The organism is Methanobacterium sp. (assembly GCA_030017655.1).
Lineage (GTDB): Archaea > Methanobacteriota > Methanobacteria > Methanobacteriales > Methanobacteriaceae > Methanobacterium_D.
In genome coordinates, this window is sequence record JASEIM010000018.1 from 1 (window position 1) to 43136 (window position 43136).

The following is a 43136-nucleotide window of genomic DNA, read 5'->3' on the forward strand; positions in this document are numbered from 1 at the left end:
GAAGACTGGTATTTCATAGTTATATCATCTTTAATCTTCTTTTTAGCCATAATTGTATCGATATGGGACTTTATTTTTATTGGGAAGATTAATTTTGGCATTATAAATGTTTTAGGACTAATTCTATTTTTAATAGGCTTAACAATTCGTTTAATTGGAAAAAGAACGTTGGGAAAATATTATTCATATGCTTTGAAAACATCACCAGATCATGAACTCATTCAAAAGGGTCTTTATAGGTATATCAGGCATCCTATTTATCTTGCAGTTATAATATATGGTTTAGGGGTTCCATTATTCTTTTCAAGCTTAGCTGGGTTTATTTTAATGCTTGGATTAATTCCTCTTATTCTTTACAGGATAAAAATTGAAGAAAAAATGTTATTAGGGGAATTTGGAGAGGAATATGAAGAATACATGAAAAAAAGCAAGAAAATAATTCCTTTTTTATATTGATAAGTGATATAATGATTTGCAGCGATCTAAAAATAACAAATACTAATCATTTTTAGATCATAATGTAATCAGAAGTGGAACTTTTTAGGGAATTAGGAACATGAAGGAATATGAATTCGATGCGGTTCTTTTAAAACATGAAGGGAGGAATGCAACATTTGTTGAGTTCCCCTATGATGTAGAAAAAGAATTTGGAGTTAAAGAACAGGTTAAAGTGCATGCAATGTTCGATAGGGTAGAGTACAGAGGCTCACTTGCAATAGGACATCATTGTCATATTTTAGGAGTTACACAAAAAATTCGTAAAGAAATTGGTAAAAATCCTGGAGGCACTATTCATGTTATTTTAAAACAGGATAGTGAGCCACGAATAGTAGAAATACCAGAAGATTTTCCCCGAAATCTTAAATCAGAAAAAAGAAGTGAAGGAATTCTTTGATTCGCTACCATATTCAAATAAAAAAGAATATGTTCTATGGATTACAACTGCTAAAAAAGAAAAAACACGCCAGAGAAGGCTGCAAAAATCATTGGATTTGTTGTTGGCTAAAGTTAAACATCCTTAAAACACATAAATTCAATTAATGGAGGAATTAATATGGTATCTTTTTTAGAAAAGCAACGAATATTTGCTCTTTGCGGCATCATTGCCCCAATTCTCTTCACATTTCTAGTGATTGTAGCGAGTTTTCTAAGAACAGATTATAATCAGATTTATAACTTTGTCAGTGATCTCGGTGTTGGTCCATATTCCATAATTCAAAACGTTAATTTCGTTATATTTGGTCTTCTGGTAATTGTTTTTTCGCTTGGGCTTCGAAGTGGTTTGTCAGTTTCTCAAGGAAGAGCCCTGAAAGCTGGAATATGGTTTGTAACGATATTCGGTTTAGGGTTGCTGTTTGCAGGGGTATTTCCTGAGGATTATCTCAGTGGAGTTCCACATAATCTGGTGAGTGCCACAGCATTTCTCACTATCATTGCAGCCCAGCTGCTGATCTGGAAAGGATTAAAAAATGCTGATAATTATATTTGGAGTAAATACAGGACATATTCACTAATAAGCGGGTTGCTATCAATTGTTTTGCTTTTAGTGCTTCGGGTGGCCATTGGCGACGACTATCAGGGATTGGCCCAGAGATTATTCCTTGCCGTGCCGTGGATATGGATTGAGGTTACAGGAATAAAACTTTATCTGATGGCTAAAAAAGAATATAATCATTAAATATTATTATAAGAATAAAATATTAAAATATGGTGATTAAATGAAACAATGGTACGAGGAGCTCTTTACAAATTACGCAAATAAGTATGAAAATGAAATTTTCACCCAAGGAACTATTGGAGAAGTTGATTTCATCGAGAAGGAGATAAACAAGAATAAAAACTGTAAAATACTTGATATAGGGTGTGGAACTGGTAGACATGATGTAGAACTTGCAAAAAGAGGATATAATGTTAGGGGAATTGATTTATCTGAATCCATGATAGAAAAAGCAATTGAAAATGCCAAAAATGCAAGGGTTAATATTGATTTCCAGATTGCTGATGCTAGAAATCCTCATTTTAATAATGAATTTGATCTGGTAATTATGTTATGTGAAGGTGGATTTTCTTTAATGGAAACTGACGAGATGAACTTTGAAATACTGAAAAATGCATCTAAAGCATTAAAAAAGAATGGAAAGCTAATATTTACTACATTAAATGGTCTTTATCCTCTTTATCACTCTGTTAAAGATTTCATCAATTCCAACGCGGTGGAAGGCATAAGTGAAGGGAATTCATTTGATCTCATGACTTTCCGCGATAAATCAACCTTTGAAGTGGAAGATGATGACGGTAATTTAAAAGTTCTGGAGTGTAATGAACGTTATTATGTGCCCTCTGAAATTACATGGCTTCTTAAATCCTTAAACTTCAACAAAATTGATATATATGGTTGCGAGATTGGAAATTTTAGTAGAAATGCTGAATTAACTACTGATGACTATGAAATGCTTGTTATAGCTGAATTTTGAGGATGTATAGGTTCAAATTAAAGAAAATATTGAAAATAAGTGAAAAATAGTCCCTGGCGGAGTCGAACCGCCGTCGAAAGGTCCAGAGCCTCACAGGATTGCCACTACCCCAAGGGACTTGGAAAAAATTATATTTCTATTTTCTCTATAAATATTTTTTGGGATAAAAATATTTTTCTTTATTTAAAAAACTAGTAATATTAATGATGATATATAATTTATTATCATAATGTTTCATATATTTAAAAACTATTAAATTGGTTTTTAATAGGTGAAATAATGGAAATGCCAATAATAATCCTTTTAGTGTCAATTCCAGGGTTCTTTATCTTTTTATGGGTTTTATTAAGTATTTTAGGTAGAATTCATCCATTTCCTGTACCTACATTCATGGGGAAGTATTTAGACAGTGATTATCGGAGAATAATTCAACCTCCAGATAAATTAATAAAAAGAAGCGGTATCTCAGGGGGAATGTATGTTTTAGAGGCTGGGTGCGGCAGCGGAGCATTTACAAATTATGCAGCAAGAGCTGTTGGAGATAAAGGAAAAGTATATGGGATTGATATTCAGGCCGAGATGCTGGAACAGCTCCGCATGAAATTAAAGCGATTTGAAAACATAGATATCCATAATATATTTTTAATAGAAGGAGATGTTTGTAAAATGCCATTTAAAGATAATTATTTTGACCTTGTCTATATGGTTGCGGTTCTTCAAGAAATTCCAGATAAAAAAAAAGCATTGCAGGAAATCAAGAGAGTATTAAAGCCAAATGGAGTTCTTGCAGTTACAGAATTTATTCCTGATCCAGATTATCCCCTTAAATCAACTACAATAAGACAATGCGAAAATGCAGGTTTCTTCTTTGATAATGTTGAGGGAAGCTTTATAAATTATACGGCACGTTTTATAAAGCCAGATTTTGATTTTGAGAAATTAAAATAGACTTACAATTTTTTTTATCAAATCCCACTTTAAAACTCATTTATTTCATTTTAAATAAAATAATAAAATTTAAGTAATTTGTGACTAAATTATTTAAATGAACCCTATTTATTCTATAATTTGGTAAGAGAGGATAATATGAAGGTTTTCTCTGATATATAATATGGATTATTTAAAATAATAAAAAGGAGTATTATATATGTTGCCTCATGTAATTTTATACAATGCTGTAAGCCTTGACGGGCGAATAACCGGTTTTAATGCAGATGTAGAGTTATACTATGAATTAGCATCCAAATGGGATATAGATGCGGTACTTATGGGAAGTAATACTGTGTTAGCCGGATTTGAAGTTGAATATGGCGCAATGTTTAAAGAAGACCTGGAATCTATTATTAACAGAGAAAAAAATCCAGAAGACACCAGACCTTATTTAATTGTTCCAGATAGTAAGGGAAAGATCAGAATATGGGCTGAATTATTTAAAATGCCTTATTTACGTGATATTATAGTTCTATGCTCCAAAAACACTCCTGAAGAGTATCTAAATTTTTTAAAGGAAAGAAATATTGATTTTATTATTGCTGGTAAAGATCAGGTTGATTTAAAAGAGGCATTGGAAAAATTAAATGATTTATATGGAATAAAATCTCTGAGGGTCGATAGCGGAGGTATTTTAAATGGAATTCTTCTTCGTGAGGGTTTAGCAGATGAAATTCACCTTTTGATCCATCCAGAACTCGTTGGTGGTATGAAGCTCAACTCCATATTCCATGAACCAGATATCAGTTCTTTAGAAGATGTTATAAAAGTTAAATTAGTACATATTGATAAATTAAGGGATGAAATAGTCTGGTTAAAGTACAAAATAAATAAATGAATTTATGGTATAAAATAAATTCAATAATTAAATTTCATCGGGTATTTCTATGGACAAAAGCAAAATGCTTAAAAAACTCTTAAATTCGGGAGAAACATTAATAATGCCTGATGCATACGACCCTGTAAGTGCTAAATTAATTCAAAAGGCAGGATTTAAAGCTGTACAATGCTCTGGATACAGTTTTTCAATTCAGGCAGGTTATAAAAGCGAAATGGATGTAAAACTGGATGAAAATATTGAACGAACCAAGAAAATAGTTAAATCAGTAGATATACCAGTAATGGCTGATGCTGAAGATGGATATGGGGGTCCTGAAGAAGTTTTAGAGACAGTTGATAGGTTTATACAGGCAGGAGTTGCCGGGTTGAATATTGAAGATCAGATTCCTGGTAAAAGCCCCTTATCACTCGTAAATGAAGATTTAATGGTACAAAAAATAATAGTAGCCAGAGAAACAGCAGAAGCTGAAGATAATCACGATTTTATAATTAACGGCCGTACAGATGCTCTAAAATCAATAGAAAACAGGGATGATGGGTTAGAAATTGCCATTGACCGTGCCAACCAGTATCTTGAAGCTGGAGCAGATTTAGCGTTTATAACATACATAGAAACACTTGACGAAGTAAAAAAAGCAGTAAATGGAGTTAGAGGGCCGCTGAGTGTTGCTGCAGGAATGCCTTATAATATAAATAATTTTTCAATAGATGATTTAAAAAAATGTGGAGTAGCGAGGATTAGTCTGCCCACACTTTTGATGTATTCAAGTCTTCAGGGGATCAGTAGCTCTCTTGAGTATCTAAAAGATGATAAACTCCAAAAATTTGCTGAAAATGGATCTTTATATCCGGGTGATGAGTTATTGAAATTATTACAAATTTAAATTATTTCTTATTCAGGCGATTTGATGGAATTTATAACGCAAAGCAACAATTTAAATGATTACTTGGAGTGTTCTGAGGTTATTGACTGTAATAATTTAGAAATTCAGGGAATTGCAAGTAATTTAAGTCAAGGGGCTGAAAATGAAATTGAACTTGTAAAAAGTACCTATGAATTTGTAAGGGATGAAATAAGACATTCCTCAGATGCAGGGAAGAGCAACGTTACATGCAAGGCTTCTGATGTCTTAAAATATAAACTCGGACTATGTTTTGGAAATTCTCATTTACTGGCAGCCATTTTAAGAGCTTTGGACATTCCAACAGGTTTCTGTTACCAGAAATTAGAATTTGACGTAGGATTTGGGTTACATGGATTAAACGCTGTTTTTATTAAAAGTATTCATAAATGGATTAGATTAGATGCTCGTGGAAATGAAGGTCCAGTAAACGCACAATTTAGTCTTGATAAGGAAATTTTGGCTTATCCAGTTGATGAAGAAAAAGGAGAAGTTGATTTTCTAACTATATATTCAGAACCTAATGAAAAGGTCATTGAGATATTGGAAGGGAGCAGGAGTCTAACAGAAGCAGTAGAAAAAATAATTAGCACTGATTGGTTAAAGATAGTCATTTAAGATAATATAATATTTCTCCAACGTACAAATATGTGCTATAAGGCTTTAAATAGCACTATATTTTATAATATGCATATATCAAATTGAATATTTTTTATTTTTAAAGTGATTATTATGAGAGAAGATTATGTTCATGGATATTCAAAAGAAGAAGCCAACAGACTAAGGGATCAGGCAAACACACTGGCTAATCTAATGCATGATGATACTCAATACCCTGCAGGATCCAGGGTTCTGGAGGCGGGTTGCGGTGTAGGCGCTCAAACAATAATGCTTGCAAAAAACAATCCAGATGCACAAATCACTTCCATAGATATTTCAGAGGATTCAATAAAACAGGCAAAATCTTTAGTTGAAAAAATTGGGTTTTCAAATGTAGAATTTCAGGTTGCAGATTTATTTGATTTGCCCTTTGAAGATGAAAGTTTTGATCATATTTTTGTATGTTTTGTACTTGAACATCTTCAAGACCCAGTATCAGCACTTAAAAGTTTGAAAAGAGTTCTTAAAACTGGAGGTTCAATAACAGTAATTGAAGGCGATCATGGGTCATGCTATTTTTATCCAGAATCAGAAGAAGCTGTTAAAGCATGGAATTGTCTTATTGAATGCCAGAAACGTTTTGATTGTAATCCAATGATTGGAAGAGAAATATATCCTCTTTTAATGAATTCTGGATTTAAAAATATAGTAGTAAATCCTAAAATAGTCTATGTTGACTCAAGCAAACCTCATCTGGTTGATGGATTCAATAAAAAAACAATCATTGCAATGGTAGAAGGAGTTAAAGAACAGGCTCTTGATTTAGGGTTAATGGATGCTGAATCATGGGAAAAAGGAATAAATGATCTTTATAAAACTACAGAATCTGATGGAGTATTTTTTTACAATTTCTTTAAAGGGAAAGGAATAAAATAAAAAATAAAATATTGGTTCATTCATGATATAACTCAGATCCAACCTTAATAACATCTTCCTGTGATTTATATTCCTTATCAGGAAGTGTTTCTAAAGCTGCAAGTACATTTCTGTCTGCATTATTTTTTTTAGCCTGTCCAATTAATTCATCCTTTTTTGCAGGGTAACGCATGCCCTTTAAGAAATTATAAACAGATTCTGGAGAAATTCCTTTCATATTATCACCTCAAATTTTATTTTAAAAATTTGTGGCCCTCGAAAACTTGTTTTCGGGGCATGCGAAAATTTCAATTTTCGCTGCAACAAAACATCAGTTTTGTGAGCATGTAAAAAATCATAGATTTTTGAGGGATTTCCAAAAGTTCAGAAAACTGCCAAAATCCTCAAAAACCAAAGCATATGAAAATATACAATTTTCATGGCGTGCAAAAAATCAAAGATTTTCATGCTTTCTTTCCTTTAACCTTCATTTTACATATCTCCAATAAAATTGGTCCCTTCCAACCTTCCTGAAAATTGTATATTTTCACCAAAATGAGTTAATGAATCTTCTTCTGCTTTTAAGAGCTTCTTTGTAGGTAATAGAACTTTCTGTTTTTCATGTTTTAAAATTAAACCATAATTAATAAGTATTTCTTCAATATCTCTTATTATATCGTCATTATATTCATGTAGCCGTTCCATGAGGGTTGTTCTAAATTTAAAAGTATCAACACCAGAATATTTGTGTGGATTTAAGATCTCGTATGTAGCCTTAATTACAGATTCCCGTCTCGTCATAAAAATAGTCTCCACATGTATTATGATCATAGTATAATAAAAATATTACTTTTTTAGACCATGATATTATTTAAAATGAAATTTTTATAGAATAAACACTTTTATGAAATACCTTTTAATCGGTTATCGCAACCTACAGCATGATCTAACATTTTGGAAGAATAATAATTCCCTCTTCTATATCTCCAAATTCCATGAATTCATTTTTAAAATAAAATATTCCTGCAATAACAAGCAAAGCAGCGTCCAGTTCATGTTCGCTGATATTTTTAGGTAAATCAAAATATTTACCAACTTCTCCGGAATTCCGGAGCCCTAAAATTTTTTGTATAGTCCCTGGATGAGATTCAATAACCTCATATTTTTTCTTTAACTCATCTGCAAGCTTGATTCCTCTTTCAGTAAGCATACGCATCCCGCGAAATGTTAAAGGCAATGTACGTCCGTATTTTCGCATTTCAACTTCAGCTTTTCTAAAGTGCCCTCCAACTTCACTGCAACTGCATTCATTACTTAAACAGCACCTGCCCTTTGGAAGTGAAAGAGGTGCATCAATTACAACTAAAGAAGGGCTTGCCTCGAATATAAAACTTAATATTTCATTATCTTCAAAAACAGTACTGAAACCAAGCTGATCTGAATTTAAAAAACAAATTCCAGTGGGATTTTCTGGTTTCCCCGCCAGATCAATCCCCACTATTTTAATATTTTTCATTGTGAATAACTTCTTTAATGCTCCTTCTTGGAGGCGCTTCTGGCTCTTCGTCAGGATATCCAAGGGGAATAAGCGCGACAGGCCTTAGATAGTCTGGTAAATTCAGTAAGTTTGCAATGTCCTCTTCCTTAAATGCACCAATCCATGCAGCACCTAATCCGAGTGCATAGGCTGAAAGCATCATGTTCTGGGCTGCACATGCTGCGTCCTGTATGCAGTAAAGTTCTCTACCTCTTTCACCGTATCTTGCACCAGCATTTGCCATATTGGCGCACATTACAATGACGACTGGGGCTTTAGCAATAAATTCCTGCACATAAGCCGCTACAGCTATCTGAACCTTTGTCTGATGATCTTTTACGACTACTGCATCCCAGCTCTGTAAATCTCCCGCAGAAGGCGCCCATATTCCTGCTTCAACTATTTTTTCAATTAATTCATCATCAGGAGTTTCTTCTTTAAACTGTCTGATACTTCTTCTACCTTTAATAGCTTCAAAAAGTTCCATATTATCACAACATCAACTGTTTATGCACATTTTTTATAAGATATATGCTAACATTTTGTAATTTATAGTTAATATAATTATGATTTTCAAAATTTTAACTACATAATTGTCTTTAAACTTGTTAATGTTCATATAAATTAAATATAATTGATATTGTGATGATTAAAAAGGATTTTCAAGTTTATAAATTTTTGTAGTGTAGTATTCTTTAAAACCAATTTTTTTATACAAGGGATAACCCATTTTACTTGCCTGTAAAATAGAGATATCATATCCTTCATCCATGGCTTTATTAAGGATGTAATAGACCATAGTTTTAGCCATCCCTTTCTCCCGAGCTTTCGGTATGGTTCCAATGTAAAATATACCTGCGGCTCCGTCTCCTTTAAAAAGTACAGATGATGATACAGGTTTGTCATTAAAAAGTCCAAGATAATAATGAAAATTAAGATTTTCAAGTCCAGCATTTATGAAATATTTTTTATAGGATTCAACAATAATAATTGGAAATTCAAAACTTTTTACAAGGACATCAGTCCAGATTTTTAAATCTTCTAAATTAAGAACTTCTTTTATAGTCATGCCTTCTGGAACATTAAATCTTTCAGGCACTGTTTTTAGGTCAATTGCCATTGCTCTCCAGTTATTTTGATAAGTAAAACCATGATCCTTTAAAATTTTTTTCAAGTTCTTTGGACGGGACATTGGAGTAACAAACCAGAGAACAGGTATTTTTAGCTCTTTAATCCTTGAAATTACATGTATAATATTTTTAGACGCGTTTAACTCACTGAAATTCGTCATAAAAATGCGGCTCTGCCAGTTTTTTGTAAATATATATTTAATTTCAGGTATATCAAGGACTTCATCCTTATTTAAACGCCCTAATTCGAGAAAAAATTCTGCAGTAGTATTATCAATCAAATTCACCAATTTACTTTGAGAATTCATATTATCACAAATAAACTACAAAAATTAATTTTTTGAAAATTCAATATTTTTCATGGTGAATGAATTCTTCAACATCGCCTCTTGATGGAGGAATAGGTTTCTCATTAGGATAACCTACTGTAATTAAAGCTACGGGCCTTACATCCTCTGGAATATCTAACAGATTTGAAACCACGTCTTCATCAAATTCACCATTCCAGCAAGCCCCTAATCCAAGTTCATGGATTTTTAGGAGCATATTCTGGGCTGCACATGCTGCGTCCTGTATGCAGTAAAGTTCTCGGCCTCTTTCTCCATATATGGCACCTGATGCCCTCTTATTAGCACATATTGCAAGTACCACAGAACATTCTGAAATGAATTCTCTTGAATAGCATGCAACTGCAAGTTGGGCTTTAATTTGATTATCTTTTATAACTATAACTTCCCAGCTTTGGGTATTTCCTGCAGAAGGTGCCCATACTCCTGCTTCCACTATTTTATTAATTAAATCATCATCAATTTCTTCATCTTTATATCTGCGAATACTTCTTCTTTCCCTGATGGCTTCATTAAGATCCACGTTAACACCACATTTTAATTTATATCGCTAAAATTAATACATTATGCTGCGATTAGCTTCAAAGGATATTTTTACAGTTTTAAATCATTCTTTAATTTATTTTTGCGTCAACCACAACATGATATACACCAGGAGAATATTTTTTAATTATCCTTTTTTTTAATATCTCCACATCGCGCTCTTTTGCAGCATCAATAATTCTTTGTGGGGGTCTTTTGAACTTTAGAAGGTCAGGGACAGATTCATGATAATGAATTATACCACCAGGCTTTACTATTTCCATCGCGGCATCCAGGAATTCGTGTGTATTTCCAATATATCCCATTAAAACCCTATCCGCAATTCCTTTAGGTGCTACTTCTCTACAATCACCTAATATTGGCTCTATAATACCTTCAGCCTTGTTAAGCATAATATTTTCGTTTAAATAACTATATGACACGGGATTTATCTCTATAGAATATATTTTTTCCGGATTTGAATGCACAGCCATTGGGATTGAAAAGTAGCCGATTCCGGCAAACATATCTACTACAATTTCTCCATCTTCAACGATTTTTGCGATTCTCTGCCGTTCAGTTGTGTTTCCCTTAGACCACATTATTTTAGCAACATCTAATTTGAAAAAACAGTGATTTTCACGGTGAATGGTTTCAGTACTATCTCCTACAAGAATTTCTACATCAGGCTCTCTTTTAACACCGTTTATTCGCCCTAATTTGACTATCCTTTTTACTTCGGGTAAATTTAGCAGTTCCTGTAAATTATCCGGTTCATTTTTTAAAACAAGGATGTCTCCGATGACTTTGCCCTTCATGTTAAATAGATATGTTTTATTCTGTTTTTAAATTTTATTATAGAATAATCAAAAACTATAAAAATTATAACTTATAAAAACTAAGATGAATAATGCAATTAATTGGTGTTATTTTGTTATAGCTATCTTTTTATCCAAAAATAATTAATATAATTTATTAAAAATTATTTAAAAATAATAAAATATGTCTAAATTTATCTTTAAAATCCATTCCATATTCTTTAATTTCAATTTATATACTTTAATAGGTTATATTGTGAAGAGAAAATAAAAAAATGGATTTAATTGGCTAATAGAATAAAAATAGAGCTTTAAAAATTAAAAATAGGGGATAGTATTACAAGTAATGTTTATATAATATGAACTCCAATATTAGGCATAGAAAACTATTTTTAATTTATTTGCATTTTTTTGAGGTGTATTCATGAATGATGAAAACAGATTAAAAGGCACTACAACTGTTGGTTTAAAATGTAGTGACGGCGTTGTATTTGCCACAGAAAGAAGGGCCACTATGGGTAATTTAATAGCCCACAAAGTCGCCGATAAAATTTTTAAAATAGATGATCATATCGGGGCTACAATAGCCGGTGGAGTAGGCGATGCCCAGAGCCTAATGAAATATATAAGTGCAGAAGTCACCCTTTACAGGTTAAGAAATGGTGAAAGAATAAGCGTTGAATCTGCAGCAACTTTAACAGCTAATATATTACATTCATCAAGATTTTATCCGTTCTATGTTCAAACATTACTGGGAGGAGTTGACGATAATGGTCCAGCATTGTTCTCACTTGACCCTACAGGCGGTGTTATAGGAGATAAAATGATTTCTACCGGATCAGGTTCACCAATAGCTTATGGTGTTCTTGAAGACAGATATCATGATGATATAGATACTGAAGAAGGGATAGATGTTGCCATAAGAGCAATACAGTCTGCAATGCAAAGAGATGCATTTTCAGGTAACGGAATCCTTGTTGCAACAGTAACTGAAGAAGGATTTAAAATGCTGCCTGAAGAAGAGGTAGAAAGAAGATTAAGAAAATAAATTAACTTTTTTTGACCCTAATTAAATTTATGTAAAATTAATATTATCAAATATTATAACTGTAAACCAAGTTTACGTTATTTCTATTTTTTTAGAAGTGATTTTATGGGTTCAGAGATTCAAGAAATAAAAAATACAATATTACAAAGACTTCCAACAAGAGTACAAGTAGCAAAAGTGGAATTTGAAGGTCCCGAGGTTGTAATATATACTAAAAATCCGGAGATCATAACAGAAAACGGATCGCTTATTAGGGATCTTGCAAAGGACATAAGAAAAAGGATAATAATTCGATCAGACCGTTCTGTCCTTACCGAACCGGAAAAATCCATCCAAAAAATCCATGAAATAGTTCCGGATGAAGCAAAAATAACAAACATTTCTTTTGATGAAGTTACATGTGAAGTTATAATTGAAGCAAGAAAACCCGGTCTTGTGATTGGTAAATATGGATCTACATCAAGAGAAATTGTTAAAGAGACAGGATGGGCCCCCAAAATCCTTAGAACTCCTCCAATTTCATCTGAAATTATTCAGAGAATTAGAAGAACCCTGAGGAAAAATAGTAAAGAGCGAAAGAAAATTCTGCAGACTCTTGGAAACAAAATTCATCGAAGCACCACAGCTGAGAATGAATGGACACGTTTAACATCCCTTGGAGGATTTAGAGAGGTTGGAAGGTCTTCCTTATTCTTACAAACCCCAAATAGTAAAATTTTACTTGATTGTGGAGTCAATGTTGCGGGGATTGATGATAAAAGTTCATATCCTTACTTAAATGTCCCAGAATTCGTGCTGGATGACCTGGATGCAGTGATTATTACTCATGCACACCTGGATCACTCAGGATTTTTACCATATCTTTTCCATTATGGATATGAAGGCCCTGTCTACTGCACAACACCAACAAGAGACTTAATGACGTTATTACAATTAGATCATATAGATATAGCTCACAGAGAAGATAGTCCTCTCCCATTTAACGTAAAACATGTGAAAAAATCCATTAAGCATACAATAACCCTTGATTATGGTGAAGTAACTGATATAGCCCCAGATATACGCTTAACTCTTCATAATGCCGGGCATATCCTCGGATCTGCAATCGTGCATATGCACATTGGGGATGGTCAGCATAACTTCGTTTACACTGGAGACTTTAAATTTGAAAGAAGCAGACTTCTTGAACCTGCAGTTTCCAAATTTCCAAGAATAGAATCGCTTGTAATGGAAAGTACATATGGTGGACATGGGGATGTGCAACCCACAAGAAATGACGCGGAAAAAGAGCTTATTAAGACAATTTACAGAACACTTGAACGTGGCGGAAAAATATTAATACCTGTTTTCGCTGTTGGAAGAGCTCAAGAGCTTATGATAGTTTTAGAAGAGTATATAAGACACGGAATCATTGATGAAGTTCCTGTATATATAGATGGGATGATATGGGAAGCAAATGCAATTCATACTGCAAGACCAGAATATTTAAGCAAGGATCTTCGTGATCAGATATTCCACATGGGCAGAAACCCATTTATCTCTGATGTATTCCATAAGGTCAATGGTATTGAAGAGAGGAGAGAAATAGTGGAAGGAGAACCATCCATAATTCTTTCAACCTCCGGAATGCTTACAGGAGGGAATTCTGTAGAGTATTTCAAATGGTTATGTGAAGATGAGAAGAGTTCACTTGTTTTTGTTGGTTATCAGGCAGAAGGCTCACTTGGAAGACGTTTACAGAAGGGCTGGAAGGAAATTCCACTTAAAGAAGAAGGAAAAACCAATGTATACAATGTAAAAATGGAAATAAAAACCATTGAAGGATTCAGTGGACACTCTGATAGAAAACAACTTATGGATTATGTGAGAAAATTATCTCCAAAACCAGAAAAAATCCTCATATGCCATGGAGATAACTATAAAACACTCGATCTCGCTTCAAGCATTTATAGATCATATAAAATAGAGACAAAAACTCCAATGAATTTGGAAACCGTCCGGATTCAATAACTATTTTTTCAATGGTGTTTAAAAATAAAGATTAAGCTATTGAAAATAAAATTTTTTATTTTTCTATATTTTAATTGATTCACTGTTTTTTTTCTTTTCTAATATCTAAAACTTTTTATTAGGGTCTAACCTAATAGTATTTATATTATCTTTATTTTGATATAGAGGAAATTTTTAATTTTCGAACCACAAAATTCGGAGAATTTTGATGTTGAAGAAATCGTAAATTTCCGAACCACAAAAAACAAGTTTTTTGAGGTTTTAAAAAATTATTTGGTGAATTACATGGTAACATATTCAGAATCAGGAGTTGATATTAATCTCGAGGAGGCAACAGTTTCTGCACTGGTTTCAGAAATTAAAAATACGCTTTCTTTTAGAGATGTAATTACAGAAAGTGGTCATTTTGCAGCACTTGTTAAATTAGGGAATAAAGCAATCGCCATGAGCACAGATGGAGTAGGGAGTAAGATTCTGGTTGCAAAAATGATGAACAAGTATGATACAGTTGGAATAGACTGTATTGCAATGGTTGTAAATGATATTCTCTGTGTAGGTGCAGAACCAATAGCCATGGTTGATTATCTGGCTGTAGAAAAGGCTGATCCAGAAATTGCAAGGGAAATTGGAAAAGGACTCGCAAGAGGGGCTGAAATGTCCATGATAGCGATGATTGGGGGAGAAACAGCATCTCTTCCTGAAATTATAAAAGATTTTGACCTTGCAGGTACAGGAATTGGAATTGTTGATGCAGACAAGATTATAACTGGAGAAAATATCAACGACGGTGATGTTCTTATCGGGATAGAAAGTAGCGGAATCCATAGTAATGGTCTAAGTCTTGCACGAAAGGTATTTTTTGATAAATTAAGTTTAAATGTGAAGGATGCTCTTCCAGATGATCCTGATACTACTGTTGGTGAAGAACTTTTAAGACCAACTGAAATTTATGTAAAACCAGTAGTTGATCTTTTAAATGAGGATATTGAAATTCATGGACTTGCCCATATAACTGGAGGCGGATTTCTAAACCTTAAACGTCTTAAAAAAGGTATAGGCTATGATATTAATAATTTACCTCAACCTTATTCTATATTTAAATCAATTTATAGTGCAGATGTGCCTTTGGAAGAAATGTACAGGGTATTTAATATGAATATTGGATTTGTAGTTATCGTTCCTCCAGAAGAGGCAGATAAAACTATAAAAATAATTAAAAAGCATAATAATGCCCATAAAATAGGTTTTGCTAAGGAAGATAAAGAAGAAAATATTAAAATTAAAGCCTTTAATGGAAACGTAATTAATTTATGAAGGTGTTTAGATGAATATAAAAGCTGAACAGGAAAGATCTATAATTATTGAAATTCTTACAAGAATGGATGTTCCAGCAGAACATGCAGAAATCGTCGCTGATGTGACTGTAGATGCAAATCTCAAGGGTTTTTCATCTCATGGACTGGGTAGATTCCCCCAATATGTTAAGGGACTTAAATTTGGAACCATAGTTACAGATGCAGAAATAGAAATTGAAAAAGAAACCCCTGCCATGGCAATTATAAATGGAAATCACATATTTGGTCATGTTGTTGCTTATAAAGCGATGAAAATTGCAATTGAAAAAGCAAGGGAAACAGGAATTGGAATTGTAGGGGTACATGACTCAAATCATTTTGGAGTAGCAGGATATTATTCTGATATGGCTATTATGGAAGACATGATCGGGCTTGTAATAGCAAATACTGAACCTGCAGTAGCCCCTATAGGTGGTAAAGAGCCTATTCTAGGAACAAACCCAATTGCAATTGGCATTCCATCAGATAAGTATTATATTTCAGTGGATATGGCAACATCTGCATCAGCAAGGGGTAAACTTATTGAAGCTATACGTAAGGGTCAGAAAATTCCTGAAAACGTAGCTCTTGATGCTGAAGGAAATCCTACAATAGATCCTGAAGCAGCTCTTAAAGGTTCAATTTTACCATTTGGGGCGCATAAAGGCTATGCACTATCCTTTATGATTGAAATTCTTGCAGGACCTCTTGTAAGGGCAGCAGCAGGCAAAGCTGTGACAGGAACAGCAAATCCTGAACAGATATGCACTAAAGGAGATTTGATGATGGCAATAGATCCTTCAAAGTTTGTAGATATCAATGAATTTAAAGAAGAAGTAGATAACCTGGTTGAGGAAATTAAAGGTTCTGGAGATACAATTTTTATTCCTGGCGATATGGAAGTATTGAATATTAAGAAAGCTAGAGATGATGGGATTCAAGTTGATGATAGGCTGTATGAACAACTTGTAGAGATTTCTAGGGAATTATCATTTGATCTGGAGGAACTACTGAATAAATAGTCAGCATTTATAGTTAATTGTTTATTCTTTTTGATTTTTATTTAATCTCCATTTTTTGTAATACTTTTTTTCTTTCTATTAAACATCAATAATAAATAAAAAGATTTATAAATATTAAAATAGATTTTAAATATCAAAGAATAGGGGTTATAACATGTCAGAAAAAACAGCAAAGGAAATAAAGGAACAGGCTAAAATTAATTTGAAAAAATCTTATAATGAACAATTGGAAGCCCACATGAAATGTGAGTTAGAGGATGAGCTTCAAGAAAAGTTATTTGATCATATAATAGGAATGTGTGAACTAAAAATTGATGAAGAGATAAAAAATCAGGTATATGGAAAAGAAGACGAAGAAATCAGCGAAGATATAAAAGAACAAATTTATGGTAAAGCTGATGAGGTAATGCAAAAAGAGATACACGATCACATAATTGGACAGGATGAAGAAGAAATTAAAAGAAAAATACGTGAACAAATATATGGAAAAGAATAATATAGTTCCTTTTTATTTTTAATTTTACATTATTCATTTTATTATTATTTAAATAAATAATATGATTTATGTTAAAACATTTAGATTCAATATTTTTTTATTATGAGTTTGCTCAAGCCTCTAACCGACAAGTATGTAAATACATGTCATTTATAAATTTTTCGATTTGTTTTTCTAACAATATTTTATATTCTGTGAATATTATCACTTAATATGAATATTCATGAATATTCATGATAATTCGTGAAATCTTAATAATTAATAGGATAAATTGAGATTAATTATGGGTTTCATGAAGACTTTCATTAATATTTATAATATATCTTGAATAACTTTCATGAATATTCATGTACATAAGATATAAAAAGGAGGTCGAATAGATGGCATCATCTTTTAAGTCACCTGCAGACACAGCAAAAGCATGTGTAGGTATAGCAGCTCTAAAGGAAACCGCTCCTTTAAGTAATTTGCTAATTTTAAGCTTTTTAGCAGGTGCATACATTGCTTTTGGAGGTCTTTTAGCCGAAGTCGTTACAGGAGGTCTAGTAGCGGCAGGTGCTCCAGTAGGAATAAATAAGCTAGTCTTTGGTGCAGTGTTCCCAGTCGGATTGATGCTGGTCGTTATAGCCGGTTCCGAACTGTTTACAGGAAACTGTATGTACATGCCTTTAGGTGTACTTCAAGGAGAGGCAAGTATTGTGGGCCTTCTCCGAAACTGGATAGGAAGCTGGGTTTTCAACCTTGTAGGTGCTCTTTTTGTAGCATACTTCTTAGCAGTGGCTACAGGTATTTTAGCAGCACCACCATGGGAAGCTGCAGCAATAACAATAGCTAAAACCAAATCTCTCGGCGGAGCATCATTTGTAGCAGCAGGTAAAACCGTTAAATCTATAACATGGACTCAAGCATTCTGGAGAGCTGTAGGTTGTAATTGGCTTGTATGTTTAGCTGTTTACTTGGCTATTGCCTCAGATGATATTATTGGTAAAATACTTGGAATATGGTTCCCAATATTCGCTTTCGTTGCAATAGGATTTGAGCACAGTGTAGCAAATATGTTCTTCATACCTGTGGGAATATTCCTCGGCGGCGAAGTTACATGGGCACAATTCTTCATAAACAATATGATACCAGTAACCATTGGTAACATCATAGGTGGAGCAGTATTTGTAGCTATGATTTACTGGTGGACCTATCTAAGAGGAACAGCAAAGCCAAAAGCAGAAGCTCCAGCTGAAGCTAAAGCTAAATAAAATGGTAAGGTCTTATCAATCCTTCCATTTTTCATTTTTATTTTTTTCGACTGAAAAAGAAGGATACACTTAAATTTTAAGATAAGAATTAAGGGGAAAATATCAGCAGCGCGTTTACTTTGATTATGGGTAATAAAAATTCAAAATAAACGACTATAAAAAATTCACTATCAATATCGTATATTTATTCTTAATAAAAGGAGGTAAACAATGGATATCCAATATACTCCAACTACATGTCCATACTGTGGATGTGGTTGTGGATTTAATTTAGTAAGTGTAGACGGAAAACTTGAAGGTGTCGAACCATGGAAAAGAAACCCTGTAAATGAAGGAAAATTGTGTCCAAAGGGTAATTTTTCATATGAATTTGTTCACAGACCTGACAGGTTAACCACACCTTTGATAAAAGAAAATGGTAAGTTTAGGGAAGCAACATGGGATGAAGCTTTAGACATGGTTGCATCCAAACTAAATGAAATAAAAAGCGTAGATCCAGAAGCTCTTGCGTTCCTTTCATCAGCAAGATGTACAAATGAGGAAAACTACTTAATGCAGAAACTTGTGCGTACCGTAATAGGAACACACAACATAGACCACTGTGCAAGGTTATGTCACGGTCCTACAGTTGCAGGACTTGCCCAGACCTTTGGATCAGGGGCTATGACCAACCACCTTAAGAGTATACAATTCGCGGATGTTATATTCATAATCGGATCTAACACCCTGGAACAGCACCCTCTAATGTGGAGAAGAGTCTTACAGGCAAAAGCTGCTGGAGCAAAATTAATTGTTGCAGATCCAAGATTTACACCTTCTGCAAAAAAAGCTGATTTATACGTACCATTTAAATCTGGAACAGACGTGGCATTAATGAATGCTATGATGAATGTAATAATTTCAGAAGGGCTTGAAGACAAAGAGTTCATAGAAAAAAGGACAAAGAACTTTGAAGAACTGAAAGAAGTTGTCATGAAATATCCTCCTGAAAAGGTATCAGAAATAACTGAAACACCAGCAGAGTTAATTAAAGAAGCTGCAAGAATGTATGCAAACGCAGATAATGCAGGTATTATCTACTCCATGGGTATAACTCAACACCACACAGGTACAGACAACGTTATGTCCACATCCAACCTTGCAATGATTACAGGTAACATTGGAAGGCCAGGAACTGGAGTTAACCCACTAAGAGGTCAAAACAACGTTCAGGGTGCATGTGACATGGGAGCGCTCCCTGTTGTGTACCCTGGATATCAAAAAGTCATAGAAGAAGAAATGGCAGAGAAAATGACTTGCGCATGGGGATGCAGCGACTTAGGATGTAAACCAGGGCTTACTGTAGTTGAAATGATGAACGCAGCGCATAATGGAGATATTAAAGGTATGTACATAATGGGTGAAAACCCAATGATCTCAGACCCTGACATTCAGCATGTTAAGGAATCTCTTGAAAACTTGGACTTTTTAGTTGTGCAGGATATTTTCTTAACAGAAACAGCTGAATTAGCAGATGTAGTACTTCCTGGAGCTTCATGGGCTGAAAAAGATGGAACATTCACAAGTACAGAAAGACGTGTGCAATACATAAGAAAAGCAGTTGACTCACCAGGTGAAGCAAAACCTGATTGGGAAATACTCTGTGATGTTGCAAAGAAAATGGGATCTGATTTATTCAACTTTGACTCACCACAGGATGTATTTGAAGAAGTAAGAACAGTTACACCTCAATATGCAGGTATGAACAAAGAAAGACTGGAAAAACCAGAAGCACTGCACTGGCCATGTCCAGATGAAGAACACCCAGGAACTCCTATACTCTGGGGAGAACAATTTGCAACTCCAGATGGGCTTGGAGTACTCATGCCAATCGAGTTTATTCCAGCTGCTGAGCTTCCAGATGAAGAATATCCATTTACACTCACAACTGGACGTATGCTGTTCCACTGGCACACTGGTAGTATGACCAGAAGATCAGAGACATTGGACAATGAAGTTCCAACAGGTTTTGTTGAAATCAACCCAGAAGATGCTGCTGAACTTGGTATAAAAGATAAAGAATTCGTAAGCGTTAAAACACGCCGTGGAGAAGTTACAATCAAGGCAAAAGTTACTCCAGACATCATGAAAGGAGTAATATTCATACCATTCCACTTTGTAGAATGTGCAGCAAACATGCTCACCAGCGGGGCAGCATTAGATCCTGCAGCTAAAATGCCAGAATTTAAAGTATCTGCAGCAAGCGTTACAAAATTAGATCCTGCAGTAAAAATGCCAGAAGTAACTCCAAAAAGTGCTTACGATGTAGGTAAATAGGGGTGATCACATGGTTCAAGTAAACGACAAATATTATGCATTGTCAAGCAATGAGGAAATAGCAGAGAGCGGAGAATGCGGAGGAGCAGTAACAACCGTACTAAAGTTTTTACTTGAAGATGGTATTGTAGATGCAGTTTTAGCTGTTAAGAAGGGTGCAGACCTTTATGATGCAGTACCTACTTTAATAACTGACCCAGAGAAAGTCATAGAATCAGCAGGTTCTCTACACTGCGGTACATTAAACATGGCAAAAGTCGTTTCTAAATACCTCAAGGGTGCAGAAGATATTAAAATAGCTGTCACCACAAAACCATGTGATGCAATGACACTCAGAGAACTTATGAAAAAAGATAAGGTTAATGAAGAAAACGTTGTGATGGTTGGATTAAACTGTGGTGGAACTTTACCTCCAGTTCAGACTATTGAAATGATAGAAAAAATCTACAAACTGGATCCAGAAACTGTTATCAAAGAAGAAATTGCCAAAGGTAATTTAATCATTGAAACAGCAGATGAGGAAAAAGAAATAAGTGTAGATGAACTGGAAGATGAAGGATTCGGCCGAAGAACAAACTGTAGAAGATGCGAAACCAACATACCTAAAATGGCAGACTTAGCTTTGGGTAACTGGGGTGTTATAGGACCTCTAGCTGGTAAAGCAACCTTTGTTGAAGTATTTTCTGAAAAAGGTGCAGACATCTTGGAAAAAGCCATTGAATCTGGAGCTTTAGATGTACAGGATCCTATACCTAAGGGTATTGAGATACGTGCAAATATAGACAAAGCAATGGTAAACCTTGCTAAAAAATGGCAGGGTAAAGACTTCCAAGAAAATGGTGGAGACCTCCTTACCATTGTAGCACGATATCAGAACGAACTTAGCAAATGTATAAAATGCTTCGGTTGTAGAGAAGCATGTCCTCTCTGTTACTGTGCTGAATGTACATTGGAGGCCAATGGTCCTGAATGGGTATCTAAAGGTGAACTTCCACCATCACCAATGTTCCATCTGGAAAGATTGGTTCATATGGTAGATTCCTGTACTAATTGTGGACAGTGTGAGGAAGTGTGTCCTGGTGAGATTCCACTTGCAAAAATCGCACATGAAATAAACTCTAAACTACAGGAAGACTATGGATACATCAGAGGAATGGATGAAACAAAACCACCGCTTTCTTACTTCCCAATGCCCAGTAAATAACTGGAGAGTGTAAGAGAGATAAGAAGTGAGGATATCCTCACTTCAAATTAAATTTTTCATGTTCAACGTTAAGAAAATAAATGAATTGTATAAAAATACCAGGAGAAGATATTATGGGATGGGAACCTAAAATAATAGTTTTTTGTTGTAACTGGTGTTCATACGGTGGAGCAGACACTGCAGGTACCGCAAGGATGCAATATCCTCCAAACGTGCGAATAATAAGAGTGATGTGTTCTGGAAGAATAAATCCTCTATTTGTCTTAAAAGCGTTTGACGAGGGAGCAGACGGAGTAATGGTCGCAGGATGCCACTTTGGAGATTGCCACTACGACAGAGGAAATTATGCCTGTGATCGTAGAATAAAAGCTCTAAAAACAGTTATGGATACCATTGGAATTGAGGAAGGAAGATTTTATCTTGATTGGATATCTGCATCAGAAGGTGAAAAATTCGCCAATGCAATGCGGATGGTAAGTGATAAGGTAAAAGAACTTGGTCCTTTCTCTTGGAGAAAAAATAAAGCGGAGATCGGGTGATTAAATGGTTAAAGTAAATGATATGTATTATGCATGGTCTCCAGATGATGAGATAGCTGAAAGTGGAGAGTGCGGTGGAGCTGTAACATCCATAATGAAATTCTTACTTGAAGATGGTATTGTAGATGCAGTTTTAGCTGTTAAGAAGGGTGCAGACCTTTATGATGCAGTACCTACTTTAATAACTGACCCAGAGAAAGTCATAGAATCAGCAGGTTCTCTACACTGCGGTACATTAAACATCGCTAAAACGCTTAATAAGTATCTCAAAGGCGCAAAAGATATGAAAATTGCTGTTACAACCAAGCCTTGCGATGCAATGACCATTGTAGAGCTCATGAAAAGAAATCAGATAGAAAGAGATAATGTTATAATGATTGGAGTTAACTGTGGTGGAACTTTACCTCCAGTTCAGGCTCGTGAAATGATAGAAAAATTCTACGAAATCGACCCTGATGCTGTTGTTAAAGAAGAAATTGCCAAAGGTAACTTAATCATAGAAACTGCAGATAATGAAGAAAAGGAACTCAGTATTGATGAACTGGAAGATGAAGGATTCGGCCGAAGAACAAACTGTAGAAGATGTGAAAACAACATACCTGTAATGTCAGACCTTGCCATGGGTAACTGGGGTGTTGTAGGTCCTATGGCTGGTAAAGCAACCTTTGTTGAAGTATTCTCAAATAAAGGCGTAGAGGTCTTAGATAAAGCTATAAAAGCAGGAGCTTTAAAAGTAAAAGATCCTGAACCTAAGGGTATTGAGATACGTGCAAATATAGACAAAGCAATGGTAAACCTTGCAAACAAATGGCAAGACAGGAACTTCGGAGAAGAAGGTGGATTACTCTCTCTTGACGAGTACATGGATGAATTTGAAAAATGTATCAAGTGTTATGGTTGCAGAGAAGCATGTCCACTGTGTTTCTGTGTAAAATGTTCCATTGAGTCACAATCTAATGAATGGGTAGGAAAAGGAGAACTTCCACCATCACCAATGTTCCACTTTGTAAGAATGCTGCATATGGTGGATTCTTGTACTAACTGTGGACAGTGTGAGGAAGTGTGTCCTGCTGAGATTCCACTTGCAAAAATCTTCCATAAGATAAATGTCCAGATACAGGATAAATTTGATTATCACCCTGGATATGACATTGAACAGAAACCACCTCTTTCTATAATCGACAAAGAACCAAGTGAGGAATAAACACTCACTATTTTTATATTTTTTTAAATGAACTAAAAATGGAAAACACTGAAACTAATCAACTTATAAATTCAGTAAACCCCAAAATAAAGTCGATAAATGGATTGTATTCTATTTATGAAACTAATACACTCAAAATCACCTCTTGTGAGTAATTTTAGTTTCAGAATGTGGTTTACTTAACACATTCGGTGATAATATGATGCTTAAAGAAGTACTGGAAGCCAATGAAAATTTTGTTAAAGATTTTGAACCTAAAAAAATGAGTCACATGCCTCAGAAGAAGTTAGCTATTGTAACATGCATGGATACAAGACTCACAGGGTTTTTGGAACCTGCAATGGGAATTGAAAGGGGAGATGCAAAGATAATAAAGAATGCTGGTAATGCCGCGGTTGACAGAGATGTTATAAGATCCGTTGCAGCAGCAATTTATGCTCTTGGTGCTGAAGAAGTCATGGTTGTTGGACATTATGACTGCGGAATGGCAAATGTAGATCCCGAAAAGCTCATTGAAACCATGAAAGCACGGGGCGTGGATGAGAAAACACTTTCAGAAGTTGATATTAAAGAATGGATGGGTGCAATTGATGGTGAAGAGGAGAACGTATTAAATGTAGTAGAAAAAATAAAAGAGTCTCCATTTATCCCTGATGATGTACCAATACATGGTTTAATAATAGACCTTTATGACGGTAAATTGAAAGTTTTAGCCGAAGGTAAATAATTTTTATATGCTCATTCCGTAATGCAAATTTTGCATTAATTGTAGTGGCTATTAAAACTTGAATTTAAATCTAATTTATCCTCAGCCAAGAATCCAATTAGCATTCAAGCAAAATAGCACTACACCCGTAATGAGCATATACTTTTTTAAATTAGATAATTCAGTTTTTATACTTTTCTGATGTTATATAATTTTCCATAGTCACAATTTATTCTCAATTAATAGGATGTAACAAACTAAAAAAATAGTGTTACTTTATTTTTAATATTGAAATAAAAAATGGGATAGATATAAGTTGTATCAAAACGGAGAAGATAACCACATATATTATAGAAAAATTGTATAATATGCCTATGAATAAGCTTCCAAAGAACCATGAAACGCCATAAATAGTATTAAAAACGCCATATGCGGAGCCACGTCTTTTTACAGTGGACATAACTGCAACTGAAGACCTCATTATAGATTCCTGAGCCCCCATACTTATACCCCATAGTCCTATTCCCAGGAATGCCATATAGAAATTGCCTAAAAATACTAATGGGGCAAAGAGTGAGGAAAATAAAGCCACCACGATCATGATGGATAATCCCACCTTATCAAATAATTTTCCAAATACCAGAGCTGCAATGGCATCCACGCCCATAGCAACCGCATAAAAGGTAGGTATTAAACTTGAAGAGACCAAGGCAGTTTTCTGGAAATGGTAAGCAATGAGAGCAAAGTCAGCAAAACCTGCTGCAATTAAGGATGCTGCTATTACATATAGCCAGTAAGCTCTCTTAAATCCTTTTGTATCTAACTGAGGAATTTCGACTTCTAAATTGTGGGGATGAGGATAAAGAAATCTGGAAATCACCAGTACTAAAATAGATAGTATGGCCGGCATTAAGAGAAATGCAAATCCTATCTGGTAACTTCCATAATAGAAAAGAACAGCTGCAACGATCAAAGGACCCAATATTGCTCCAATTTGATCTAAAGCCTCATGCAGACCAAAACCAACTCCATGACCTACCTGACTGCATGCATGGGACAACATAACATCTCTTGAAGGTGTTCGAAGGCCCTTTCCCATCCTTTCAGCAATAATCAATATTGCAGCCAATTCCCAGCTTCCAGCCAAAGCTAAAAGAGGCACAGCTACCATAGTGATCAGATAACCGCTCATGGTGATAATCCAGTAATTGCGAGTACGATCAGTGAGATATCCTGATAAAAATCGCAACATATAACCAATCAATTCACCTAATCCTGCTACAAATCCTACCGTAACTGCACTAGCTCCTAAAATAGCTAAATATGGGCCAGTTATACTTCGTGCTCCCTCATAGGTCATGTCCGCAAATAGGCTCACTATCCCCATGAGGATAATGAATTTAAGGGCATTATTGCCCATGATATCTTGATGTCTTGGGATTTTTTCCATCATATTTATTATCCTTCTTTTACAATATTTTTTGGAGAATATTAAACAAATTAAATTAAATGAAAGTCATGGAGTAACCCACATAACAAACAAGTAACAATAATTAAACAAATAAAAATTAAATCATCTTTACCTATTTTAATCACCTTTTAAATTTATAAAAAAAGGTATTAAATGTATAAATCTTGGTACAAATTTATAATTACTAATAAAAGAATTATAAAGTATATAAAGTTCACTAGTAATGATTTTAGAGTTATACATAGCTGACCTCTTTTATAAACTATTAAATAGGAGTCATCAGCTTAAAAAAAGCATTTTAAGGTGAACTCCATCACCACCTAACCCTATTGATTGATCATTAAACAAATATTCTACTTTTTGTTATTATTCTTCCATTTTACAATCAAACATGAAAGCTTACAAATTAATATGCCATTTAAATAATTTTTATGAGTTTAATATAGCTTCCACTGTATATTATAATTTAAGAAGAATAAAAACATGTATGCATGTAAATATTGCAGATGATCATCTAGCTTGCGCTTATTTTCATCATCCATGCAGTCTTTCATGCTTTTAATAAAATTCTCGTCTGTAAAGTCCTATTGAATGGTTTAAAGCCTTAATTGCTGCTTCTACACCTTCCCATCCTAAAACTTCAGTTGTTTTCCCTTCTAGTGTTTTGTATTCCTTGAAAAAGTGTGCAATTTCATCTAACTTTGCTTTTGATAAATCATCGATACTTTTAACATGATTGTACTTGGGATCATTTAATGGTACGCTTAATATTTTGTCGTCGCTGTCTTCACCGTCCATCATTCTCATTATTCCGATGGGGCGGGCTTCAATTACACATCCAGGGAATGTGGGCTGATCCATCAATACGATAATGTCCATAGGGTCTCCGTCATCCCATAATGTTCGAGGTATTATACCATATTCTGCTGGGTAATGGAATGGTGAGTAAAGCACCCTGTCCAATGCAAATGCTTCCATATCCTTATCATATTCATATTTATTTCTTGATCCCTTAGGTATTTCAATAACTGCATATACAACTTCAGGAACCGATGGTCCCGGCTTTAAATCTTTCCAAAGATTCATCTATATCTCCTCCTTATGATTTAATCTCATGTTATTTTATAATTTATTCATTTAAATGGCCATATAATGCGGGTAAGCCATCTCCTGTTCTTATTCCCTTCCATACATTGATAAGATGCTTTTTTCCATGTTTATGGTATTTTATTTCATATGTGTAGAAATTTCTTTTTAAAGGGGGTGGCGTAAAAGAAATTGTTAACAAATTCTCTTTTGTATATACGCCAAGTAATAATTCAATTATGGCAATTTTGCCTTTAATATACTCTGCTATAATCATTTCTTCCTGAGTTTTGGGTATTTTATCCCAATTAATCTCCATTTATCCATCTCCATTGTATAAAATGATTTAGTATGATAATTTCCCCTTTTTGAACATTTTCATCCATATCTTAAAGTTATTCTGCTTATTTGATTAGAAAAATGGATTTAACACTTAATACTGTGTTATAAAGCTTTATTGAGTATTTAATAGATTCAAAGGCCCTTTTAGCATTTTTACATCCTAACACTTTAGTAGTTTTTCCTTCTAATTTTTTATATTCACGGAAAAAATGTTCTATCTCCTCTAAAAATGCCGATGGAACATCATGAATATCTTGGAAATCCTTGAATTTATTGTCGTTTACAGGTACCGCGATTATTTTATCATCAAGATTTTCTCCATCAATCATACTTATTACGCCAATAGGTCTACATTGAATTATGCATCCGGGGAATGTGGGCTGATTCATTAAAACTAGAATTTCCAGAGGATTCCCATCACCAATTGCTGTCTGTGGAATTATACCATAATCTACAGGGTAATGAAATGGAGAATTCAGTACTCGATCCAGCGTAAATACTCCCTTATCCACGTTATATTTGTATTTATTCCTTGAACCTTTTGGGATTTCAATAACTGCATATACAACCTTAGGAATTGATGGTCCCGGCTTTAAATCCTTCCAAAGATTCATATTATCTCCTTTAACATATTATTTTTTTGATTTCAGCCATCTTTGGCTTTATTAATGGGTTTTTGTCTCCAATAATTCTATTTTAAGCAACTATTTTAGTTTAAGTCATAGGATAAGCTCTTTAAAGTGTATAATGCCCTATATGTGTAATCCAACTCCGAAATTCCGATGTATTTTGATCTTCTAAATCCTCCATCACCATTTTGGAGATCAAGTACAAAATTTATGATTTTGCTTTGATCTTTAAGCTTTCGACCGATTATTTCATGAATTTTAATCCCTGCATAAATTGTTTCTATATATGGCGGGTAATTTATGGGCGTTGAATTAAATACTCCATTATCTGCTCTGCATTGTTCAGTAAAATTGAGTATTGTATTTTTATTTGGAATTAAAGATGAATCAATTTGATTTATGGATTCAAGGGCGTAATAGGTTGATATAATATCTGATCTATATCTTCCAAATCCTCCATCTTCCTTTTGAAATGACAAAATCCAATCGGCTATACCATGCAGATCATCATATCCTGTTAATTTCAAAATATTAGTGCTTAAAAAAGCTGTTTCTAAGCTTGTAAATGCTATTTTATTAATTAATTTAGATGCAAATTCATCAGGTATTTCTGTCTTCATATTAAATATTTTTAAAGCATTTAATCTATAGAATATACCTTTAATTCCAAATAACCTACCTTTATTTAGATTTTTAATCCATTCAATAGTCTTTTTTTTATTATATGGTTCTTCATTGAACATTTTAAGAATTCGCAAACCATAGTATGTGTTTTTACCATCAGGAATACCTTCATAAAGAGTAAAACCTCCCTCTTCATGCTCCCGCTTGTGTACGTATCTTAAAACATGTTTGAGAATTTCTAACCCTCCTATTCGCATACATCTATTATTTATATTGCATCATGACTTTACATATCCACTATATCCTCAGAGTGCTTGGGCATAAACCATTTTTGAGCTATAACCGTTGGAATAACTGCACTGGCAACCACAACTCCCACGAGAATAGAATACTGGACTTGATCTATATACCCAGAGCTTAGTCCAAATACGCTTGCTATGGTTCCAAAAGTAAGTCATGTACTCATTAAAAGGGTTGTATACATGCTACCATTGGGAATGTACTTTTCTGCAAGGAAATATACACCTACAAATTTAGTGACTAATTTGATCCCAAATAATATCGCAAAAAGACCAAATGCAGATATAATTAATGGGAATGAGATTTTTAATCCTCCCACAATAAAGAATATTGGGGTGATTATAGCATATGCCACGGTTCTTAACCTATTTCTTACTTCTTGTGTACTTAGTGTTTCCCTAAAGTGTTTTGACATTAAAAGTCCTAGTAAGAATGCAGGTAATAATGCATGTCCGTCTCCAAGATTTGCAAAGTACATGAAAACAAGTAATAATACGAATACATATTTAATTTCGCTCTCAACTACTTTATTTTTTAATCTTGGATTTTCGAGTACTATATGTGAAAATTTAGCTGCAAAAATTATTACAACCACTGAAACAACTATGAATGCTGCAGTATAAGGTGTGGGTGTTATGAATAGAATACTTAAAGCAATTGCAGTTCCCATATCTGTTATAAAAGTAGATGCCATTAATAGCTTACCTATCTCTGTTTTTGAAAGGTTTGTTTCCACTAATACGGAGTATACAACTGCTAATGATGTTGTTGATAATGCAACTCCTGAAATTAAAGAAGCCTGTAAGTTCCAATGAACTAAATAGTATGTATAACAGAATACTCCAAGAAACGGAACTAAAAATGAGAAAAAGCCAATTAAAAAGCTTTCTTTAAATTTATCCCTCATTAAATCCGTATCTATTTCTGTTCCTGCAAGAAATGTTAATAAAATTCCTCCAAAACTTGCAAGGTAAAGCATCCATTCTTGAGGATATATGAACCCTAAATTACCGAATGATGCGCCTAAAAGTATCTCAATTATTGCGACTGAAATTCCTAATCTTAAAGAGATTAGGCTTGATAGTAAAATGATTAGACCCATGATTAGGGGTATGGGATCTGAATACATTGATTTCCTCCTTATAAATTAATTTAATATAGGAGTCATTAGCTAAAAAAAGCATTTTAAGGTGAACTCCATCACCCTACAATAATACTTAATTGAATAAAATATAAAAATGTTTCTATAAGTTATAATATGGGATTTATGATATATTTAATTATTTAATAAATTTCTTGTTTTATTTCAATTTTAGCCCTTATTTTATATGTTCAATGTTATAATTAGTATTATGTTATTATTAAAGGTCTTACTCATCATACAAAATAACAAGACGAAAAAGATAATTATTAGAAACAATCCATCTTTATTTAACTAAACATCTTTCATGACACTAGGAGGAATTCAAGAAATGAGTAAAATAAACAGACAGGAAATTCTTGACGTTTTGGATGGGTATGATAAGGAAGATATAACTATTGCAACTTTAGGAAGCCATTCATCCTTACATATGTTCCAAGGAGCACAAGCAGAAGGATTCAGAACTGCAGTAGTTTGTGAAAAAGGAAGGGAGGTTCCTTATAAAAATTTTGGAGTTTGCGATGAACTCATAATGGTTGATCACTTTAGCGATATTGTCAATGACGATGTTCAGCAACAATTAAGGGATTTGAACAGTATAGTGTTCCCACACGGATCATTTGTGGCCTATGCAGGATTGGATAATATTGAAACTATTTTTAATGTTCCTATGTTTGGAAATAGAGATATTTTAAGATGGGAAGCAGAAAGGGATCTGGAAAGAAAATTGATGACGGAATCAGGAGTTAGAATTCCTCAGAAGATAACCGATCCTGCAAAAATCGACGGCACAGTAATGGTTAAATTCCCTGGAGCCAGAGGAGGAAGAGGATACTTCGTGGCTAACTCAACTGAAGAATTTGATCAAAAAATTGAGGCAATGCTGGAGAGAAAATGGATCGAAGAAGAAGATATAAAAGATGCACACATAGAAGAATACGTTTTAGGATGTAACTATTGTATTCATTATTTCTTCTCAGGATTAAAAGACGAAGTAGAACTTCTAGGTGTAGACAGCAGATATGAGTCAACTATAGATGGTTTAACAAGAGTACCTGCCAAAGATCAACTGGATATAGGTGCAGACCCATCCTACGTTATAACTGGTAATCACCCTGTAGTTTTGAGAGAATCACTGCTTCCACAAGCATTTGACATTGGAGATAAGATTACCAAAGGTGCCAAAAAATTAGTACCACCAGGATTTAACGGTCCATTCTGTATGCAGACACTTGTTAATGATAACCTTGAAATAGTTGTATTTGAGATGAGTGCTAGATCAGATGGTGGAACAAACACCTTCATGAATGGATCATCATACAGCTATCTCTATTACGGAGAACCATTAAGCATGGGTCGTAGAATGGCTATGGAAATTAAAAATGGTATAAAAGAAGACAGATTAGAAGAAATTATAACTTAAACGTCTTTTAAGATGCAGAATTATATAAAACCAATTCGATGTTATCTGCAGATAACATCTTTTATTTTTAATTTAAAGTGATATTAAAACAACTTATAATGAAAAAGATATTCTTCTCTTTGTATTAAGATGTCTTTAATTTTCCCTGAAGTTTTTTGTTCTTTTAGAACAAGAATTGATCTACACATATTTATTAAAATAATTTAAAAACTTATAATACATCAAAAGGTAAAATCATAGGACTTCTAGTAACTTATATTTCTTAAATGGCATAAAATTAAAGAAATAAAAAAAATCTGTACTATTCATAGGGAAATACATAATGTCTAAATGGCTCTTTATCTCTATCTTCATAAAGTTTAATACTGAATTTAAGTGAGGGTTTTGAGTACCAGTATTTTGTTAATGGAGCTATGTTAGTTTCAATTATTCTTCTTTGTTCGGATGTTAATTTTTGATATCTAAGTTTTAATTCAACCTTATCTTCATCTGCAATGTTGATATCTTCTAACTTAACATCCACATGTGGAATTAAACTCATCATAACAGGACGTCCCCATTCTTGAGCATTATCACAAAATACTAATAAAAATGCAAATGGAAACTGGTCAATTCTAAGTTTCCCAAGTTTAGAATAAAATACTTCAGTATGTAGTGCAATTGCGCAACAGGCTTCTTTAAGTAACATTTCTTCTATATCTAATATATTCATCAGCATTAATCCGCTCATGACCCCATGATCATGATCTTCTATAAATGTGTCTTTAAGGATATTTGCAATTTTATCTTTTGGTTTATTTGAATTATCGGAAATTAATTCAAGTAATTTAACTTTTTCAATTTCATATTGTGTAAATATATCTGCCCAGTTAATGTTGAATTTAGAAGGCACCGCTACTCTTAAAAAATAGTTTTTTAGCCAACCTTCCATCTTTCCAACCGAATAACTAAAGTCATGGAACATTGAAGTAATAAACCACACTTTTAAAACATCTTCTAAATCATAATCCGGATTTATATTCTGTAAATGTTTTAAAAGCTGTTTGCGAAGCGATTTTTTTTCATTAATTAAATAGTATCCTAATAAAAATACCTGAAATTGATGTATGAAATGTTCTCTGTATTTAACATCAGTCCCTAAAAGTGGTTCAAAGGCAGGTCCAATGTTATCTATGATATCCAGAACCGCATATAGATTTAAAGCCTGTGCAATATCACTAACAAGCTTTGTCACCCTATTATAAATTCTGTCAATTCCACCTATATCCTCAATTTCTATTTCAAGTTTACTATAAAACTCATTTAGCTGTTTTTGAATTTCCTTATTAATTTGTGGACCTTTAATTTCTAATTCATTTATCTTTTTTAATATTTCAGTTCCATACAGTTTCTTATAGGTATATGACTTATATATGATGTTTTGAATTGCTATTACGATACTATCTGCAAGAATTGTTAAAATCTCATTATGTCTATCAGTAAAACAGTAAATTTTAGAGTTATTGAATTCATTAAATTGTTTTATAGAATCACTTAATCTGTGATTTTCAATTTTTATTATTCCTACAGGTTCTTCACCATGTTTTTTTAATATAGGAACTTGAACAATAGAAGTACAAATTTCTTGAGGGCCCCAGTAACTTCCTCTCCATTCTGGATGTTCCCATATTTCTTCTCCTTGTAAAGGAGGTATGAATTCTTTGGATTTTAAGGTGTATGCAGTTATTCCCATTGGTAGTTCTCCCTTCTCTACCAACTCTACTAAATCATCACCCATTTCTCTAACAATATGTATTAGAGATTTTTGTTTTTCCCATATTGCATCTATTAATGTTTTTCCTTCTTTTAACAGGCTGTTTTCATATTTTTCAAGATTTTCTTTACTGTAGTTGCATTTTTCAATGAAATATCGCCTTAGATAGGCTATTATTTTTCTTTTTCCCTCACCTTTTTTAGTGAATGGGTTTCTTTTAGGAACATAATATTCTGCTTCCTCTTCTTTTAGAATCCTACCTATTTTTCCAGAAGTAGAATATAATCTTAGTATTTTTCCTTTCTTATTTTCGGACTCTTCTAATAAGAATATGCTGCAGGATTTGGCTTCTGTATTTTCAGCACCTATTTCAACTATTTCGTCTAAAAAGTTTTTTAAATCATTAGAATTCAAGGCAGCTTGTAATATTTGACGAATTAAGTCTCTTATTTTTCCAGAATAATTCTCAACTTCAGCATTTTTTAACATTTTACCACCTCAAAATGTTAAAATACAATATTAATTATTCATGAAATTACAAAAGTTAATAATTTATTTTAACAGTACTTTATTCAATTAATTGGAAATACAATATTTCAATTAAACTGTATTACAAAAAATATCAATAAATGCTAAGATAAAACACAATAGACCTACGAAATTCAATTTTAGAGAGTAAATAAACCATACCAAATTAATTAAAAAAAATAATTAAAGGAAAAAATGATTAAGTTATCTGAACTTTTGTCATTCTCTCTTCAGGTTTAAGCTCTCTTTTCGGTATTTTAAGTTCAAGGACTCCATTTTTCATTGTTCCTTTAACTTTTGATGGATCAACTTCTTCAGGGAAATTGATAGTCCTCTGACATGATGCGTAAGTTCTTTCTCTGTGGAGATAGTTTTCGGACTTTTCTTCCAATTCTGACTTCTTCTCTGCGTTAAGGGTCAACACGTCTTTATTTAATTCGACATTAATGTCTTCCTTGTTAAAACCGGGAAGTTCACTTTTCACAATATATTGGTCCTCTTTATTTATTACATCAACCAAAGGTACCCTAGTTGGAAGATTATCACTTTTTTTTGGGATATATGTTCTCATGGGTAAAAATGGAGCCATCAAATCATCAATTGACTTTCTAAAGTCTTCGAAAATTGTATCAAATCCACTTAAAAGTTCGTTCTCTTTGGTTGATTGTTTTACTAGAGTTTGTTCTCCTCGGGAGGGAGATTCAACGGTTTCTTTTCTTTTGGAGTTAGCCATATCATCCACCTCCTAAAGTACTCTTAATTTAAAAATAGTTTTATAATTTGCATTGTAATATATAGTAAATTTCATATAAATATTTTTTGGATCAGTATTATATAATTCAGGTATGTTTTAATGCTTCTAATTCTCTTAAAGACCATATCATAGAATTGTTTCAGTAATACTTATTTTTCTGAAGGATTTTTTTTCGCTTAGTTACAATTTTATATATATTAAATTTAGATATGAAAAATTTTTTTTATCCTTTATGAAAGATATTTAATAAATTCTTTTAATATATGTATTTTATATTCCTCTTTTTAGTATCTATTTAATTAAGTGTTGACTTTTTATTTTAAAGGATTGTAATGTGGTTCTATCTTAAAAGATATTAATTAAATAGCCAGGAGTAACCGTTTGAAATGAAATTAGATAACTAAATATATTAAAGAGGCTTATCACAATAACTTGTTAAAAACTAGCATCTTCTTCAGTATAGATTTATATTTAGATACTTTAAAAAGCTAAATTATAAAATTGTAACTATAAGAATATTGTTCTATTTATTATATGAGTTTAATCAAAATATAACTGGTTACTATGGGTGAATTTATAGCACTATTTTTTGTTGCCGCGTTTCTGTCTGTAGTAGTAGGCACGGTGGCAGGGTTTGGAACATCGACAATTTTTCTTCCTATTGCATTATTATTCGTGGATTTTAGAACCGCACTTGTATTGGTAGCAATTTCCCATATTTCGGGTAATGCGGGTGCAATAACTTTTTTTCGTCATGGTCTGGACAGAAAACTGATACTGCTTTTCGGTCTGCCCAGCATAATTTTAACAATTCTTGGAGCTTATCTTGTAATTTATGTTCCTCAAGATATTTTACAGATCTGTCTGGGTGTTTTTCTTTTGATATTTTCCATTTATTCCCTATTAAATCCTGATTTTAAAGTTGCTGCTGCAAAAATAAACACAATAATTGGGGGAATTTTATCTGGATTTTTGCAGGGATTACTTGGGGTTGGAGGTCCTTTAAGGGGAGCTTTTCTCATCTCATATAATCTTGATAAATTCAAATATATAGCTACATTAGCTGCAACTGCAGTTATCATTGATGCAACCAGAATTCCCATCTATTTTGCAAACGGTCTTCTTGAACCTCAATTTTTTTATTATGTACCTTTTCTTGTAGTAGTTGGGATTGCAGGTTCTTATACAGGTAAAAAGATTGTTAATAAAATTCCGCAAAACATCTTCAAAAAGGTTGTTCTTGTTGGGATTGCTCTTGCAAGCATGCTGTTAATTTATGGAGGTTTGATAACGGTTATAGGATAGAAAAATTATGACATTAACTCTAATAACTGTTAAAATATCTACTTAGAATTATTCTTTGAAAAATAAACTTTTTTATAAAAATACTCTTAAGTTAAATACAACATAATATAAAATGAGAACTTGATTATACATTGATTTTGTACAAAATAGTAAGGTGTGTTAAGTGGATAGTAGTGAAGCAGTTTATAAAGCCCTTAAAGAAGCAGGAATAGATTTTGTGGCTAGTTTACCATGTGTAAATCTTGGAAAAATCATGGAACTTGTAGATTGTGATGAAGACATTATCCATGTCCCTGTAACAAGAGAGGAAGAAGGATTTGGGATATGTGCAGGGGCATTTTTCGGCGGAAAAAAACCTGCAATCTTAATGCAAAATTCAGGACTTGGAAATTCAGTTAATGTGCTTGCATCTTTATATGAACTTTACAGAATCCCCATACTCATGATAATGAGCCATAGAGGTACTGAAGGGGAATTTATGAGTGCTCAAATTCCTATGGGAAATGCAACACCAGGAATTTTAGATGCACTGAATATTGCATACTTAAATCCTAAAACCCCCGAAGAAGCCCTTGAAGTTATTCCACAAGCATGGAAACTCTCTGAAATGGGTGGAGCTCCAATTGGAATATTACTGGAAATTCCATTCTGGAAATAAAAAATTAGTGGTGATGTTATGGAACGTATTGAAGCCATAAAAAAGATAGCAGAAAGTCTGGAAGACGAATTAGTCATTTGCAATATTGGATTTCCCTCAAGGGAATTATATCATGTTAAAGATTCTTCTACCCACTTTTATATGCTCGGTTCAATGGGAATGGCATCTTCAATTGGATTGGGACTTGCATTATCTCAAAAAAAGAAAGTTGTGGTGTTTGATGGTGATGGATCTGTTCTTATGAATATGGGAACTCTTGTAACGATTTTCAGCCAGAATCCAGAGAATTACATTCTTGTTGTGTTTGATAATCAGTGCTATGGCTCTACAGGATCACAATGCACATACACAACAGAGGTTGACCTTGCAAAGATTGCAGAGTCAGTTGGATTTAAAAACATATTTGTCTTTGAAGAAAAAATTAATTTCAGAGAAGTTTTAGAATCTAAAGGCCCTGTGTTTGTGCATATGAAAGTTAAACCGGGAAATGCAGATGTTCCTGTAATTGATATGGAACCAGAAGAGATAAAGGAGAGATTTATGGAAGAAGTGATGAAAAACAAATTTTAAATTTATTGGAATGTGTAAATATGGATGAGTGCAGATGCCGTAACTGCTGTTTTTAAAAATAATGGATTGCAGGACTGATATTAATCATAATTTTAGGGGCTATAACTTCAGTAATAAGCATGCTAAGTAATTATTTAATAAATCTACAGGCTAAAATTCCTCCAGTAGTTTTTGGAGTTACAATGATTGTTGTGACTATAATTTTCATTATTACGGTTCCATGGATATTTGGAAGGCTCATTAAATGGCCTTACAAAACATTAAAACTCTGATTATTTCCTTCGTTTTTCAAATTCACTCAAAAGCTCATCTATTTCAACGCCTTTATACACCAGAAGTAGTAATGTGTGAAAAATAAGATCAGCAGCTTCATAAACAAGATTTTCATCATTTTTAGATGCGATGATAACTTCTGCGGCTTCTTCCCCGATCTTTTCTAGGATTTTATCCTCAGCCAGTTTTTCATCATCTCTCATAAGTTTTGAGGTATAAGAATCAACAGGATTATCGCGTCTATCTTCTAAAACATTATAAACTTCCCTTATAATTTTATCTTTCACTTTTAATCTCCTTAAAAAAGTAGTTAATTTCCTAATTTTCTATCTTTCCTTAAACTCCCAGTTATAGCTATTAGGGGATGCTGTGCATCGTCAATTATTTTAATATCGTTTAGGGTGTATATTCCATCAGCATCTGCTGTTTTTTCCAGTCCAAGCTTAATATCTTTTTCTAATTCAATTACATATGAATCTATTTCTTTAAATCCAAGTTTAGAAGCAGCAACAGTTCTATGATGGCCATCAACTAAAATAAATCTATTCCCACTTTTAACAGTGATTGTGGGCTCTGCAAGTCCTCTTTTAATTTCATAGGTCCGGCCCTGAAGTTCATCGGCATATATTTTATTTTGGGTTGGCCTGAGCTTTTCGGTGGGTACCTTCATCCTCAAAAGTTTTGTCTTAACGCCGTAAAGCTGTTCTAATGTTTTTTTGAAATAGTTTACCTTCATTGGTGTTGATCTTTCAATATGGGACCTTACAATATCAGTATTAGTAATAATTCCTACTAATTCTCCTTCTTTATCGATTACAGGAAGCCTTGATATTCCCATTCTAAACATTACACGTGCTGCATCATTTATAGACATATCCTGGTCTGCTACAACAATATCAGTTGACATAATGTCTTTAACTGCATCAGCCCATGGTTTTAAAAGTAAATCAAAGGCAGTTACCATTCCCATAACTTCGCCGTTTATTTTAACAGGGAATCCGTCGTGGCCTGTGGTTTTCATTAATCTAATAACTTCCTCGTTAGGAGTTTCTGGAGTTACTGTAATAACTTCTTTTGTCATATAATGTTTTACAAGAGCTGCATTACTCATTTAAAATCCTCTTAATAATTGTATTTATAATAAATAAATCAAATTAATTATTATTTATTCCATATTAATTTATCTTTATATTGAATTTTAATAATTCTATGATATGGAATCTGAGTATCTTCATCAAGTATTAAAAATCCGCGTTCTAATTTATTTATACGGTCTCCTTCAATGGTTTTAAGGTTTCTATTAGCCCCTCTATGAATATAAGTTATTTTAGATAGTTTAATATCCATTTCTGGATGCCATAAAATCATATCTAAAACATTTTTTGCCATCTTTTGACCTTAACTTCATGAATTACTCAATAATTATTTTGTATAAAGTAGGTTAAAAAGTTATCTTTTTCAAGTTTAAGGGAATAAAAAGAAATTATATGGATTTATTTAACTAAAGCTTCCCTTAAAAATCTGGAAGTTTCTCCAGGATCAGCTTTTCCATGTGTAAGTCTCATTACTTGTCCTATTAAGAAATTCATGGCTCCTTTTTTACCTTCATGGTAATCAGAAACTGCCTGAGGATTTTCATCTATGGCCTGTTTTACAGCTTTTAACACACTTTCTTCATCACTTACACCAATTAAACCCATTTCTTCAGCAATATTTAATGGAGATTTTGTATTTTCAGGCATTTTTTCTATTATCTTCTTAGCAGCTTTTGGAGTAACTTTTTTATCTTTTATCATGCCTAAAAGTTCGACAATATCTTCAGATTTTATACCACTTTCTTCAAAACTTATTTTGTTATAATTGAGCACTCTTTTAAGTTCATCTCTCATCCAGAGAGCTGCAAAAGATGGTTCAACACTTTTAGCTATCTCTTCAAAGGCATCCGCAAGGGCCAGTTCAGATGTCATAACCTTTGCGTATTCTTTTTCAATTCCATACTCTTCAATGAATCTATCTGTCTTGATATGTGGTGGTTCAGGCATTTTTTCTCTTATACCTTCAATTTGATTCTCTTCAGCCACCATTGGGGGAAGATCAGGATCTGGTATATATCTGTAGTCATCGGCTTCTTCTTTAAGACGCATTGGAACAGTAATCATCTGTGATTCAAGAAAAGCGCGTGTTTCCTGTTTTATTTCAACTCCCCTTCTGATGAGGTTTTTCTGCCTTACCATCTCATATTTAAGCGCTTTATATGCACCCCTTATAGAATTTATATTCTTTATTTCAGCTCTTTTTCCACCTTCAAGGGATATATTTACGTCTGCACGCATTGTTCCTTCTCCACGTGCGCTTCCACTGTATTCTAAAACCCTGATGAGCTCACGAAGAAAATTTCTTGCTTCTTCAGGTGATCTCATATCTGGTTCTGTTACAATTTCAATGAGCGGGATTCCAGATCTGTTGAAATCAACCACACCTAAATCTGGTTTGTACTGGCCAGGGTCCTCTTCGATGTGAACTTCGCGAATTCTCACACCGTTCAGATTTCCTTCATATCCTATGGGGATTGAGGTACGCTGATAACCAGATGGAAGATCCGGATAATCATAATGCTTCCTCAGGAAATAAGTCTCATTTTCCGCTATCTTACATCCAAGCATTAAAGCTATCTTAATTGCCCCATTCATTGCAGCTTCATTTGGTGGATATGGCTTTGCCCCGGGCTGGTTAAGACAAACAAAACAGATGTTTGAATTTGCTGGAGCATCCTGGTAATTTGTACGGCAGTCGCAGAATAATTTAGAATCAGTTTCAAGTTGAACGTGAATTTCAAGTCCGCATTTCATCTTAATAAAAATTCCTCCTTATAAAAATCTATAATATTAAATTAGTGATTAAATTAGCATTTTTTTATATAATCAACAAAAACATCTAAATTTAACTTATACTAAAAATTTATCTTAACATCTATTTTTATTTAATGCACTTATCAATATATCTTTTTATAAATGGCTCAAGTTGTGGATCAATTTCCCCACTTTTCTGTAATTTATCAAAATCACTAAAAGTTCCAATAAGTTTTTTTCCAGCCCAATAAACTTCTTCTTCAACTCTTTTCCCATAACGAGTTCCAAACATCTTAAATAATGGGAATTTAGTAAGTCCATTAGCTCCGCTTAAAAGCAAAGGTCCTATATTGGCCAGATTATCTATCCATGTCCCTGTAATTATTTTAAGCTCCGGGAACTTAATTCTGGTTGCAGCAACAACTCCCGCATAATATAAAGACGCCGGTTGGGGTGTATCTTCGTAAACGGTTTCTTTATGTGGATTAAGTGAATAAAAGGTAACTCTATCGATCCCAACATCATTTATCAGATCGAATAAATATTTTAAATCATCAGGAGTCTCTCCAAGCCCTAAAATAATAGTTATTGCCTTCTGGAACCCTAAATCTCCAGCGAGTTCAAGCATCTCATTTATATCTTCTAAAGATTTACTTGGACATATTTTATCATGTAATTCAGGGTTTGCAACCTCAACGGCTCCTGTAATTCCTGTAATTTCATCTTCATACGTTTCAAGATCCTTTGTGATTCCGATATTAAGCCATACAGGTTCACCAGTAATTCTGTAAATATTCTGGGAGATATTTTTAATTTCTTCGGTTGAAAAAGAACCGTATCCTCCTGAAAGGAATTCGATTTTCCAGTCAGTTCTTCTACAAAGCTCTGCTTCGGCTAAAATTGAGTTTATATTCCTCCTGGCTTTTTGAGGTTCTTTAATTTTTGGTTTCTGCGAGGACATGTAACAGAACAGACAGTCCCCCTTATTACACCACCATGAAAGGAAAATAGCTCTTTCAAGAGTTATTTGATTTCCATGCTCTTTCAGGGTAATTTCATTGGCTTTTTGCATTAAATCAAGGGTTTCAAAGTTTTTGATTTTATTGATTAGATTCATGATTCACCTTATTAAAGTTAGAATGAATTTTAAATATATTAGTTCTATATAGGAGAAAATATTTAAAATATTAATTGATTTTTAAATATTCAATTTTTTTGTTATTTAGAAATAAAAGTTATATAGCTTGTAATAACAAAGTATATATTGTATAAGCACGTAATGCTTGGTTATACTCTGAATTTACATATCCAAAACGTTTATATATTATAATCACTAACTTAAAAAATACGTCACAAATGTGCTTATATTTTAAAATCTTGAAACTATAGTTTCAAGTTTGAAAATCTTTGATTTTCAATTCTTGCAGATTACAAGATAATAGTCTGTAGGCTTTGCTTGGCATAGCCTCCGTAGCTCAGTAGGTAGAGCGTTCGGCTGTTAACCGATTGGTCGCAGGTTCGAGTCCTGCCGGGGGCGCTCTGGGGCCCATAGCTTAGCCAGGTAGAGCGCTCGGCTCATAACCGAGCGGCCATGGGTTCGAATCCCATTGGGCCCACTTTAATATAAAATAAATCACATGCTCCGGTAGTGTAGTCCGGCCAATCATTTCGGCCTTTCGAGCCGAAGACTCGGGTTCGAATCCCGGCCGGAGCATTTTTCTTAAATTTATAAAAATTTACATAGTCAAAATTTATTTTGACAATTATATCAGGGCTCATGCTAGCGGGGGTGCCCGAGCTGGCCAAAGGGGACAGGCTTAGGACCTGTTGGCGCAGGCCTACCAGGGTTCGAATCCCTGCTCCCGCATTAATCCACCATTATTTAATTCATTTGCCGGGGTGGGGTAGGTGGTTATCCTTTGGGACTGTGGATCCCACGACTCGGGTTCGAATCTCGGCCCCGGCCCCATTTTAACATTTACCATTATTTTTTCTAATTTTTCATAATCAGTAAACACAAAAATTTTATTAGGGATTTCCATAATATTATCCAGACATTAATTCGGATGATTAACATGATAAAAATGGAAAAAACATGCAGCTCACCAAAATGCAATGTCATGCACAAAGGTAAGTTGATAGGCTATATGGATGGTGTTGGCCTAATTCAATGGTTTTTAAAGAACAAATATTGTTACAGGGGCTCGTTTTCAAGATTTATAACTGATGATCCTGAATACAACCGATCTGGAATTATAGTGGATATCATCTTTTTAGATAAAAGGATAATGGCTAAAGATGCTAAAATAGAATGGTTAAAGGCTCCTTGTAAAAATGGGACTTTTATCGCTACTAATATGGAGTACAGCGATATTTAATTTTTGATCTCTTTAAAAAATATGGTTTAATTAGTTAGTTTTAGATTTTTTTACATGTTCTCTTTTATTTCTAAATTTTAATTAAAGGTTTATATAGTCTTAAAATTAAGTTATATTAGTTTTTGAATTATTAGATTTGGATTTCAGAGCCGATTTATATGAACAAAAAAGGGTCACGTGTAGAAAGAGAACTGGTTAAAATGCTTTGGAATGCGGATTGTGCAGCCATGAGGGCGCCGGCTTCAGGGGGTGCTACAAAAAAACCATTACCAGATATTATTGCAGGTAATGGGAAGATTTATCTGGCAATTGAAGTTAAATCAACCTCTGCAGAGCATATTTATATTAATTCTGAGAAGATAGTTGGGCTAAGGGAATTTTCAGAAATTTTTGGTGCGGAACCTTACCTCGGCGCTAAATTTAAGAACAAGAAATGGAGATTTGTGCATATTAACGACCTTATAAAGACAAGAGGAGATAATTACAAAGTTGATGTGGATTTAGCATTTTCTAAAGGTCTTGAATTTGATGAGTTACTCAGAAAGGATAAACAGGTTAAATTTAAATAATTTTATTTTATTTTACTTTTATTGAAGAGTATTAGGATCTTTAATTAATGTAAATTTATTTTGAAATTAAAGATCATTTTATATATTTTTAGATATAATTTTCTAAATAGAGTTTAAAGGAGCATGTGAAAATAAAGTTTTTGAGGTTGAAGGAAAACAGTAGGTTTTCAGAATAGTAATTCTATGAATTTTACACGCATCGAAAATCTCTGATTTTCAATAGCTCTGTTTTCCTGAACCACAAAATTCTATGAATTTTGAGGAGGGATTTAAACG

General features: G+C 33.5%; 46 protein-coding genes, 6 tRNA genes and 2 riboswitches. Of the genes, 31 read left to right on the plus strand and 21 right to left on the minus strand.

The window, feature by feature from the left end; genetic code table 11:
* The 4 genes from QMD61_08365 to QMD61_08380 all read left to right on the plus strand — a co-directional run.
* Positions 1 to 456 (plus strand): isoprenylcysteine carboxylmethyltransferase family protein (locus QMD61_08365; GenBank protein ID MDI6724645.1); only part of this gene is annotated, 456 nt, incomplete at its 5' end.
* Between the two features lie 100 nt (positions 457 to 556).
* On the plus strand, positions 557 to 895 hold the full coding sequence (locus QMD61_08370; GenBank protein ID MDI6724646.1) for a DUF1905 domain-containing protein: 339 nt from the start codon (positions 557 to 559) through the stop codon (positions 893 to 895).
* A 159-nt stretch (positions 896 to 1054) separates the two neighbouring features.
* A complete protein-coding gene (locus QMD61_08375) occupies positions 1055 to 1678 on the plus strand; it encodes a DUF998 domain-containing protein (protein ID MDI6724647.1) in 624 nt (207 codons plus the stop codon).
* Between the two features lie 40 nt (positions 1679 to 1718).
* Positions 1719 to 2474, plus strand: coding sequence for a methyltransferase domain-containing protein (locus QMD61_08380; GenBank protein ID MDI6724648.1), 756 nt, complete (start codon positions 1719 to 1721; stop codon positions 2472 to 2474).
* Positions 2475 to 2521: 47 nt separating this feature from the next.
* Here the strand turns inward: QMD61_08380 and QMD61_08385 are convergent.
* Positions 2522 to 2593 (minus strand) — tRNA-Gln (locus tag QMD61_08385).
* Between the two features lie 160 nt (positions 2594 to 2753).
* Between QMD61_08385 and QMD61_08390 the strand changes: the two genes are divergently transcribed.
* The 5 genes from QMD61_08390 to QMD61_08410 all read left to right on the plus strand — a co-directional run bounded on the left by QMD61_08390 (position 2754) and on the right by QMD61_08410 (position 6742).
* Positions 2754 to 3422 (plus strand): methyltransferase domain-containing protein, encoded by a 669-nt coding sequence (locus tag QMD61_08390; protein MDI6724649.1) that lies wholly within the window; start codon positions 2754 to 2756, stop codon positions 3420 to 3422.
* Positions 3423 to 3621: 199 nt separating this feature from the next.
* Positions 3622 to 4302, plus strand: coding sequence for a RibD family protein (locus QMD61_08395; protein ID MDI6724650.1), 681 nt, complete (start codon positions 3622 to 3624; stop codon positions 4300 to 4302).
* 49 nt (positions 4303 to 4351) lie between these two features.
* Positions 4352 to 5188: an isocitrate lyase/phosphoenolpyruvate mutase family protein gene (locus QMD61_08400; GenBank protein MDI6724651.1), complete on the plus strand. Its 837-nt coding sequence runs from the start codon at positions 4352 to 4354 to the stop codon at positions 5186 to 5188.
* 24 nt (positions 5189 to 5212) lie between these two features.
* Complete coding sequence (locus QMD61_08405; protein MDI6724652.1) at positions 5213 to 5824, plus strand: transglutaminase family protein; 612 nt, start codon at positions 5213 to 5215, stop codon at positions 5822 to 5824.
* Positions 5825 to 5938: 114 nt separating this feature from the next.
* Positions 5939 to 6742 (plus strand): methyltransferase domain-containing protein, encoded by an 804-nt coding sequence (locus tag QMD61_08410; protein ID MDI6724653.1) that lies wholly within the window; start codon positions 5939 to 5941, stop codon positions 6740 to 6742.
* Between the two features lie 16 nt (positions 6743 to 6758).
* Here QMD61_08410 and QMD61_08415 read toward each other — a convergent pair whose 3' ends face one another.
* The 7 genes from QMD61_08415 to QMD61_08445 all read right to left on the minus strand — a co-directional run bounded on the left by QMD61_08415 (position 6759) and on the right by QMD61_08445 (position 11075).
* Positions 6759 to 6959: a DUF2795 domain-containing protein gene (locus tag QMD61_08415; protein MDI6724654.1), complete on the minus strand. Its 201-nt coding sequence runs from the start codon at positions 6957 to 6959 to the stop codon at positions 6759 to 6761.
* Between the two features lie 254 nt (positions 6960 to 7213).
* The gene (locus tag QMD61_08420; GenBank protein MDI6724655.1) at positions 7214 to 7522 is read right to left on the minus strand and encodes a hypothetical protein; all 309 of its coding nucleotides are present in this window, start codon (positions 7520 to 7522) and stop codon (positions 7214 to 7216) included.
* Between the two features lie 145 nt (positions 7523 to 7667).
* Positions 7668 to 8237 (minus strand): DUF429 domain-containing protein, encoded by a 570-nt coding sequence (locus tag QMD61_08425; GenBank protein ID MDI6724656.1) that lies wholly within the window; start codon positions 8235 to 8237, stop codon positions 7668 to 7670.
* Entirely contained in the window at positions 8224 to 8745 is a 522-nt protein-coding gene (locus QMD61_08430; GenBank protein MDI6724657.1) for a nitroreductase family protein, read from the minus strand. The genes QMD61_08425 and QMD61_08430 overlap by 14 nt, the downstream gene beginning before the upstream one ends.
* Before the next feature lie 162 nt (positions 8746 to 8907).
* Positions 8908 to 9696, minus strand: a complete 789-nt coding sequence (locus QMD61_08435; GenBank protein ID MDI6724658.1) for a GNAT family N-acetyltransferase — start codon at positions 9694 to 9696, stop codon at positions 8908 to 8910.
* A gap of 40 nt (positions 9697 to 9736) precedes the next feature.
* Entirely contained in the window at positions 9737 to 10258 is a 522-nt protein-coding gene (locus tag QMD61_08440) for a nitroreductase family protein (protein ID MDI6724659.1), read from the minus strand.
* Between the two features lie 91 nt (positions 10259 to 10349).
* Positions 10350 to 11075 (minus strand): class I SAM-dependent methyltransferase family protein, encoded by a 726-nt coding sequence (locus QMD61_08445; GenBank protein MDI6724660.1) that lies wholly within the window; start codon positions 11073 to 11075, stop codon positions 10350 to 10352.
* Between the two features lie 424 nt (positions 11076 to 11499).
* On the opposite strand from QMD61_08445, the gene psmB reads away from it, so the two are divergent.
* The 11 genes from psmB to QMD61_08500 all read left to right on the plus strand — a co-directional run bounded on the left by psmB (position 11500) and on the right by QMD61_08500 (position 24228).
* The gene (psmB, locus tag QMD61_08450; GenBank protein ID MDI6724661.1) at positions 11500 to 12123 is read left to right on the plus strand and encodes an archaeal proteasome endopeptidase complex subunit beta; all 624 of its coding nucleotides are present in this window, start codon (positions 11500 to 11502) and stop codon (positions 12121 to 12123) included.
* A gap of 105 nt (positions 12124 to 12228) precedes the next feature.
* Positions 12229 to 14133, plus strand: coding sequence for a beta-CASP ribonuclease aCPSF1 (locus tag QMD61_08455; GenBank protein MDI6724662.1), 1905 nt, complete (start codon positions 12229 to 12231; stop codon positions 14131 to 14133).
* 285 nt (positions 14134 to 14418) lie between these two features.
* Positions 14419 to 15447, plus strand: coding sequence for a phosphoribosylformylglycinamidine cyclo-ligase (gene purM, locus QMD61_08460; protein MDI6724663.1), 1029 nt, complete (start codon positions 14419 to 14421; stop codon positions 15445 to 15447).
* Positions 15448 to 15457: 10 nt separating this feature from the next.
* A complete protein-coding gene (comC, locus tag QMD61_08465) occupies positions 15458 to 16489 on the plus strand; it encodes an L-sulfolactate dehydrogenase (GenBank protein MDI6724664.1) in 1032 nt (343 codons plus the stop codon).
* Between the two features lie 154 nt (positions 16490 to 16643).
* Positions 16644 to 16985 carry a hypothetical protein gene (locus QMD61_08470; protein MDI6724665.1) on the plus strand — a complete coding sequence of 114 codons (342 nt, stop codon included), beginning with the start codon at positions 16644 to 16646 and terminating at the stop codon, positions 16983 to 16985.
* A gap of 380 nt (positions 16986 to 17365) precedes the next feature.
* Positions 17366 to 18238, plus strand: a complete 873-nt coding sequence (locus QMD61_08475; GenBank protein MDI6724666.1) for a formate/nitrite transporter family protein — start codon at positions 17366 to 17368, stop codon at positions 18236 to 18238.
* A 210-nt stretch (positions 18239 to 18448) separates the two neighbouring features.
* A complete protein-coding gene (gene fdhF, locus QMD61_08480) occupies positions 18449 to 20554 on the plus strand; it encodes a formate dehydrogenase subunit alpha (protein ID MDI6724667.1) in 2106 nt (701 codons plus the stop codon).
* A 10-nt stretch (positions 20555 to 20564) separates the two neighbouring features.
* The gene (locus QMD61_08485; GenBank protein MDI6724668.1) at positions 20565 to 21758 is read left to right on the plus strand and encodes a Coenzyme F420 hydrogenase/dehydrogenase, beta subunit C-terminal domain; all 1194 of its coding nucleotides are present in this window, start codon (positions 20565 to 20567) and stop codon (positions 21756 to 21758) included.
* Between the two features lie 113 nt (positions 21759 to 21871).
* A complete protein-coding gene (locus QMD61_08490; GenBank protein MDI6724669.1) occupies positions 21872 to 22297 on the plus strand; it encodes a hydrogenase iron-sulfur subunit in 426 nt (141 codons plus the stop codon).
* A gap of 4 nt (positions 22298 to 22301) precedes the next feature.
* Entirely contained in the window at positions 22302 to 23501 is a 1200-nt protein-coding gene (locus tag QMD61_08495; protein ID MDI6724670.1) for a Coenzyme F420 hydrogenase/dehydrogenase, beta subunit C-terminal domain, read from the plus strand.
* 199 nt (positions 23502 to 23700) lie between these two features.
* A complete protein-coding gene (locus tag QMD61_08500; GenBank protein ID MDI6724671.1) occupies positions 23701 to 24228 on the plus strand; it encodes a carbonic anhydrase in 528 nt (175 codons plus the stop codon).
* Between the two features lie 250 nt (positions 24229 to 24478).
* Here QMD61_08500 and QMD61_08505 read toward each other — a convergent pair whose 3' ends face one another.
* From QMD61_08505 to QMD61_08530, 6 genes are all read right to left on the minus strand, one after another.
* Positions 24479 to 25660 (minus strand): MFS transporter, encoded by a 1182-nt coding sequence (locus tag QMD61_08505; GenBank protein MDI6724672.1) that lies wholly within the window; start codon positions 25658 to 25660, stop codon positions 24479 to 24481.
* Positions 25661 to 25941: 281 nt separating this feature from the next.
* Positions 25942 to 26005, minus strand: a riboswitch (Fluoride riboswitch).
* A gap of 231 nt (positions 26006 to 26236) precedes the next feature.
* Positions 26237 to 26764 carry an inorganic diphosphatase gene (locus QMD61_08510; GenBank protein MDI6724673.1) on the minus strand — a complete coding sequence of 176 codons (528 nt, stop codon included), beginning with the start codon at positions 26762 to 26764 and terminating at the stop codon, positions 26237 to 26239.
* A gap of 43 nt (positions 26765 to 26807) precedes the next feature.
* Positions 26808 to 27083 carry a hypothetical protein gene (locus QMD61_08515; protein ID MDI6724674.1) on the minus strand — a complete coding sequence of 92 codons (276 nt, stop codon included), beginning with the start codon at positions 27081 to 27083 and terminating at the stop codon, positions 26808 to 26810.
* A gap of 85 nt (positions 27084 to 27168) precedes the next feature.
* Positions 27169 to 27720: an inorganic diphosphatase gene (locus QMD61_08520; GenBank protein ID MDI6724675.1), complete on the minus strand. Its 552-nt coding sequence runs from the start codon at positions 27718 to 27720 to the stop codon at positions 27169 to 27171.
* A gap of 95 nt (positions 27721 to 27815) precedes the next feature.
* Positions 27816 to 28616, minus strand: coding sequence for a prenyltransferase/squalene oxidase repeat-containing protein (locus tag QMD61_08525; protein MDI6724676.1), 801 nt, complete (start codon positions 28614 to 28616; stop codon positions 27816 to 27818).
* Positions 28617 to 28813: 197 nt separating this feature from the next.
* Positions 28814 to 29788 carry a cation:proton antiporter gene (locus QMD61_08530; protein ID MDI6724677.1) on the minus strand — a complete coding sequence of 325 codons (975 nt, stop codon included), beginning with the start codon at positions 29786 to 29788 and terminating at the stop codon, positions 28814 to 28816.
* 22 nt (positions 29789 to 29810) lie between these two features.
* A riboswitch (Fluoride riboswitch) is annotated at positions 29811 to 29873 on the minus strand.
* 258 nt (positions 29874 to 30131) lie between these two features.
* On the opposite strand from QMD61_08530, the gene QMD61_08535 reads away from it, so the two are divergent.
* On the plus strand, positions 30132 to 31223 hold the full coding sequence (locus QMD61_08535) for a formate--phosphoribosylaminoimidazolecarboxamide ligase (GenBank protein MDI6724678.1): 1092 nt from the start codon (positions 30132 to 30134) through the stop codon (positions 31221 to 31223).
* 301 nt (positions 31224 to 31524) lie between these two features.
* On the opposite strand, the gene QMD61_08540 is transcribed toward QMD61_08535, so the two are convergent.
* Both QMD61_08540 and QMD61_08545 read right to left on the minus strand, forming a co-directional pair.
* On the minus strand, positions 31525 to 33465 hold the full coding sequence (locus QMD61_08540) for a hypothetical protein (protein ID MDI6724679.1): 1941 nt from the start codon (positions 33463 to 33465) through the stop codon (positions 31525 to 31527).
* Positions 33466 to 33703: 238 nt separating this feature from the next.
* Positions 33704 to 34237 carry an Hsp20/alpha crystallin family protein gene (locus QMD61_08545; GenBank protein MDI6724680.1) on the minus strand — a complete coding sequence of 178 codons (534 nt, stop codon included), beginning with the start codon at positions 34235 to 34237 and terminating at the stop codon, positions 33704 to 33706.
* Positions 34238 to 34822: 585 nt separating this feature from the next.
* Between QMD61_08545 and QMD61_08550 the strand changes: the two genes are divergently transcribed.
* The 3 genes from QMD61_08550 to comE all read left to right on the plus strand — a co-directional run bounded on the left by QMD61_08550 (position 34823) and on the right by comE (position 36791).
* Positions 34823 to 35563 (plus strand): sulfite exporter TauE/SafE family protein, encoded by a 741-nt coding sequence (locus QMD61_08550; GenBank protein ID MDI6724681.1) that lies wholly within the window; start codon positions 34823 to 34825, stop codon positions 35561 to 35563.
* A 163-nt stretch (positions 35564 to 35726) separates the two neighbouring features.
* Entirely contained in the window at positions 35727 to 36221 is a 495-nt protein-coding gene (comD, locus tag QMD61_08555; protein MDI6724682.1) for a sulfopyruvate decarboxylase subunit alpha, read from the plus strand.
* Between the two features lie 18 nt (positions 36222 to 36239).
* Positions 36240 to 36791, plus strand: a complete 552-nt coding sequence (gene comE, locus QMD61_08560) for a sulfopyruvate decarboxylase subunit beta (GenBank protein ID MDI6724683.1) — start codon at positions 36240 to 36242, stop codon at positions 36789 to 36791.
* Positions 36792 to 37063: 272 nt separating this feature from the next.
* On the opposite strand, the gene hisE is transcribed toward comE, so the two are convergent.
* From hisE to QMD61_08585, 5 genes are all read right to left on the minus strand, one after another.
* Positions 37064 to 37351 carry a phosphoribosyl-ATP diphosphatase gene (gene hisE, locus QMD61_08565; protein ID MDI6724684.1) on the minus strand — a complete coding sequence of 96 codons (288 nt, stop codon included), beginning with the start codon at positions 37349 to 37351 and terminating at the stop codon, positions 37064 to 37066.
* A gap of 23 nt (positions 37352 to 37374) precedes the next feature.
* Positions 37375 to 38175: a CBS domain-containing protein gene (locus QMD61_08570; GenBank protein ID MDI6724685.1), complete on the minus strand. Its 801-nt coding sequence runs from the start codon at positions 38173 to 38175 to the stop codon at positions 37375 to 37377.
* A 50-nt stretch (positions 38176 to 38225) separates the two neighbouring features.
* Positions 38226 to 38453, minus strand: a complete 228-nt coding sequence (locus QMD61_08575; protein MDI6724686.1) for an RNA repair domain-containing protein — start codon at positions 38451 to 38453, stop codon at positions 38226 to 38228.
* A gap of 104 nt (positions 38454 to 38557) precedes the next feature.
* Complete coding sequence (gatB, locus tag QMD61_08580; protein MDI6724687.1) at positions 38558 to 39913, minus strand: Asp-tRNA(Asn)/Glu-tRNA(Gln) amidotransferase subunit GatB; 1356 nt, start codon at positions 39911 to 39913, stop codon at positions 38558 to 38560.
* Between the two features lie 127 nt (positions 39914 to 40040).
* On the minus strand, positions 40041 to 41030 hold the full coding sequence (locus QMD61_08585) for a radical SAM protein (protein MDI6724688.1): 990 nt from the start codon (positions 41028 to 41030) through the stop codon (positions 40041 to 40043).
* 347 nt (positions 41031 to 41377) lie between these two features.
* Here QMD61_08585 and QMD61_08590 point away from each other — a divergent pair.
* The 7 genes from QMD61_08590 to hjc all read left to right on the plus strand — a co-directional run bounded on the left by QMD61_08590 (position 41378) and on the right by hjc (position 42860).
* A tRNA-Asn gene (locus tag QMD61_08590) sits at positions 41378 to 41450 on the plus strand.
* 5 nt (positions 41451 to 41455) lie between these two features.
* Positions 41456 to 41529: transfer RNA gene (locus tag QMD61_08595), tRNA-Ile, on the plus strand.
* Positions 41530 to 41552: 23 nt separating this feature from the next.
* A tRNA-Glu gene (locus tag QMD61_08600) sits at positions 41553 to 41627 on the plus strand.
* Between the two features lie 69 nt (positions 41628 to 41696).
* Positions 41697 to 41780: transfer RNA gene (locus QMD61_08605), tRNA-Leu, on the plus strand.
* Between the two features lie 26 nt (positions 41781 to 41806).
* A tRNA-His gene (locus tag QMD61_08610) sits at positions 41807 to 41882 on the plus strand.
* A 106-nt stretch (positions 41883 to 41988) separates the two neighbouring features.
* Positions 41989 to 42291, plus strand: coding sequence for a hypothetical protein (locus tag QMD61_08615; protein MDI6724689.1), 303 nt, complete (start codon positions 41989 to 41991; stop codon positions 42289 to 42291).
* Between the two features lie 158 nt (positions 42292 to 42449).
* Positions 42450 to 42860 carry a Holliday junction resolvase Hjc gene (gene hjc / locus QMD61_08620; protein MDI6724690.1) on the plus strand — a complete coding sequence of 137 codons (411 nt, stop codon included), beginning with the start codon at positions 42450 to 42452 and terminating at the stop codon, positions 42858 to 42860.
* Positions 42861 to 43136: the final 276 nt, after the last annotated feature.

Bases quoted from the DNA above. Each gene is read 5' to 3' on its own strand.
- QMD61_08370 (MDI6724646.1), top strand. From the start codon at position 557: ATGAAGGAATATGAATTCGATGCGGTTCTTTTAAAACATGAAGGGAGG.
- QMD61_08375 (MDI6724647.1), top strand. From the start codon at position 1,055: ATGGTATCTTTTTTAGAAAAGCAACGAATATTTGCTCTTTGCGGCATC.
- QMD61_08380 (MDI6724648.1), top strand. From the start codon at position 1,719: ATGAAACAATGGTACGAGGAGCTCTTTACAAATTACGCAAATAAGTAT.
- QMD61_08390 (MDI6724649.1), top strand. From the start codon at position 2,754: ATGGAAATGCCAATAATAATCCTTTTAGTGTCAATTCCAGGGTTCTTT.
- QMD61_08395 (MDI6724650.1), top strand. From the start codon at position 3,622: ATGTTGCCTCATGTAATTTTATACAATGCTGTAAGCCTTGACGGGCGA.
- QMD61_08400 (MDI6724651.1), top strand. From the start codon at position 4,352: ATGGACAAAAGCAAAATGCTTAAAAAACTCTTAAATTCGGGAGAAACA.
- QMD61_08405 (MDI6724652.1), top strand. From the start codon at position 5,213: ATGGAATTTATAACGCAAAGCAACAATTTAAATGATTACTTGGAGTGT.
- QMD61_08410 (MDI6724653.1), top strand. From the start codon at position 5,939: ATGAGAGAAGATTATGTTCATGGATATTCAAAAGAAGAAGCCAACAGA.
- QMD61_08415 (MDI6724654.1), bottom strand. From the start codon at position 6,959: ATGAAAGGAATTTCTCCAGAATCTGTTTATAATTTCTTAAAGGGCATG.
- QMD61_08420 (MDI6724655.1), bottom strand. From the start codon at position 7,522: ATGACGAGACGGGAATCTGTAATTAAGGCTACATACGAGATCTTAAAT.
- QMD61_08425 (MDI6724656.1), bottom strand. From the start codon at position 8,237: ATGAAAAATATTAAAATAGTGGGGATTGATCTGGCGGGGAAACCAGAA.
- QMD61_08430 (MDI6724657.1), bottom strand. From the start codon at position 8,745: ATGGAACTTTTTGAAGCTATTAAAGGTAGAAGAAGTATCAGACAGTTT.
- QMD61_08435 (MDI6724658.1), bottom strand. From the start codon at position 9,696: ATGAATTCTCAAAGTAAATTGGTGAATTTGATTGATAATACTACTGCA.
- QMD61_08445 (MDI6724660.1), bottom strand. From the start codon at position 11,075: ATGAAGGGCAAAGTCATCGGAGACATCCTTGTTTTAAAAAATGAACCG.
- psmB (MDI6724661.1), top strand. From the start codon at position 11,500: ATGAATGATGAAAACAGATTAAAAGGCACTACAACTGTTGGTTTAAAA.
- QMD61_08455 (MDI6724662.1), top strand. From the start codon at position 12,229: ATGGGTTCAGAGATTCAAGAAATAAAAAATACAATATTACAAAGACTT.
- purM (MDI6724663.1), top strand. From the start codon at position 14,419: ATGGTAACATATTCAGAATCAGGAGTTGATATTAATCTCGAGGAGGCA.
- comC (MDI6724664.1), top strand. From the start codon at position 15,458: ATGAATATAAAAGCTGAACAGGAAAGATCTATAATTATTGAAATTCTT.
- QMD61_08470 (MDI6724665.1), top strand. From the start codon at position 16,644: ATGTCAGAAAAAACAGCAAAGGAAATAAAGGAACAGGCTAAAATTAAT.
- QMD61_08475 (MDI6724666.1), top strand. From the start codon at position 17,366: ATGGCATCATCTTTTAAGTCACCTGCAGACACAGCAAAAGCATGTGTA.
- fdhF (MDI6724667.1), top strand. From the start codon at position 18,449: ATGGATATCCAATATACTCCAACTACATGTCCATACTGTGGATGTGGT.
- QMD61_08485 (MDI6724668.1), top strand. From the start codon at position 20,565: ATGGTTCAAGTAAACGACAAATATTATGCATTGTCAAGCAATGAGGAA.
- QMD61_08490 (MDI6724669.1), top strand. From the start codon at position 21,872: ATGGGATGGGAACCTAAAATAATAGTTTTTTGTTGTAACTGGTGTTCA.
- QMD61_08495 (MDI6724670.1), top strand. From the start codon at position 22,302: ATGGTTAAAGTAAATGATATGTATTATGCATGGTCTCCAGATGATGAG.
- QMD61_08500 (MDI6724671.1), top strand. From the start codon at position 23,701: ATGATGCTTAAAGAAGTACTGGAAGCCAATGAAAATTTTGTTAAAGAT.
- QMD61_08505 (MDI6724672.1), bottom strand. From the start codon at position 25,660: ATGATGGAAAAAATCCCAAGACATCAAGATATCATGGGCAATAATGCC.
- QMD61_08510 (MDI6724673.1), bottom strand. From the start codon at position 26,764: ATGAATCTTTGGAAAGATTTAAAGCCGGGACCATCGGTTCCTGAAGTT.
- QMD61_08515 (MDI6724674.1), bottom strand. From the start codon at position 27,083: ATGGAGATTAATTGGGATAAAATACCCAAAACTCAGGAAGAAATGATT.
- QMD61_08520 (MDI6724675.1), bottom strand. From the start codon at position 27,720: ATGAATCTTTGGAAGGATTTAAAGCCGGGACCATCAATTCCTAAGGTT.
- QMD61_08525 (MDI6724676.1), bottom strand. From the start codon at position 28,616: ATGCGAATAGGAGGGTTAGAAATTCTCAAACATGTTTTAAGATACGTA.
- QMD61_08530 (MDI6724677.1), bottom strand. From the start codon at position 29,788: ATGTATTCAGATCCCATACCCCTAATCATGGGTCTAATCATTTTACTA.
- QMD61_08535 (MDI6724678.1), top strand. From the start codon at position 30,132: ATGAGTAAAATAAACAGACAGGAAATTCTTGACGTTTTGGATGGGTAT.
- QMD61_08540 (MDI6724679.1), bottom strand. From the start codon at position 33,465: ATGTTAAAAAATGCTGAAGTTGAGAATTATTCTGGAAAAATAAGAGAC.
- QMD61_08545 (MDI6724680.1), bottom strand. From the start codon at position 34,237: ATGGCTAACTCCAAAAGAAAAGAAACCGTTGAATCTCCCTCCCGAGGA.
- QMD61_08550 (MDI6724681.1), top strand. From the start codon at position 34,823: ATGGGTGAATTTATAGCACTATTTTTTGTTGCCGCGTTTCTGTCTGTA.
- comE (MDI6724683.1), top strand. From the start codon at position 36,240: ATGGAACGTATTGAAGCCATAAAAAAGATAGCAGAAAGTCTGGAAGAC.
- QMD61_08570 (MDI6724685.1), bottom strand. From the start codon at position 38,175: ATGAGTAATGCAGCTCTTGTAAAACATTATATGACAAAAGAAGTTATT.
- QMD61_08575 (MDI6724686.1), bottom strand. From the start codon at position 38,453: ATGGCAAAAAATGTTTTAGATATGATTTTATGGCATCCAGAAATGGAT.
- gatB (MDI6724687.1), bottom strand. From the start codon at position 39,913: ATGAAATGCGGACTTGAAATTCACGTTCAACTTGAAACTGATTCTAAA.
- QMD61_08585 (MDI6724688.1), bottom strand. From the start codon at position 41,030: ATGAATCTAATCAATAAAATCAAAAACTTTGAAACCCTTGATTTAATG.
- QMD61_08615 (MDI6724689.1), top strand. From the start codon at position 41,989: ATGATAAAAATGGAAAAAACATGCAGCTCACCAAAATGCAATGTCATG.
- hjc (MDI6724690.1), top strand. From the start codon at position 42,450: ATGAACAAAAAAGGGTCACGTGTAGAAAGAGAACTGGTTAAAATGCTT.